This is a genomic window from Lacticaseibacillus jixianensis (genome assembly GCF_003946485.1).
In the GTDB taxonomy this organism is placed as follows: Bacteria; Bacillota; Bacilli; order Lactobacillales; family Lactobacillaceae; genus Lacticaseibacillus; species Lacticaseibacillus jixianensis.
The window spans coordinates 1-57671 of record NZ_RHOJ01000011.1 but is presented as its reverse complement, the minus strand read 5'-3'; the positions used below and the strand labels follow the sequence as shown (position 1 = coordinate 57671).

General features: G+C 58.9%; 51 protein-coding genes (1 of these 51 running past the window's edge). 36 read left to right on the top strand and 15 right to left on the bottom strand.

Annotated features, from left to right (window positions below; all coding sequences use genetic code 11):
* The 4 genes from EKM85_RS06050 to EKM85_RS06035 all read right to left on the bottom strand — a co-directional run.
* A protein-coding gene (locus EKM85_RS06050) for an IS30 family transposase (protein ID WP_125585380.1) crosses the window boundary here: on the bottom strand, positions 1-747 show its 5' portion. It extends 252 nt beyond the left edge of the window; only the first 747 of its 999 coding nucleotides appear in the window; it begins with the start codon at positions 745-747; the stop codon falls past the left edge of the window.
* A 486-nt stretch (positions 748-1233) separates the two neighbouring features.
* Positions 1234-1869 carry a TetR/AcrR family transcriptional regulator gene (locus EKM85_RS06045; RefSeq protein ID WP_125585379.1) on the bottom strand — a complete coding sequence of 212 codons (636 nt, stop codon included), beginning with the start codon at positions 1867-1869 and terminating at the stop codon, positions 1234-1236.
* A gap of 30 nt (positions 1870-1899) precedes the next feature.
* Positions 1900-3051, bottom strand: a complete 1152-nt coding sequence (locus EKM85_RS06040; protein WP_125585378.1) for an ABC transporter permease — start codon at positions 3049-3051, stop codon at positions 1900-1902.
* A gap of 1 nt (position 3052) precedes the next feature.
* Entirely contained in the window at positions 3053-3775 is a 723-nt protein-coding gene (locus EKM85_RS06035; protein WP_125585377.1) for an ABC transporter ATP-binding protein, read from the bottom strand.
* Positions 3776-3978: 203 nt separating this feature from the next.
* Between EKM85_RS06035 and EKM85_RS06030 the strand changes: the two genes are divergently transcribed.
* The 5 genes from EKM85_RS06030 (at position 3979) to EKM85_RS06010 (ending at position 8319) form a co-directional block, all read left to right on the top strand.
* Positions 3979-4479, top strand: coding sequence for a TetR/AcrR family transcriptional regulator (locus EKM85_RS06030; protein WP_125585376.1), 501 nt, complete (start codon positions 3979-3981; stop codon positions 4477-4479).
* A gap of 314 nt (positions 4480-4793) precedes the next feature.
* Positions 4794-5849, top strand: coding sequence for an ABC transporter permease (locus EKM85_RS06025; RefSeq protein WP_125585375.1), 1056 nt, complete (start codon positions 4794-4796; stop codon positions 5847-5849).
* Between the two features lie 2 nt (positions 5850-5851).
* Positions 5852-6526, top strand: coding sequence for an ABC transporter ATP-binding protein (locus tag EKM85_RS06020; protein ID WP_125585374.1), 675 nt, complete (start codon positions 5852-5854; stop codon positions 6524-6526).
* Positions 6527-6630: 104 nt separating this feature from the next.
* Entirely contained in the window at positions 6631-6879 is a 249-nt protein-coding gene (locus tag EKM85_RS06015) for a hypothetical protein (protein WP_125585373.1), read from the top strand.
* Between the two features lie 840 nt (positions 6880-7719).
* On the top strand, positions 7720-8319 hold the full coding sequence (locus tag EKM85_RS06010) for a DUF805 domain-containing protein (protein WP_164510685.1): 600 nt from the start codon (positions 7720-7722) through the stop codon (positions 8317-8319).
* A gap of 119 nt (positions 8320-8438) precedes the next feature.
* Here the strand turns inward: EKM85_RS06010 and EKM85_RS06005 are convergent, their stop codons facing one another.
* The 7 genes from EKM85_RS06005 to EKM85_RS05975 form a co-directional block, all read right to left on the bottom strand.
* On the bottom strand, positions 8439-9380 hold the full coding sequence (locus tag EKM85_RS06005; protein WP_125585371.1) for a metal ABC transporter solute-binding protein, Zn/Mn family: 942 nt from the start codon (positions 9378-9380) through the stop codon (positions 8439-8441).
* Complete coding sequence (locus EKM85_RS06000; RefSeq protein WP_125585370.1) at positions 9381-10280, bottom strand: metal ABC transporter permease; 900 nt, start codon at positions 10278-10280, stop codon at positions 9381-9383.
* Complete coding sequence (locus tag EKM85_RS05995) at positions 10277-11017, bottom strand: metal ABC transporter ATP-binding protein (protein ID WP_125585369.1); 741 nt, start codon at positions 11015-11017, stop codon at positions 10277-10279. The genes EKM85_RS06000 and EKM85_RS05995 overlap by 4 nt, the downstream gene beginning before the upstream one ends.
* A gap of 137 nt (positions 11018-11154) precedes the next feature.
* The gene (locus EKM85_RS05990; RefSeq protein WP_379881995.1) at positions 11155-11463 is read right to left on the bottom strand and encodes an ArsR/SmtB family transcription factor; all 309 of its coding nucleotides are present in this window, start codon (positions 11461-11463) and stop codon (positions 11155-11157) included.
* Between the two features lie 12 nt (positions 11464-11475).
* The gene (locus tag EKM85_RS05985) at positions 11476-12048 is read right to left on the bottom strand and encodes a cadmium resistance transporter (RefSeq protein WP_125585367.1); all 573 of its coding nucleotides are present in this window, start codon (positions 12046-12048) and stop codon (positions 11476-11478) included.
* 99 nt (positions 12049-12147) lie between these two features.
* Positions 12148-12585, bottom strand: coding sequence for a universal stress protein (locus EKM85_RS05980; protein ID WP_125585366.1), 438 nt, complete (start codon positions 12583-12585; stop codon positions 12148-12150).
* Complete coding sequence (locus EKM85_RS05975; protein ID WP_125585365.1) at positions 12585-14237, bottom strand: Nramp family divalent metal transporter; 1653 nt, start codon at positions 14235-14237, stop codon at positions 12585-12587. The genes EKM85_RS05980 and EKM85_RS05975 overlap by 1 nt, the downstream gene beginning before the upstream one ends.
* A 428-nt stretch (positions 14238-14665) precedes the next feature.
* Between EKM85_RS05975 and EKM85_RS05970 the strand changes: the two genes are divergently transcribed.
* From EKM85_RS05970 to EKM85_RS11455, 3 genes are all read left to right on the top strand, one after another.
* The gene (locus tag EKM85_RS05970) at positions 14666-15334 is read left to right on the top strand and encodes a VIT1/CCC1 transporter family protein (RefSeq protein ID WP_125585364.1); all 669 of its coding nucleotides are present in this window, start codon (positions 14666-14668) and stop codon (positions 15332-15334) included.
* 13 nt (positions 15335-15347) lie between these two features.
* The gene (locus tag EKM85_RS05965) at positions 15348-16049 is read left to right on the top strand and encodes a VIT1/CCC1 transporter family protein (protein ID WP_379882000.1); all 702 of its coding nucleotides are present in this window, start codon (positions 15348-15350) and stop codon (positions 16047-16049) included.
* Between the two features lie 97 nt (positions 16050-16146).
* The gene (locus tag EKM85_RS11455; RefSeq protein ID WP_164510683.1) at positions 16147-16287 is read left to right on the top strand and encodes a hypothetical protein; all 141 of its coding nucleotides are present in this window, start codon (positions 16147-16149) and stop codon (positions 16285-16287) included.
* Positions 16288-16472: 185 nt separating this feature from the next.
* Here EKM85_RS11455 and EKM85_RS05960 read toward each other — a convergent pair whose 3' ends face one another.
* Complete coding sequence (locus tag EKM85_RS05960; RefSeq protein WP_125585363.1) at positions 16473-16931, bottom strand: NUDIX hydrolase; 459 nt, start codon at positions 16929-16931, stop codon at positions 16473-16475.
* A gap of 283 nt (positions 16932-17214) precedes the next feature.
* On the opposite strand from EKM85_RS05960, the gene EKM85_RS05955 reads away from it, so the two are divergent.
* The 5 genes from EKM85_RS05955 to EKM85_RS05935 all read left to right on the top strand — a co-directional run bounded on the left by EKM85_RS05955 (position 17215) and on the right by EKM85_RS05935 (position 22052).
* A complete protein-coding gene (locus EKM85_RS05955; protein WP_125585362.1) occupies positions 17215-18498 on the top strand; it encodes an ABC transporter substrate-binding protein in 1284 nt (427 codons plus the stop codon).
* A 236-nt stretch (positions 18499-18734) separates the two neighbouring features.
* The gene (locus EKM85_RS05950; protein ID WP_125585361.1) at positions 18735-19673 is read left to right on the top strand and encodes a 2-dehydropantoate 2-reductase; all 939 of its coding nucleotides are present in this window, start codon (positions 18735-18737) and stop codon (positions 19671-19673) included.
* 145 nt (positions 19674-19818) lie between these two features.
* Positions 19819-20526, top strand: a complete 708-nt coding sequence (locus EKM85_RS05945; protein WP_125585360.1) for an AzlC family ABC transporter permease — start codon at positions 19819-19821, stop codon at positions 20524-20526.
* Positions 20519-20848, top strand: coding sequence for an AzlD domain-containing protein (locus EKM85_RS05940; RefSeq protein ID WP_125585359.1), 330 nt, complete (start codon positions 20519-20521; stop codon positions 20846-20848). Before EKM85_RS05945 ends, EKM85_RS05940 begins: the two co-directional genes overlap by 8 nt.
* A 172-nt stretch (positions 20849-21020) precedes the next feature.
* Positions 21021-22052, top strand: coding sequence for a Gfo/Idh/MocA family oxidoreductase (locus tag EKM85_RS05935; RefSeq protein WP_125585358.1), 1032 nt, complete (start codon positions 21021-21023; stop codon positions 22050-22052).
* 307 nt (positions 22053-22359) lie between these two features.
* Here EKM85_RS05935 and EKM85_RS05930 read toward each other — a convergent pair whose 3' ends face one another.
* A complete protein-coding gene (locus EKM85_RS05930; protein WP_125585357.1) occupies positions 22360-23580 on the bottom strand; it encodes a hypothetical protein in 1221 nt (406 codons plus the stop codon).
* Between the two features lie 266 nt (positions 23581-23846).
* Between EKM85_RS05930 and EKM85_RS05925 the strand changes: the two genes are divergently transcribed.
* From EKM85_RS05925 to EKM85_RS05860, 14 genes are all read left to right on the top strand, one after another.
* A complete protein-coding gene (locus tag EKM85_RS05925) occupies positions 23847-26564 on the top strand; it encodes an HAD-IC family P-type ATPase (protein WP_125585356.1) in 2718 nt (905 codons plus the stop codon).
* Between the two features lie 438 nt (positions 26565-27002).
* The gene (locus tag EKM85_RS05920; RefSeq protein WP_125585355.1) at positions 27003-28322 is read left to right on the top strand and encodes a PTS sugar transporter subunit IIC; all 1320 of its coding nucleotides are present in this window, start codon (positions 27003-27005) and stop codon (positions 28320-28322) included.
* 23 nt (positions 28323-28345) lie between these two features.
* Entirely contained in the window at positions 28346-29380 is a 1035-nt protein-coding gene (locus EKM85_RS05915) for a MupG family TIM beta-alpha barrel fold protein (RefSeq protein WP_125585354.1), read from the top strand.
* Between the two features lie 5 nt (positions 29381-29385).
* Entirely contained in the window at positions 29386-30939 is a 1554-nt protein-coding gene (nagZ, locus tag EKM85_RS05910) for a beta-N-acetylhexosaminidase (protein WP_125585353.1), read from the top strand.
* Entirely contained in the window at positions 30936-31898 is a 963-nt protein-coding gene (locus EKM85_RS05905) for a serine hydrolase domain-containing protein (RefSeq protein WP_125585352.1), read from the top strand. Before nagZ ends, EKM85_RS05905 begins: the two co-directional genes overlap by 4 nt.
* A gap of 16 nt (positions 31899-31914) precedes the next feature.
* Entirely contained in the window at positions 31915-32817 is a 903-nt protein-coding gene (locus tag EKM85_RS05900; RefSeq protein ID WP_125585351.1) for a MurR/RpiR family transcriptional regulator, read from the top strand.
* Positions 32798-33541 (top strand): alpha/beta hydrolase, encoded by a 744-nt coding sequence (locus EKM85_RS05895; protein ID WP_125585350.1) that lies wholly within the window; start codon positions 32798-32800, stop codon positions 33539-33541. Before EKM85_RS05900 ends, EKM85_RS05895 begins: the two co-directional genes overlap by 20 nt.
* Positions 33542-33561: 20 nt before the next feature.
* Positions 33562-34461 carry an N-acetylmuramic acid 6-phosphate etherase gene (murQ, locus tag EKM85_RS05890; RefSeq protein ID WP_125585349.1) on the top strand — a complete coding sequence of 300 codons (900 nt, stop codon included), beginning with the start codon at positions 33562-33564 and terminating at the stop codon, positions 34459-34461.
* A 374-nt stretch (positions 34462-34835) separates the two neighbouring features.
* The gene (locus EKM85_RS05885; protein ID WP_125585348.1) at positions 34836-35969 is read left to right on the top strand and encodes an ABC transporter ATP-binding protein; all 1134 of its coding nucleotides are present in this window, start codon (positions 34836-34838) and stop codon (positions 35967-35969) included.
* Positions 35970-36155: 186 nt separating this feature from the next.
* Positions 36156-37313 (top strand): ROK family protein, encoded by a 1158-nt coding sequence (locus EKM85_RS05880; protein WP_125585347.1) that lies wholly within the window; start codon positions 36156-36158, stop codon positions 37311-37313.
* 134 nt (positions 37314-37447) lie between these two features.
* Entirely contained in the window at positions 37448-38788 is a 1341-nt protein-coding gene (xylA, locus tag EKM85_RS05875) for a xylose isomerase (protein ID WP_125585346.1), read from the top strand.
* 105 nt (positions 38789-38893) lie between these two features.
* Positions 38894-40393, top strand: a complete 1500-nt coding sequence (gene xylB / locus EKM85_RS05870; RefSeq protein ID WP_125585405.1) for a xylulokinase — start codon at positions 38894-38896, stop codon at positions 40391-40393.
* Between the two features lie 34 nt (positions 40394-40427).
* On the top strand, positions 40428-41939 hold the full coding sequence (locus EKM85_RS05865; RefSeq protein ID WP_125585345.1) for a glycoside hydrolase family 43 protein: 1512 nt from the start codon (positions 40428-40430) through the stop codon (positions 41937-41939).
* Positions 41932-44601, top strand: a complete 2670-nt coding sequence (locus tag EKM85_RS05860; RefSeq protein WP_125585344.1) for a beta-glucosidase family protein — start codon at positions 41932-41934, stop codon at positions 44599-44601. Before EKM85_RS05865 ends, EKM85_RS05860 begins: the two co-directional genes overlap by 8 nt.
* Positions 44602-44707: 106 nt before the next feature.
* Here EKM85_RS05860 and EKM85_RS05855 read toward each other — a convergent pair whose 3' ends face one another.
* Positions 44708-45319, bottom strand: a complete 612-nt coding sequence (locus EKM85_RS05855) for a YesL family protein (protein WP_125585343.1) — start codon at positions 45317-45319, stop codon at positions 44708-44710.
* Between the two features lie 101 nt (positions 45320-45420).
* Here EKM85_RS05855 and EKM85_RS05850 point away from each other — a divergent pair, with 101 nt between their 5' ends.
* From EKM85_RS05850 to EKM85_RS05810, 9 genes are all read left to right on the top strand, one after another.
* On the top strand, positions 45421-46392 hold the full coding sequence (locus EKM85_RS05850) for an ABC transporter permease (protein WP_125585342.1): 972 nt from the start codon (positions 45421-45423) through the stop codon (positions 46390-46392).
* Positions 46393-46411: 19 nt separating this feature from the next.
* Positions 46412-47323 carry a carbohydrate ABC transporter permease gene (locus EKM85_RS05845; RefSeq protein ID WP_125585341.1) on the top strand — a complete coding sequence of 304 codons (912 nt, stop codon included), beginning with the start codon at positions 46412-46414 and terminating at the stop codon, positions 47321-47323.
* A 26-nt stretch (positions 47324-47349) separates the two neighbouring features.
* Entirely contained in the window at positions 47350-49134 is a 1785-nt protein-coding gene (locus EKM85_RS05840; protein WP_225418942.1) for a type 2 periplasmic-binding domain-containing protein, read from the top strand.
* Positions 49135-49774: 640 nt separating this feature from the next.
* The gene (locus tag EKM85_RS05835; protein WP_125585340.1) at positions 49775-50437 is read left to right on the top strand and encodes an SGNH/GDSL hydrolase family protein; all 663 of its coding nucleotides are present in this window, start codon (positions 49775-49777) and stop codon (positions 50435-50437) included.
* Entirely contained in the window at positions 50437-51900 is a 1464-nt protein-coding gene (locus EKM85_RS05830; protein WP_125585403.1) for an alpha-L-fucosidase, read from the top strand. Before EKM85_RS05835 ends, EKM85_RS05830 begins: the two co-directional genes overlap by 1 nt.
* Before the next feature lie 5 nt (positions 51901-51905).
* On the top strand, positions 51906-52721 hold the full coding sequence (locus tag EKM85_RS05825) for an alpha/beta hydrolase (RefSeq protein ID WP_125585339.1): 816 nt from the start codon (positions 51906-51908) through the stop codon (positions 52719-52721).
* Positions 52722-52736: 15 nt separating this feature from the next.
* Positions 52737-53606 carry an ROK family protein gene (locus tag EKM85_RS05820; RefSeq protein WP_125585338.1) on the top strand — a complete coding sequence of 290 codons (870 nt, stop codon included), beginning with the start codon at positions 52737-52739 and terminating at the stop codon, positions 53604-53606.
* A 9-nt stretch (positions 53607-53615) separates the two neighbouring features.
* Positions 53616-55082 carry a glycoside hydrolase family 1 protein gene (locus tag EKM85_RS05815; RefSeq protein ID WP_125585337.1) on the top strand — a complete coding sequence of 489 codons (1467 nt, stop codon included), beginning with the start codon at positions 53616-53618 and terminating at the stop codon, positions 55080-55082.
* Positions 55083-55256: 174 nt separating this feature from the next.
* A complete protein-coding gene (locus tag EKM85_RS05810) occupies positions 55257-57293 on the top strand; it encodes a beta-galactosidase (RefSeq protein ID WP_125585336.1) in 2037 nt (678 codons plus the stop codon).
* Here EKM85_RS05810 and EKM85_RS11715 read toward each other — a convergent pair.
* Positions 57273-57671: transposase (locus tag EKM85_RS11715; protein WP_191987292.1), on the bottom strand; the 399-nt coding region annotated here is incomplete at its 5' end. The two genes, EKM85_RS05810 and EKM85_RS11715, sit on opposite strands and share 21 nt — an antisense overlap.

The following is a 57671-nucleotide window of genomic DNA, read 5'->3' as shown; positions in this document are numbered from 1 at the left end:
GTGTGCAAACTCGCTTCCTCGGTCGGGCGTAACGGTTCTCACCCGGCCTCGTGGCTGTTCACTTAGCAGGGCCACCATTGCGTTCTCGACCTGACTGGCATTGGCTGTTGATACTCGCACTGAAAGCAGATACCGTGATCTACGGTCGACTAAGGTGACTAGAGCTGAGTGTCCAGTCTTGCCGCGGACCGTGTCGCCCTCCCAATGACCAAACCAGCTCCGATTCTCCGCTGATAATGGGCGGTTATGGATCCAAGGCGCATCGTTGAACCGGCCACGTCTTTCATTGATGGTGCCTTTCACCTTACGCGTCTTACCGCGATGACACAGCTGTCGGGCAATACCACGAGCACCATGGCTTCTAAGCGGAACGCCAAGGTTGTTGCGGTAGATGCCGCGATAAATCGTTGGGTAACTGATCTGAATCGGAGTGCTTTCGTGGCGTAGACGTCCGGCAATCTGTTCAGGCGACCAGTGCAGCTCAACGATGTAGCGGACCACGCACTCGCACACTTGATCATCTGCGAGGATCCGTGGTCGGCGAGAGTGCTCACGAACCTTCTCGTAACGCGTCTGAGCTTCCGCTACAGAGTAATTCTCCCAGCCGCCATTGCGAGCGACCTCACGGCTGATGGTGCTTCGTGAGCGCCCCAGAGATTTCGCAATGGCTTCTTGAGTCAGGCCATTATTGAGGCCAAGCAGTATCGTTTCGCGTTCCTTTAAGGTAAGATGATTGTACGGGCTCATAGTCGAGTTCTCCTTGTTGTGGTGTTGTGGTGATTCCATTTTACAAGGACTCAGGCTATGAGTCTTTCTATTTGGCTAATTTGTTGCACTTGCAGTGTAAATCCGTCGCCTAATAAAGCAGGCTTCGACTATTCAAGCGCTCGCGGGCTAGAGCGACTAACAGGACCGAAATTTAAAAAAGCAATAGAAAGCGCTTGCAAGCGCACTAATTCATCTGGTAAACTTAATTTATGGAAGAGATAAGACACTTCCAATATGAGATAGTCCCACCAAGACGTGACTCCTAACGTCTTACCTCCTCCTTAGGATAGATACGCCAAGCAGCGGGCAGACGCTGCTTTTTTAATGCCATGAACTAGGCCTGACGCGTTCCACGTGAAACATGGGCGGGTCAGGCCACGCGCTGCCGCTTCGTTTCAAAAAGGCCACGCCTACTTTCTGCAGATCAAGCCGAAAGTAGGCGTGGTCAATTATTGTGATTGCAGGTCAGGCTTCTAGGGCCGGCATGACCTTGGCCAGGATTTGGTCCGTGGCCTGATCCACATCGAGCTGCAGTTCCGGCTTCAGGATGACGGGCAATAGGTACGTCAGCATCAGCCCGAATATCGGCCGAAATGATTCGAGCGTGAGGGGGTGCTGGGGCTGGCTGAATTTTACCAGCATGGGCAGGACGGCCGGGACAAAGCGTTGCTTAGCCATTGCCAAGGCACTGGCGAACAAGTCGGCGTTGACCAGGACTTCTTGCAGGAACACGCGGATGATCAACCGGTTGTCGAGAACGAAGCGCATGCGGTCGCTGATAAGAAACCGCAGCGCGGCTCCCAGCGAGGCGAAGTGTTGATTGACCGTTTCGGCGACGAATTCATCCGCGACGGCGGGCAGCACGCTGGCTTTCAGCGGCTCAAGCAAGGCGTCGAGGATCTCGCGCTTATTGTTAAAATGCTTGTACACGGTGCCTTCCGACACGCCGGCCAGCTGCGCGATGTCGGCGGTGGTGGTGCGGTCGTACCCCTGCTCGGCAAAAAGCGTCAGGCAGGCCTTCAGCACGTCCTGCTGCTTTTTTGACAGGGCTGACTGTGCCAGGCTGTTGGCCAAAAGGGTTTCAACTGAATTGACTTGCATAGAGGCCTCCTTATTGCTGCGATCAGTTTATCACACCTTGCGATAACGCCGCATGCCGCGAACGTTCAGGCCGGTCAGGACCAGCAGGAAGAGCAGAAGCACGCCGATGTCGACACCCAGGCTGGTGAGCTTGGTGCCGTCCATGATGATTTGCGTCATCGCGTTGCCGGCGTAGGTCAGCGGCAGCACATAGGAGATGTCTTTGACCCAGCTCGCCAGCGAATCCAGTGACACGATGCCGGAGAAGAAGATTTGGGGGATCACGATGATGGGGATGAACTGCATCATCTGAAATTCTGACTGCGCTAAAGTCGACAGCAGAATGCCAAACGCGAGGGCGACCAGTGCTAGCAGGAAGTTGATCACCATCACTGCCCCCAGCGACCCGGTGATCTCAACGCCCATAAAGCCAACGGTGGTCAGCACGATGATGACGGTTTGAATCAGTGCCAGGATGCCATAGCTGATCATGTAGCCGAGCACGATCTCGCCGCGCCGCACCGGGGTGGCCAGCAGGCGGTCCAGCGTGCCGGTCGTGCGCTCCTTGAGCAGTGCCATGCCGGAGATCAGGAACACGAAGAAGAAGACGAAAAAGCCCATCAGGATCGGCACGATTTTGTCAAAAAAGTCGGTGTTCTTGTCGCCATAGTTGTAGCGGCTCTTGATCTTGGCGCGCGGCTGCGCCTTGGCTTTGGGCTGCTTCATGGCCGCGGCCGCCTGCGGGGAAAGCCTGGCAATGGTGGCGGCCATTTGGCTGACGGTCCTGCTCAGCTTGACGGTCGTCTGCTTCAGCGTCTTCATGCCGTTTTGGGTCAGCGCCGCGTTGAAGCCGGCCTTGACCAGGCTGGTCTTGGTGGCATCGGTGTTGGCGTAGGTGATGGTGTAGTGGCTGGCGCTGGTTTCGTGAATCACGGCGTCGACCTTTTGATCCCGCAGCGCTTGTTGCGCGCTGGCGTTGCTGGCCTTTTTGGATACTGCGACGTGCTTGATGTCGTTTAGCGTGGTGCGGACGTTGTTGTTCAAGTCGACGGTGGCGACTTTGACACTGGTCGAGGCGCTTTGAGTAAAAATCAGCTTCATCAAAAACATGATCAACACTGGCGCCACAAACATCAGCGCCAGGGTGCGTTTGTCGCGAATGAGCTCAGTCACCACGCGGCGGGCGATATAAAGTGCGCGCATATCAAGCCACTCCTTCCGCTTTCAAGAAGACTTCTTCGATCGTCTTGACCTGGTACAGCGCCTCGAGCTTGGCCGGCGCGTCGTAGGCCATGACCTTGCCGTCGAGCAGCAGGGCGACCTCATCGGTGAGTTCGGCCTCGTCCATCACGTGCGTCGTGATCAGTACGCCGCGGCCGGCGTCGCGCAGTTGATGCAGCTCGTGCCAGATCTTGCGCCGCAGCGCCGGGTCAATGCCGACGGTCGGCTCGTCCAGCACCAGCAGCTCGGGGTCACCGAGCAGGGCAATCGCCAGGGATAACCGGCGCCGCATGCCGCCGGAATAACCGCTGACCCGTTTGGCGAGGGCGGGTGTGAGGTCCACGACATCGGCGACGTGGGCGATATCTGCCGCCAGCGCGTCCTTTTTGACGCCCTTCATCCGGCCGAAAAAGCGCAGGTTCTCCGCGCCGGTGAGGGCGTCGTACAGCGAATCGTCCTGGGCCATGTAACCGATACGGCCAAGGAGGGGGCGGTTGGGCATGTGGGTAGCGAGCACCAGCGCGTCGCCGCCGTCTGCGACTTCCATACCCAGCGCGATTTTGATCGCCGTGGACTTGCCGGCGCCACTGGGCCCAATGAGGCCGAGGATCTGGCCCGCGTCAACGTGCAGCGAGACGTCCGCCAGCACGGTTTGTTGACCGAACTTCTTTTGCAGGTGCTTCAAATCGATTAGTCTTGTTGTCATTCGTATCGTCTCCTTGGTGAGTGCTGACTCACTTAACATCGGTCACTATACCCGGCTAAAAAGTGAGTGTCAACTCACTTTGCGAAAAGCTTTCTGAAACTAAATCAACCAAAAAAGTTGACACTGTGTCACCGACGCGTATACTGATCAACATCGACAAGCGGTGACACGGCGTCACCATAGCGGAAAGCGAGGACTAACCCTTGGTATTACCCACTTTTGAACATTTAGATGAAGACAAGCAGGCGCGCATCCGCCAGGCGCTGCTGAATGAATTTTCCCATTACCCGCTGGCAGACGCCCAGGTGGCGCGGATCGTGAAGGATGCCGGCATCGCCCGCGGCGCGTTTTACAAGTACTTCACCGACCTGACCGATGCGTATCAGTACCTGTTCGGCATCGCGATGGGGGTGATCCACCGGGGGATGCCCAAGCGGCCGACTACCGGCAACGTGGACGAGTACATCGCAGCGCTGCGCCAGTTTGTTGAAACTACCAGCCAGTGCGAGTACCACGAACTGATCCAGCAGCATTTTCGCTACAACGAAGGCTACTTGGGTGAGACGCCCACGCAACTCAGCCCTGGTGGCGCGGCCAAGCAGTGGGCGTTCACGGTGCTGTACCACCAAACCGTGAAGGACATTATTCTGGCGCCGGCAACCGCCGAGGCGCGAATCGCGCAGCTGCGCGCCGCCTTGACCTAGGCTGGCTGTCCCCCTAAATGCGCGAACCCGCCGCACCTTGTAATCGGGCGTCGGCTTGGCAACGCCCGAGCATCTAGCTACGCTCCCACCCTCGTCGGCAAAATACGCCGACAATGGTGGAAGCTAGGCTAGCTGTCGGGCTAAGTGCGCCAAGCCTCTGCACCTTCATAATCGGGCTTTGGGTTCGCAACGGGGGAGCATCCAGCTACGGTCAAGCCCTCGCCGGCAAAAAACGCCGGCAATGCCTTGACCTAGGCTGGCTGTCCCCCTAAATGCGCGAACCCGCCGCACCTTAAATTAAAGGAGATTAACTCATGTTTTTAGCCCTAAAAGAAATCAAAAAGGAAAAACTCCGCTCGGGGTTGATCGTCTTCATGATCACCCTGATCGGTTACCTGATCCTCATTCTCACCAGCCTGGCGCTCGGCCTGGCCCAGCAGAATACGGATGCTATTTACAGTTGGGACGCCGCCCGCATTACGCTGAACGCGGATGCGAACACCGATATGCGTCAGTCGTTTTTGAGCAGCAAGCAGATCGGCCCGCTGTCCAAGAACGAGGCCGTGATCGGCGAAACCAGCGTGGTCGCCAAGGCGAAGGGCCAAAAGCAGCAGTCCGCCGTGTTTCTCGGGCTGAAGGCGAGCCAGTACATCGCCAAGGACCTGAAGCTGACGGCCGGACGCAACGTGAAGAAGGCCACCGAAGTCGTGGTCGATACCGCGTTTAAGACCGCCGGTTACAAGCTGGGTGACAAGCTGACCCTCAATGATGATAAGCAAAAATATACGATCGTGGGCTTCACCGCGAAGGCCAAGTTGAACATTGCCCCGATCGTCTACGGCCGGCTGGCAACGTGGCGGCGCCTGCGCGGGATCGTAGCCGGGCCAGTGGCATCGGCCATCATTTCCAAGGACGCCAAGTACCAAAACACCCGTAGCGGCGTGAAGACCTACAAGACGCAGCAGGTCATCGAGAAGCTGCCAGGTTACTCGGCCCAAAACGCGACCTTCGTTTTGATGATCGGGTTCCTGATGGTCATTTCGCTGATCATCATCGCGGTGTTCCTGTACATTCTGACGATGCAAAAGCTGCCGAACTACGCCGTGCTGCGCGCGCAGGGGATCCCCAGCCGCGTTCTGGTGGGCGCCACGGTGGCGCAGTCGCTGCTGTTGGTACTCAGTGGCATGATCATCGCGGCGGGGCTTACGGCGCTGACCGCGCTGGCGATGCCGGCGGCGGTGCCGATGGCATTCGACATCCCGATTCTGGCGGCCGTCGGGGCGGGGCTGCTCGTGATGGCGCTGCTCGGGAGTCTGATCCCAATCAAGTCGGTGCTGAGCGTTGATCCGGTTTCGGTCATTGGAGGTTAATCATGAGTTCATTTACAATCAAGCACGTGGATCAGATTTTTGGCAGTGGCACGGCGCAGGTTCAGGCGCTGCACGACGTGAATTTTGAGGCGGACGCGGGCACGCTCAGCCTGATCATGGGCCCGTCCGGATCGGGTAAAAGCACCTTTTTGACCATCGCCGGCGGCCTGCTGACCCCGACGGCCGGCACGGTGACGCTCAACGGCATCAGCTATACCGAACGGTCGAAAAAAGAACGCGACGCCCTGCGCCTGGACGCGATCGGCTTTGTTTTACAGGCGTACCACTTGCTGCCGTACCTCACCGTGGCCGACCAGTTCCGGCTGGTCGACAAGGTCAAACCCAGCGGCAACCTGTCGCCGGAAGCACTTGAAGACGTCCTGCAAACGCTGGGGATCCAGGCGCTGACCAACAAGTATCCGGGCGAGTTGTCCGGCGGCCAGCAGCAGCGTGTGGCAATCGCGCGGGCGCTTTATCCAGACCCCGCTATCATTCTGGCAGACGAGCCCACAGCGGCCCTGGACAGCGCACGGGTGGCAGTCGTGGGGGCGCTGTTTAAGACGCTGGCGACCAAGCACAACAAGGCCGTCGTCATCGTCACCCATGATCTGCGCCTGCGCGAGTTTGCCGACCGCACGTACCAGATGGAAGACGGCCGCCTAAGCGAGGCGAGCTAAGCCATTTTTTGGGCCAGGCCGAGCAGAATTCTCGCAATTGTCCCCCTAAATGCGGTATCCTAGACGTGGATGAAGCGCTTTCATTCGGAGAGGGAGCGAGCCAAATGGAGTTTAAGGTAAAGCTGATGGTCAGCAAGAATCCAGTCTTGTTTTGGTGGGATGATGGCCTGAAGACCGACACCCCGGCGGCACTCGAATACCTGCGCGAGGTCGCCCCGATCACGACCGTGCGATTCCCCACGCCTGTCGGCAGGCGCGGGTTTGACCTAAGCGATTGCGAGGAGACGTTCAATGGCCTGTTATCAATGGGAGCCAACGTGTTGATCGCCCCGCGGCCAAAGGAACTGCAGTAGCACAAGACCCGGCCTTCCCGAAAATGGGGGGCCGGGCTTTTTGTCAGGGTGCGGAGACTTGGCGGTCTTAGCCCGACGCCTAGCCTAGCTCAGGGGATTGCCGCTGGGCTTTGGCGGCGAGGCCGTGAGCGTAGCTAGGCGCTCGGGCGCTGCCAAGTCGCAGCCCAACTAGTCAGGGTGCGGAGACTTGGCGGTCTTAGCCCGACGCTTAGCCTAGCCATCGGCATTGCCGCTGAACTTTAGCGGCGATGCAGGTGGCGTTGATCAGCCTGTGTGAGCAAAGCGAACTTCAGGCTGACATGCGTAGCTGCTAGGCGCTCGGGCGTTGGCGACTCGCAGCCCAACTAGTCAGGGTGCGAAGACTTGGCGGTCTTAGCCCGACGCTTAGCCTAGCCATCGGCATTGCCGCTGAACTTTAGCGGCGATGCAGGTGGCGTTGATCAGCCTGTGTGAGCAAAGCGAACTTCAGGCTGACATGCGTAGCTGCTAGGCGCTCGGGCGTTGGCGACTCGCAGCCCAACTAGTCAGGGTGCGAAGACTTGGCGGTCTTAGCCCGACGCTTAGCCTAGCCATCGGCATTGCCGCTGAACTTTAGCGGCGATGCAGGTGGCGTAGCAGAGCGCTCGGGCGTTGCCAAGTCGCAGCCCAACTAGGCCGCGCAAGCTAACAGCGGCGTTAATTTCGGTCCTACTGTCAAAAATACGCACAATAGCCTTTAAAAATACTTCAGAAAGCGATATACACACGAACGAATGTTCAATATTGGGATAAAATATATTGTGATAAGCGCTTTTGCGTGCTATGTTTAGCTCATCACAACTAGAAAAGGGGCTAGGGAAAATGGCAATCAAGTCTAATCGCGCCGAACAAATCGCTGCCCATAACAAGTACTACCGGGCGACCGGTCTGACGACGATCAAGGCGTTTTTTGGTAACTACGTGAACTTCAAGGGGCGGTCCACGCGGAGCGAGTACTGGTGGATCATGCTGTTTGAGACGATTTTGTCGATCCTTGCGATGATTGCCTTTATCGCGGCACTGGTCGGGACCATTGCCGGCAGCGCCAAGGTGCCGGATCCCGCGAAGCTGTTTGCTCACCTCGGGGTCGGGATGCTGATTTTTCTGCTGGTGGTCTTCGTGTGCTGCCTGGCCGTCCTTCTGCCGGGCCTCGGCCTGACGGTGCGGCGTTACCGTGATGGCGGGATCCCCTGGTGGATTTTCCCGATCCAACTGATCGTCTACACCGCGGCGGAGTTGTTGAAAAGAGGCTCAACTGCCCAAAGCCTGCTCGAGTGGGTGGTGCTGCTGTCCATGATCATCCTGGCTGTGTTGCCGTCCAAGCCGCTGCCGGTCTCACCCGATGACCTTCAGGCGGACGACGGGCTCGATTCGCGCATTGACCCGAGCGTGTTTGCGGCCAAAGACGACGATCAGAAGTAACTGGCCTGAGTCTGTTGGGTGAAAGTCAAGCGCAGCTAACCGTCAGCCCTTTGATCGACGTTGCCGAACGCTGGTGCGACGGAACGTATTAAAAAAGCGGCCAAATTTTGGCCGCTTTTTTACGTCTTGTTCAGACCTGCGTGGATCTTCTCGATGTTCCATTTCATCATGGTGTAGTAAGTGTCACCGGGCTGGCCGGCCTTGGCCAGCGAGTCGGTGAACAGTTTGGAATGGATCGGCAGGCCGGTGTCTTGCGCGATCTTATTCATCGACTTGGGCGACACCGAGGTTTCGACAAACAGGCTGCGGACGTCACGCTGTTCAATTTTGGTCAGCACCGCGCGCATCTGCTCCGGCGTGCCCTGGGCCTCGGAGTTCAGCTCCCAAATGTAGGCGGGCGTGAGGCCATAGGCGGCGCCGAAGTACTTGAACGCGCCTTCCGAGGTGATCAGGATCCGCCTGCGTTTGGGCAGGTCCTGAAACTGCGTCTGCGCGGTTTGATGCAGGCGGGCCAGGCGCTTGGTGTAGGCCGCCGCGTTTTGCTGGTAGAATTGCGCGTTTTTCGGGTCCTTTTCCCGCAGGACGCGGGCGATGGTGCGGACATACTGAATCCCGTTGGCCAGGTCGAGCCAAGCGTGCGGATCCTCTTCTTTAGGATTGGCCGTTAAGTGGCGCGGCTGGACGCCGGCGCTGGCGGCGAAGACGTCCTGGCCGAAGCGCTTGCCTGCGGTTGTGACCAGCTTGGTGAACCAGCCGCTGCCGCCTGTTTCGAGGTGAAGGCCGTTGTGAAAAAGCACGTCTGCCTCCACCGCCGCCGCCACGTCGGTCGGCCGCGGCTCGTATTCATGGGGGTCGGTGCCGCGGGCGACGATCGAGTAGACTTGCACGCGGCCTTGGCCGACCTGGTTCACCATGTCCTCCAGGATCGAGTTCGTGGTCACCACCTGCAGCTTGCCGCTTTGCGCATCGGCTTGCGGGCGGTCAGCGCGGCCGTTCAAGAACGTGGCGACGCCGGCGATCATGGCGAGGACCCCAAGCAGCGTGAGTAAGAAGCGCCTCATTTAAAGCACCTCCTGGTCGGCCAGCCCTGGGCCCGCCTTTTGCGGCCGGGGCCGGGTGACGCGCATTTTTAACCGCACGAAGCCCTGCTTGGGGGCCAGCACGAAGGACAGCAGGAACAAGAGCGCAGCCACCAGCACGATCGCCGGCCCGGACGCCCAGTTGAAGGTGTAGCTGAGGTACAGGCCAACGGTGGCAGAGACCGCGCCGATCGCGGCGGACAGCCCCAGCATTACCGGCAGCCGGTTCGTCCAGAGAAACGCGGTGGCGGCCGGCGTGATCAGCATGGCGACCACCAAGATGATGCCGACGGTTTGCAGTGCGGAGACAGTGACCAGGGTCAGCACCAGCATCAGGCTGTAGTGGATGACTTGGACCTTCAGCCCGTAAGTCTGCGCGAACACCGGGTCAAACGAGGTGATCTGCAGCTCTTTGTAGAATGTCACCACAAACAGCAGCACCAGCCCGAGCACGATGGCGGTCGTCATGATGTCGCCGTCCGCCACGGCGAGGATGTTCCCGAACAGAATGTGATTCAGGTTCACCGCACTGCCCGCCGCGGCGATCAGGATGAAGCCCAGCGCGTAAAAGGCGGAGAACACGATCCCGATCGAGGTGTCGGTTTTGAGCTTGCTGTGGGTTGAGACAAAGCCGATCAGTAGTGCGGCGAGGATGCCGAACACTGACGCGCCAATCAGCAGGTTGATGCCGAGCATGTAGGCGATGGCGACCCCTGGCAGGACCGCGTGGGAAATCGCGTCACCCATCAGCGACATCCCGCGGAGGATGATGAACGCCCCGATGATGCCGGACATAATGCCGACCATGATGGCGGCCAGCAGCGCGCTTTGGAGGAAGCCGTAGCGGCCCAGCGCCGTGATGAATTCGGTAATGGTCGTCATTGCGCCACCTCCTGACGGTCGAACAGGACAGCCGACAGGTCCGGGGAAAAGGCGCGCGTGATGTTGGCTGCGGTGTACACCTGGGCCACTGGCCCGTAGTCGATGATGCCGTGGTTCATCACGACCAGGTCATCGAAGTACTGGAAGACCTTGTTCAAGTCGTGGTGCACGATGATGATGGTTTTGCCGGCGCGCTGCCACTGCTTCAGAATCGCCATGATGGTAGTTTCGCTTTGCAGGTCGATGCCGACGAACGGCTCGTCAAGGATGATGAGGTCAGCGTCCTGCACGATCGCGCGGGCGACGAACACCCGCTGGAGCTGGCCGCCGGACAGGTTGCCGATTTGGCGCTGGGCAAACGCACCCAGCTGAACTTGTTCAAGGGCGGCCTTGGCTCGGGCTTTTTCCTCGCGCCCGGGATGGTTGAACAGGCCGAGGCGTGCGTAGGTGCCGGTCAGCACAACGTCGAAGGCGCTGATGGGAAACGTCAGGTCAAGGTCCTTGCGCTGCTCGACGTACGCGATGCGGCGCTTAAAGTCACTGAGCGGGCGATCGTTGAACGTGGCCGTGCCGTGTTGTTTTTTGATCAGGCCGAGCGCGGCCTTGATCAGCGTTGATTTTCCTGCACCATTGGGACCGATGATGCCAGTGATTTTGCCCGCGTCGAAGGTGACGGTCGCATCAGTGAACACTGGTGTGGCATCGTAAGCAACGGTGAGGTCCGTGACTTGAAGCATGGAACCCCTCCTTGTTTTAGGCGTGGCTAAACTTTTCTCACCTTCAGCATATCAGGTGGGGTGAATTTGCGCAACCAAAAGACGCCGGGCCAGCCCAAGATTAAGGGCTGGCCCGGCGCGTCTGGTGCAACGTTACATTACATTTTAACTGGGCGGTGCGCAATTTCGTGCGACACATGCGCCAGCGTGGCATCGACGACGGTCAGCACGTGCGGATCGTCGAGCACGTAGAAGACGTGCCGGCCGACGCGGCGCCGGGAGACCAGCTGGTAGCGATACAGCATTGCCAGCTGGTGTGAGACCTGCGGCTGATTGATGCCGAGACCGTCGACGATCGTGGTGACGTCGGCCTCGTTATTTTCCAAAAAATACAGGATACGGATGCGGGATTCGTTGCTGAGGACCTTGAAGATGCGCACGGTCTCCGCAAGCCGCTGCTCGTTCATTACGGTCATCTCCTAAATGAGAGATAACAAGTGGGAGACTAAACCGCTGTCCCAAAAGACCCACAGACCGATTGCCGCGTAGCAAAGCCGCATCAGGGTTTCGCCGTGTGCTTTCATGACGGTGGTGACTGCCGGCAGCCGCCCAATTTGATTGATCAACAAGACGACGGCAACGGCAAGCATGGCGATGAACCCGAGCGTCCCGCCAAAGTGGGCAACGGATTCACCGGCCAGCACGGGCAGGAAGAGCGACAGGTTGCAACCGGCACAGACGGCCAGGTAGGTCAGAAACACCGAAAGAACGGCTGAGTGGTGGCGCTGGTCCCGATTCGAGTCGTGGTCCGAACGCAGCGCCATGTAAAGCGGCAATGCGCCCAGCACCCCGAGGAGCCATTCCGGCAAGAACCAGGCCAGCGTTTTGCCCACCGCAAAGCTCAGGGTCATCAGCACGCTCACCCCCAGCACGTAGCCGAGGATCACCGCGTTGCGTGAGTATTGCTTTAATAGGAACAACAGCATGAAAAAGAAATCGAGGTTCACGCTGAGAAAGGTCAGTGTGAGGAGCCAGTAGTTCAATTGAGCCATCTCCAGCTTGTTATATGTCTACGGTTGCATATGTTATCTAAAAACAAAGCCCGTCATTTCCCGGGCAATATTTAGGTGCGTCAATTCAGGCGCGCATGGCTACTCGCGCACGACCAGCACGGAGCACGGGGCGTACTTTGCCATGTAGGCGGCCTGTGAACCAAAGTGCCGCGCGAGCCCCCGCTTGGCCGCGGCCCCGATCACGAGCAGATCCGGTTGGTACTTGGGGATCAGGGTTTTGACGATGGTCTCCCCGGCGTCGCCTTCACCAATTACGGCCCGGACGTCGTTAATGCCAGCTTTTTCGGCGAGCTGGACGTATTCGGAGAGGTGCTGCTCGAGGTCCTGGCGCTCGCCATGCACGTAGTCCTTTGACAGGGCTTCGTAAACGTTCATTTCATCGCTCTCCATGATCGTGGTGATCACCAGGCTGGCGCCGTCGACGCGGGCGCGGTGGATCGCGTACTGAAAGGCAGCAAGGGCGTCTTGGGAGTCATCGACGCCGACTAGAATTTTGTGAAAATCATCTTGTGCCATTAGCGCTTTTCCTCCTTATTCCGCTTGTCTTCGGCCGTTTCAGCAGCCCGTTCCTGCTTGACCATTTCAGCGGTGGACTGACCGGACGCGATCAACTCGTCGCGGGCCATCCCAGAGGCGATCAGCTCCTGGTTGCCTTTGTACATATCATACAGGCACCATGCCAGTAGCAGCATGATCAGGACGATGGCGACGTAAGCGCCAATGTGCGCTTCGTTTTCCATACTTGGGCTGACGAAACCCGCGAAGGCGTCAGGCAGGTTCAGCATGTTCAGGAAGGTCAGGCCGATGACGGAGACCCAGCCGCACACCTTGACCCAGGTGGAGTTTTTGAACCGCTTGCCCATCTCGGCCTTGGAGTCGGTCATGAGCAGCAGTGGCAGCATGGAGAATGGCAACGCGAAGGCTAAGAAGACCTGAGAATTATTCATTAGATCGTTCAGAGCTTCGTGCTCCGCCACTGGCGGCAGGTTTCGCGTCATCCAGACGCAGACCAGCACTGGGATCACGGAGATCAGCCGGGTGACCAGGCGACGAGCCCACAGCGGCATGCGCATGTGGATGTAGCCTTCCATGATGACCTGGCCGGTTAACGTGCCGGTGATGGTCGAGTTTTGACCAGAGGCGAGCAGGGCGACCGCAAACAGGACGGACAGCGCCCCGGACTTGGCGACGGCGATCAAAATGCCGTTGGACAGCACGGATGTATCAGACAGCGCCTGGTACAGGCCGAAGAAGGAAGGATCCTTCACCGCGCCGCTCTTGAAGACCGCGACCCCCATGATCAGCAGCAAGGAGTTGACCACAAAGGCGACAGACAGCTGGATGTTGGAATCCCACTGGCTGAAGCGGACGGACTGAGCGACTTGCGCTTCATCGTCATGGTCGATTTTCCGGGTCTGGGAAATCGCGGAGTGCAGGTACAGGTTGTGGGGCATGACCGTCGCCCCAATGATGCCCAGCGCCCCGGACAGCGGCGTCATGCCGTTGACGGTTGGGTGGGCAGCAATGGTGCCAGCTGATGGCACCAGGCCCTTGAGGACGCCAAGCCAATCAGGGTTACTCAGCGCGACCTGATAGGCGAAGACGAACAGAATGACCATGATCAGTGCGACCACGATGGCTTCGATTTTCCGAAAACCAATGCGGGTCAGGAGCAATAATAGCAGAACATCAAATACGGTAATAAACACATCGATGACCAGCGGAATGCCGAAGAGCAGGTACAGCGCGATCGCCGCCCCGATGACTTCTGCGATATCGGTCGCCATGATGGCCAGCTCGGTCATGATCCAGAGGACGATGCCGAGTGATTTGCTGGTGCGGGCCCGAATCGCCTGGGCCAAGTCCATTTGCGTCACAATGCCAAGTTTAGCAGCCATGTTTTGCAGCAACATCGCAATTAAACTTGAAATTAAGATGATGGACATCAGGAGGTAGCCGAAGTTTTGCCCGCCGGTGATACTGGTTGACCAGTTACCTGGATCCATGTAACCGACGGCGACCAAAGCCCCGGGACCTGAATAAGCCAGTAATGTACGCCAGAAGCCTTTGCCTTTGGGTACTTCGACGGTGCCGTTGATCTCCTGAAGCGAGGGCCCATTGGCGTATTCAATGAGCTTGCGCTTTTTGGGTTGAACGTCTTCTTTCATTTTTCCCCAATCCTTTCTGAAAACACAATCAGTATACCCCTGGACTTTTCGGTGTAAAGGCTTTTGTTAGCCTAACCTAACAAAAGCGTTGTCAGGACGTATGCAGATATGCGTTATATTCCCATAACGCCGGGGTTAAAAGGCGTTCGGAAATATTTGCGGGACCTAATAAAAAAATATTACCAGGAAAAACAGGCGGCCAAGCAAAATAAAGGACACACACCAAGAAATGAAAAAAGGTCACTTAAGGCCAATATATGGGCATTTAAGCCATAAATGAAAAGCTGGCGACGATGAGGCAATTCACTTTGCCCCTAATTAATTTAGGCAGTCCAAACAAAATGGGGAGACATCCTTTACAATGCGAGCAAGCAGCCCTAGACTACATTTGAAAGCAATTAGAATAGTTATCAACGCGGGGTGGAAAGATGAAGCTAGCAGAGAAAGTCAACGTCATGCGGGCCAGCGTGATGGGCGCCAACGACGGGATCTTGTCGGTGGCAGGGATCGTGATCGGGGTGGCCGGCGCCACGGCCAACAATTACGCCATCCTGATTTCCGGCCTGTCGGGGATGCTGGCGGGCACGGTGTCCATGGCGATGGGCGAGTACGTCTCGGTGAACGCCGAACGTGACGGACAAAAGCGGGCCATCACCGAAGAAAGCCGCGCACTTGATGACGACTTTCAAGGCGAGTTCGCGTTCATCCAGCAGAAGTACATGCACACAGGCATTTCGGCTGACTTAGCGCGGCAGGCGACGCACGAAATGCTGAGCCGTGATCCGCTGAACATTGCGGTGCGGGAGCGCTACGGTTTTGATTCCGGCGAGACGACCAGTGCCGTTGCGGCCGCGCTGGCCTCGATGATCTCGTTTCCCACCGGGTCGATCCTGCCGCTGGTAGCGATCACCGTGTTTCCCCCGGCCATCAAGGTCCTGGCAACTGCCATTGCGGTGGTGATCTCTTTGACCATCACCGGCTACATTGCCGCCGCTTTGGGTAAAGCAAACCGCTGGAAGGCGGCGCTGCGCAACGTGGTGGCCGGTGTTTTGACCATGGCGGTGACCTACCTGATCGGCTCACTCTTCGCACATTAAGGAAGCGACCTGCATGATGAAAGCGCTGAATAAACCAAAGACAAAAGAAAAACAGACCATGGCCGAGCGGGCGAACACCCTGCGGGCCGGGGTCCTGGGTGCTAATGACGGGATCCTGACGGTGGTCGGGGTGCTGTTTTCGGTGGCCGCGGCGACCACCAACCAGTTCACCATTTTCATCGCGGGACTGTCGGACCTGCTCGCGTGTGCCTTCTCGATGGCATCGGGGGAGTACGCCTCGGTCTCTTCGCAAAAGGACACCGAAAAGGCGGTCGTGGCCGAGGAGTCAGCACTGCTGCAGAGCGACCCGGCAGGCGAGCGGCAGGCCGTTGTCGACTATTACGTGGCGCGCGGCGTCACGACGGCCACGGCCGGCGAGATTGCCGATCAGCTGCTGGCGGAGGACGCACTGGGCACGGTCATCCGCGTCAAGTACTCCCTGAAGAAGGATCACTACATGAACCCGTGGTACGCCGCCCTTGCGTCACTGGTGTCGGCGGCGTCCGGCGGGATTTTTCCCCTGTTCGCCATGACGGTCGCCCCGGTGGCGTGGCAGTGGCCGGCCACCATCCTGGCGGTCATCTTGTCCGTCTCCCTGACCGGTTATCTGTCCGCCAAACTCGGGGAAGGCATCGTCAAAAACGCCATGATCCGCAACGTCATTGTCGGCATCGTGACGATGATCATTCACTATGGCATTGGTCAGCTCATGTAGACTGTCTCATTTCCCGGGTGATGCGGGCCAAGGCCCCGGGAGAATGTTTGTTGACCCGAAATTTGGCACAAGGACCCTGAAGAAGGGAGCGAGACTGATGGCAGATGCAAGTGCGACGCCCATCATTGATGCGGCGACCCAAATGCAGCTGCGTGACCAGGCCGAGTGTGAGCGCATGATCAATGCGTTCATCACTGAGAACCTGCTCACGCTGAGCAACTTGTCCCATTTGGCGTAGCTGGGCCGAAATGGTTACACGGTGACAAAAACAGGCTGGGACATAATTGCCCTAGTCGCGTTCCACAAAGCAACGCCCAGACACGCAAACGCCCCTGCACCGCGATTCGAAATGCATGAATCGTGATGCAGGGACGCTTGCGTTTTGGGCTAAAACCGCTTTGTGTCTCAGCCTGTTGCGTTTAGTCAGCAGTTTGCGGCGGCGTAAGCGATCATGTCGGCGTTTTGCTGATTGAGCAGCGGCGGCAGGGCGGCCAGCGGCCAGTACTTGACCTCGGTGGTCTCGTTGACGTCGGCCTCGGCGAAACTGCCACCGGTGGCCTTGACTAAATAGAGCATGGCGATGGTCTGGCAGACGTCGCCGTTGGGATAGACGGTCTCGCCCTGATCGAAGCACTTCAGCTCCCGGACGATCGCGACGTCCAGACCACTGTCTTCCTTATACTCGCGGACGAGGGTTTTGGCGTAGGTCTCGCCGTACTCCATGTAGCCACCAGGCAGACTCCACGTGCCGTTATCGGTGCGGTGGTTGAGCAGGATTTCGCGCTTGTCGTTCAGCAGGATCCCGGCCGCACAGTTGAGGATGAGCGGCATGTGGCCAACTTTGGCGCGGATGGCTTTGATGTATCCATAGGTTTCTGGCATGAAGCGCCTCCTTTGTTCTTTCTAGCATACACGGATTCGGGGACACCGGCACGCGAAAAAATCGCGCACCAGGGGACGCGGCGTCAAGCCGTGGGCTGAGGTGAACGCGCTTTCAGTAATTGATTCGGCAGTTTGTGGTTGATTTTCAGTGGAAAGCGCCAGTGAGTGGGCCGACCGGTCAGGAAAATTGCATGAATCGAGCCATTTTGCTTTCAATTGGGAATGAAAATCGGCATAATAGCTAGTGACAAGACACCATATTTTTCTTATTGGAGGAACAGACATGACTAAACGCATGAGCCGCGTGCTCGCGTTAGCATTAGGCGCACTATTAACAGTAGGGCTGGTCGGCTGCGGTAAGAGCAGCAGTCAGTCCAAGACGGCACCGGTTAAGATCACTTACTGGCACCGCATGACTGGGGCCTGGAACAAGGCCCAGCAGAAGACGATCGATGACTTTAACAAGAGTCAGAGCAAGTACAAGGTCGTGGCGACAAGCCAGGGGAGCTACGACGCGCTGCAACAGAAGCTGATGGCCGCGGCGAAGAGCAAGACCCTGCCAGTGATCGCGCAGGCGCCGACCACCAACATCGGCGATTACGTCAAAAATGACTTCCTGATCCCGTGGGATGCGCAGATGTTGCACGGCCAAAACAAGCTGTCCGCCGCGCAGCTCAGCGACATTTACCCGAGCTTCCTAAAGGCCGGCGAGTACCAGGGCAAGTATTACGGCCTGCCGTACTCGGAATCCACGCAGGTGCTTTTTTACAACGAGACGCTGATGAAGAAGTACCACCTCAGCATGCCGAAGACCTGGGATGATATTGAAAAAATGGGCCCGGCACTGAAAAAGGACAAGCTGGCGGTACTGGCCATGGACCAGTCCTACGACGTTCAGCTCGAAGGGATGGCGATGCAGGCCGGCCACAAGCTGATCACCGCTGATGGCAAGGCCAACCTCAACGCGCCGACTACCCTCGCTGCGGTCGACAAGATCCTCAGCCTGCGCAAGGCGGGCTACGTGAAGACCGCGGGCACCGACTACTACTTCACCGTGGCGTTCGGCCAGCAAAAGGCCGTGTTCGGCATTGGCAGCTCCAGCTCCATCGGCTCTGTTCAAGCGCCAAAGGGCATGAAGTGGGGGACTGCGACCGTGCCGAGCTTCGCCAACGATTCCGTGGCCGAGCCGCTGAACGGGAACGACAACGTCCTGTTTAAGGGCGCAACCAAGGCGCAGCAGCAGGGCGCTTGGGCGTTCCAGAAGTTCCTGCTGAAAAAGCAGAACGCTGCTTACTGGGCCAAGAAGTCTGGCTACGTGCCGGTCACCAAGAGCGCGACCAACTCTGCGACCTACCAGAACTACCTGAAGGCCAACCCGACGTTCAAGGCCGCCGTTGATGCCTCCGACACCGCGTTTGCCTCGACCGTCTTTGCCGGCTACGGCGACTACCGCAACGACCTGATGGACACGGTCGACAGTACCATCACCAAGGGCACTGCCGGCAAGACTGCGTTTGACGCCTTGCAGAAGAAGACCGAGGCCATTTTGAAAGAGAACCAGAACTAGCTTCATCGCAAATCGATCGAGGCTGCGACACAAAGCGGTCTTAGCCCCAAACGCAGGCGTCCCTGCATCACGATTCGTGTATTTCGAATCGCAGTGCAGGGGCGTTTGCGTGTCTGGGCGTTGCTGGGACGCGGCTAGGGCAATTACGTCTCGGCCTGGATTTTTTGCCTTGAGGGGGGAGGGTTACGCGTTTTCCCTTCAGCGCGGTAAAATGAACAGTGAAAGAAGATGTTGATATGAAGATCACAGTACTGGGCGTCGGCGGTATGGGCAGCCGGTTCGGCATCATGTTGCATAAGGCGGGGAACGACGTCACGCTGGTCGACGGCTGGCAGGCCAACGTCGACGCGATTCGCAAGGACGGCATCCAGGCGGAGTTCAACGGCAAGCAGGTCGCGGAAAAAATGCCGGTGTACACGCCGGCTGAAATCGACAAAAGTGGCATTAAGGCGGACCTGATCGTCGTCTTCCTGAAATCCAATCAGCTGGAAGGCATGTTTGAGCAGGTTCGGGCGCTGATTCACCCGGATACCTACGTGCTGTGCCTGCTGAATGGTATCGGCCACGAGGACGTGCTGGAAAAGTTCGTCGCCAAGGACCACCTGATCCTCGGTATCACCATGTGGACCGCCGGCATGACCGGTCCTGGTCACGTGGTGCTGGTTGGTGATGGCGAAGTCGAGCTGCAGAACTTTGAGCCAGCTGGCAAGGACTTTGCGCTTCAGGTCGTCGATGTCTTCAAGGCCGCGGGCTTGAACCCGAAGTACAGTGACAACGTGAAGTACTCAATTTGGCGTAAGGCCTGCGTCAACGGCACCCTGAACGTCCTGTGTGCGCTGCTGGATTGCAACATCGGCGAGTTCGGCAAGACCCGCGAGGCACCTGACCTGTTGCACACCATCATTGGTGAGTTCGCGGCAGTCGCCAAACACGAAGGCGTCGACTTGGATCAAGCCGAGGTTTACGATCACGTCGCAGCAACCTTCACCGCCGACATCGCGGACCACTACCCGTCCATGCACCAAGACCTCGTGCAGCACCACCGGGTGACCGAAGTCGACTTCATCGACGGGGCCGTTGCACGCAAGGGCGAGAAGTACGGCATCGCCACGCCTTACTGCACGCTGCTGACCCAGCTGGTCCACGCTAAGGAGCAGTTGGTCGGGGCAAAGTAGCACTTACTATAGTATTAAGACAAGAGCGCCGGCCGATCACCGGCGTTTTTGTTTCACGTGGAACGGCCGACTTTTTTTCTTGATTCTCCGGCCGGGATTGGTACACTGGTTCTAATTAGTTTTTAATGGTCTGGGGGCGAAGGCGGTGACAGGTGACTTATCTTTTCGGGCGGGGTTGAAGGACGTCTTGCCCACGGTGTTCGGCTACATCGGAGTCGGCCTGGCGTTCGGCGTGGTGGCGCACACGGCCGGCATTGCATGGTGGCTGGTGGCGCTGATGTCGCTGATCGTGTACGGCGGGTCGGTGCAGTTCGTGCTGGCGACGATGCTGGCGGCGGCCAGTCCCATCAGTGCGATGCTGGTATCCGCCATTTTGATCAATTCGCGCATGAGCCTGATGAGCATGACGGTCGCACCGTACATTAAAGAGGAGTCGCTGCTGCAGAACATCATGATCGGGACGCTGCTGACCGACGAGACCTTTGCGCTATCGATGAACAAGGTGAACTACACCGACCACAAGCTGAAGCCGGCGTGGTTTCATGCGGCCAACGTGGGGGCGTATTTGGTGTGGATGCTGGCGACGGTGGCGGGGGCGCTGCTTGGCGGGCTGATCGCCAACTCAAACGCGTTCGGCCTGGATTTTGCCGCGGTGGCGATGTTCATTGGGCTTTTGTACCTGCAGATGATCGGCGACCGCAGCAAGCCCCTGGGGCGCCAGGCGCAGGTGGTGGTGATCGTCATCGCCATGATGTACGTCCTGATGCGCTTTTTCCCGGGGGCGACGGCGATGCTGATCGCGACTATTCTTGGCTGTCTGATCGGAATGGGGGTGGAACGCACGCATGGCTAATTCTTATGTGCTGATGACGATCCTGGCGTGCGGCTTTGCCCTGTGGCTGCTCAAGGTCGTGCCGCTGATCCTGGCTAAGGCCTTCCGCTTCCCGCGGCCGCTGGTGCAGTTCCTGTCGTTTGTGCCGATCGCGATTTTTGCCGCGATCATTGCTGAGAACCTGTTCGTCTACCACCCGGGCGCCTGGCCGGGGATCAACTGGGAGAACCTGCTGGCCGCGGTGCCGGCCGTGATCACCGCCGTCGTGTCCAAGAGTCTGCTGGCGGTCGTCATCGTCGGCGTGGTCGCGATGGCGCTGATCCGGCTGCTTGGCTGGGGCTGAGGCGGATGAAAAAGCCTGCGCCCACTGCTTGGCTGGGGCTGGCCTGATTTGAAAAGACTGAACCCGCGCCTTGGCGGGCTCAGTCTTTTTGGCATCCGGTGCGGGTTCGTTTTGTATTTCGGCCGCCGTTCGGCTACAGTTAACCTGAACGATTCCATTGGAGGTAATCACAATGATCACAATGGCTTATATTGGCAACGGTAAGGCGACCAACCGCTACCACCTCCCGTTTTCGCGGCAGGTGAAGGACATCACGGTGAAGACGATTTACGCCCGCCACGACGACTCGCCGTGGGCCAAGCTGCCGGACGTGCACTACACGACCGACATCAATGACATTTGGAATGATCCGGCGATCCAGCTGGTCGCGATCACCACGCCGCCGCAGGCCCATTTTGAACTGGCCAAGGCCGCGCTGGACCACGGCAAGAACGTGCTGCTGGAAAAACCATTCACGGCGACGGCGCACGAGGCCCACGAGCTGTTCGAGTACGCGAAGGCCAAGGGACTTTTGCTAGAGGGCTACCAGAACCGGCGCTTTGACTCGGATTTTCTCACGGTACAGCAGGTGATCGCCTCCGGCAAGCTGGGCAAGGTCTACGAAGTGGAAGACAACTTCGATTACTACCGCGCGCAGACCCCGACGCAAAGCACTGAGTACTCGCGCTTTGGCAGCTTCCTGTACGGGCATGCCGTGCACACGATGGACCAGGTGCTCTCCTACTGGGGCACGCCGACGACCGTTGACTACGATGTCCGCCAGCTGCTGGGGCCCGGCCACATGAACGACTACTTTGACATCGCGATGCACTACCCGGACAGCCTGAAGGTGTCGGTCAAGTCGAGCTTCTTCCGCCTCAACTACCGGCCGTCGTTTGTGGTGTACGGCACCCGCGGCCGCTTTTTGAAGCAGGAGACCGACCAGCAAGAAGCCATGATGAAGCGGTTCTACATGCCCGGGCCAGATCATCCGGACTTCGGCGTCGACACGCCGGACCAGTACGGCACGCTGTCTTACCTCGACGATGCGGGCCAGTACCACGAGGAGAAGGTCGTCTCTGCAGTGGGCGGCTACCAGAAGTTCTACGAGGCGCTGGTCGAGACGCTGGAACACGGCGCACCGCAGCTGGTCACCCCCAAGCAGACCATCACGCTGATGGCGCTGCTGGAGCAGGGCGCCGAGCAGCTGGAAGCTAATCTATGAGATGCGAAGTCCTGCCGCGGCAGGACTTTTTTTAAGGTGCGCAGAGTTCGCGCATTTAGCGGGATGGGCAGCCTAGCCAAAGGCATTGCCGCAGGGGTTTGGCGGCGAGGCCTTTGGCGTAGCAGCCCGCTCCTGCGTTGCGAACTCGGAGCCTGATTAGTTTAAGGTGCGCAGGGTCGACGCACTTAGCCCGACATTCAGCCTAGCCAAAGGCATTGCCGGCGAGGTCTCATACGTAGCTGATCGCGCGGACCCTGCCAAGTCGGCACCAAAAAAGCCAGCCGCATGGGCAGCCTAGCCAAAGGCATTACCGACCCTTGAAGCAGCTGTCTTGCACTGCCGGTGCCGCCGCCCGGCCCAGCCGCCGCCAGACCGCGGCCGCCAGCGTCTGGGTGGGGTCCGCAAACGCCGCCTGCGCCTGCTCAATGCTGCGCTGGTAGGCCGCAGGAAATTCGCCTTGGCGCGCAAAGTCAGCCAATTGGGCAAACAAGGCGAGCCCCGCCGCCTGGCAGCACGACGCCTGGCACGGATCTTCCAGTGCCACTTGGTCGTGGCGGGCCTGCGCTGCCGCCAGCCTGGCGGTGAGTTCGGCTGGTTCCAGATTGGGCTGGCCGGCGAAAAACACCGCCAGGCTCTGCACGATCCGCAGCTGGTCTGCGGTGACGCCAAGGGGGATGAGTGGGTTGAGGTCAAAGGCCCGCAGTTCAACGTGCGAGACCCCGGTTTCAAGCAGGTGGCACGGCGCTTTGCCGGCGCTGCTTTTCAGGCGCACGGCCTCGTAGTACTGGCCGGCCTTCATGAGCCGGCCGTCATCGATCGCGTCGTCGATTTGCGCGACGTAGCGTGGCACGGAGGCGTAATCCCCCTGGATGCTGCGGGGAAAGCCGAACGTGCTGCTGCGCAGGCTGCGTACCGGAGCGGCCTGCCGGGTCCCTTGGAGGTACCCGGCAAACGGGCGCGGCGTCGCGCCGTACAGGTAGGTGAAGACCCAGCGGTGCAGCATGAAGTACTGCGCCAAGTGGACGTATAACGCATCGGCGTCGTTAAACTGCCCGGCCTGGACCAGCTGCTTTAAGGCGGCCGCACTGAAGCTGAGATTGATGTGAACGCCGGTGTTCAGCAGGCGGCGCATGTCGTAAACGTGGCTGAGCCGCTCGCGGTAAAGCCGACTGCTGGCCGGCAGCTCGGCGATGTGGCGGCTGCCCAGTTTAATTTTCAGCGGCGGCGGACAGCTGTACGGCCACAGGTGCTCCGCCGGCAGCAACTGCGCGGCGACTGCTTCGACGGTGGCGCTGCCGAACGTGATGACCTTGGTCACGTCGGCTTCGGCCGGCAGGGTGAACTCGAGCTGCGCCTCGAAGTACTCGCGCTCAACAAACGGCCGCACCGGCTCGCTCAGCTGAGCGGGAAACGGGTGCGCGCTCAGCTGGTTGTGCGCATCGACCCGCACCTTCTCGACCTCGATGCCGATGGCGGTCTGCGTGGCCGCGATCTGGCCGAAGGGGATCCGTTTCGTCTGATCGATCATCCTGACACCTCACTCGGTTGGCTCAACGGGGCTGTATCAATTTGAATATATGCCATCGCAGTGCGTTTATTCAAACGATACGGGTCGGGCGGCCCAGCACGCCGGTGGGCCACGTCCGGGTGCTCCAGGATCGGTGATGCAAAGCAAAGCGGCCGACCGCGGCCATGCGGCTTAAGTCCTGTTGCGTGCGCGCATGGGTTCGGATAAAATACAATTAATACTAGATGGCATTTTGCCAAATTTTTAACGAAAAAGGATGATGATACATGGATAGTCCCGATGGTCAGAGGTCGATGACCCATTCTGAGGTGGCGGCATTGCAGCAGGAATTAAAGGTGCCTGATTTAGAGGCTGGCTTGACCAGTCAAGAGGCAGCGAAGCGGTTGGCGGAAAATGGGCCAAACGCGCTGGAATCGCACACCACCCCGAAATGGGTCATCTTCATTCGCCAGTTCAACAGCCTGATCATTTATATTTTGATTGGCGCCGCCGTACTGACAACTGTGATGGGGCACATGACCGATACGATCATTATCGGTCTGGTTATCATCATTAATGCGATTATTGGGTATTCGCAGGAGAACAACGCCTCCAATGCCCTGGAGAAGATCAAGCAGATGCTGTCGCACGAGGCGACGGTGTACCGCGACGGGGACCGCGTCGACGTCGATGCGGCCGACCTGGTCGTGGGCGACGTCGTCTTCCTTGAGGCGGGCGACAACGTGCCGGCCGACCTGCGCCTGTTTGACATCGATAACCTGTCGATGCAGGAGGCTGCGCTGACCGGTGAATCCAACTCGGTCGAGAAGACCGTGGACGCGCTGCCGGCCAACACGCCGCTGGCCGAGCAATCGAACATGGCCTTTGCCTCCACCGCCGTGGCCACGGGCTCCGGGATGGGGCTGGTCGTGGCGACCGGGAAGCACACCGAGCTGGGGAAGATCTCCCAGGCGGTGGCCGACGTGCGCAAGGGCAAGACGCCGATGATGACGGAGCTCGATAACCTGGGCAAGGGGATCTCGTACGCGATCCTGGCCGCCGCGGTCATCCTGTTTGGCCTCGGCATGTGGTCCGGCCACTACACGGTCGGCACGCTGGCCTTGGCGGTCGTGACCATGATCGTCGGCTCCATGCCGGAAGGGCTGCCGGCGACGACTTCGGTGGTCCTGGCGATGGGCATGCAGCAGCTGGTCCGAAAAGAGAACACGATCGTCAAGACGCTGCCCGCCGTGGAAACGCTGGGGTCCGTCGACGTTATTGCGACCGACAAAACCGGGACGCTGACAAAAAACGAAATGACCATCACCAACGTCATCACGCCGCACCACGACTACGCGGTTTCCGGCACCGGGTACCGCCCGACTGGTGAGTTCAGCCTGCGCGGCAAGCCCGTTTCGGCCAAGGACCGGGCGGACCTGCGCGACCTGCTGATCGCCGGCTACGAGGCCAACGACACCACTCTGGCGGAAATCGATGGCAAGTACGAGATCAACGGCGAACCGACGGACGGGGCCTTTTTAACGGCGTACCACAAGGGCTTTGCCGAGGAGCCGGACTACGAAGAACTGGACATGCTGCCGTTTGACTCCGATTACCGCTACATGGCCAAACTCATGCGCCTGCCGGACGGGCAGCACCGGCTGTTCGTGAAGGGCTCACCGGATAAGGTGCTGCCGATGGCGGAGTCTGCGGACCCCGCGTTTGACACGCAGCACTACCTTGAGCTGACGCGCTCGTACTCGCGGCAGGGGATGCGCGTCATCGCTGTCGCTGCCGAAGACCTGCCGGACAGCGTCGATGAGATCACCGAAGGCCTGTGCGAGCACGGCGTGACCTTCCTCGGGCTGGCCGTCATCATCGACCCGCCGCGCGAAGAGGTCATTGCCTCGATCAAACAGATGCGCATGGCGGGTGTGAAGGTGCGCATGATCACCGGCGACCATCCGGACACCGCGCTGGCCATTGCCAAAAAACTCGGCCTGGCCGACAGCCCAACGGTGGTCACTGGTACCGAGCTGGCGGAGATGGATGATGCGGCCCGCACGCAGGCGATGATCAGCACCGATGTGTTCGCCCGCACGACGCCGGCCGACAAACTGGCAATCGTGACGGCGCTGCAGGAGGCCGGCAACGTCACCGCCATGGTCGGCGACGGGGTCAACGACGCTCCGGCGCTGAAGAAGGCCGACATCGGCGTGGCGATGGGCGAGTCTGGGACTGACGTGGCCAAGGACGCCGCTGACATGATCCTGACCGACGACAAGTTCACGACGATGGAAAAAGCCATCGCCCAGGGTCGCCGGATCTACGACAACATCAAAAAAAGCATTCTGTTCCTGCTGCCGACGTCCTTTGCCGAGGGGCTGATCATTGCGATCACCATCCTGACGCAGGACAACATGCCCCTGAACGCCAGCCAGATGCTGTGGATCAACATGGTCTCGGCCATCACGATCCAGTTTGCCTTCATCTGGGAGCCAGCGGAACCGGGCATCATGGCCCGCCCACCACGCTCAAATACCGCCTCGATGATGAATTGGCACGACGTTTTCCAGATGGCCTACGTCTCCTTGATGATCTCCGGGGTTGGCCTGTACGCGCACGACTGGCTGCTGGATGGCGGCTACGTCTCCGCGACGGTGGCGTCGACGATGATGGTCAACATCATCATCCTCGGCAAGATCTTCTACTTGTTCAACATCCGGACTCACGCCTTGGCGCTGTCCAGGCAGTTCTTCTCTAACCCCATGGCGTTTACCGTCATTGCGGCGATGGTGGTACTGCAGCTGGCCTTCACCTACGTACCGTTCATGCAGGACGTCTTTCGCACCGCGGGGATGTCCTGGCTGGAGTGGGGCGTGGCCATCGGCGCCGGCGTGATCACCCTGGTGGTGACGGAAGCCGACAAGCTCATTCGCCTCGCGTACCGCAAGTGGGCGCACCGGACCCACTCGGCGGAAGTGACCGAAGGCAAGCTGAACTAACACACCGAATTAGTTTTGAAGGACGCCCCTCTGTGAAGAAAAGGGGGGCGTCCTTTTTGGTCCCGTAGACGGATCTGCGCGCGCCGGAATGCGGAAAGTGTGAGTTATTTTTTGGCTGCAAACTGGTACAGTTGGCCGTTGAAAAGAGTTCACGTTCAAAGCAGACCAATTTGCCGTTCGATACCGCTAGTTCAGGACTGAATTATTTCAAAGGGGAAGCGAAGATTGTCAGACCAGCTTTCGCACTGAATAAATTGCCAATGAAAATAACACAGTGAAAATTGTTTTCACAAAAATTGGTATTGAAATATTATTTCTGGCAGCTACACTGAGGGTGTAAAGAAAGCGCATACATTTGAGGGGTGATGACGATGGGGCCGTAAGTCGCAACCGGGTTGGGGCAGTTTTTCACAATACTTTGAAAGGACGGCTATTATCATGCAACGAATTACTGGCTTTATCGAAAAACGAATCGCGCCGCCGCTGATTAAATTCTCCAATTTGAAGTACGTCCAAGTGATCCAGCGCAATGGTTTGGGGATCATGAGTCTGCTGGTAATTGGCTCTTTGTTCACGCTGGTGGCGTCGTTCCCAATTCCGGCGTGGCTGACATTTTTGGGTGATTTCCGGTGGACCATTGCGGCTGCGGCCGGGGTGGGGACAAGCTTTATCGCCCTGTACACAGTCTGCACCACGTCGTATGCATTGGTGGAGTGGTACAACAAGAATCGCGGCGAGAAGACAGACATCATGCCGCCAATGATTTTGGCGATTGCCTCTTACCTGCTGCTCAACCCGATTCAGACAGTATCGACTGTCGTTAAGGGTTCGAAGACACCGGGCGTGTTCACTGGGGTTTCCACTGTTTACATGGGCGCGATGGGTGTTTTTGCCGGGATCATCGTCGGGATCGTTACCGTCGAGATTTACCGGTTCTTTGTTAACCGTCACCTGACCATCAAGCTTCCATCGAATGTGCCGCCGATGGTATCCAGCGCGTTTGTTGCGTTGATTCCAAGCTTTGTGGTCGTTGTCTTCTGGTGGCTGATCGGCTCCGTTTTGAAAATCAACATTCCGGATGCAATTGCCAATATCTTCAAGCCACTGATCTCCGTGTCTGATACGCCGTGGGCGATGATGATCGCCACGCTGCTCAACCGGGGGCTCTGGTCAGTTGGGATCCACGGTGGGAATATCGTTGGCGGGGTGCTGGGCACCTTCTGGACCCAGATGGTTGCTGCCAACCAGGCTGCCTTTGCCAAGGGAATCAGCCTGCCGTACACCTTCACGAGCATCTTCCAAGATGTTTACATCATGACAGGAATGGTGCCGCTGTCCGTTGCACTGCTGCTGACGAAGTCCAAGCGTTATCGGGGGATGGGGGCCTTGGGCATTGTGCCTGCCGCCTTCAACATTGGTGAGCCGCTGATTTTCGGGCTGCCGATCATGCTGAACCCGCTGATGATGATCCCGTTTGTGTTGAGCTCAGTGGTCATGGATATCGCCGCCACGCTGCTGGTGATGCTGAAATGGTTGCCGGTGCCAGCACTGTCAGTGCCTTGGATCACACCAGCACCGATCAAAGCATACTTAGCGACCGGTGGGAATATCTGGGCTGTGGTCTTCGTCTTAGTCGGCTGGGTCGTCACTTTCCTGATCTACTATCCATTCGTTGCCTCGATGGACAAGGCTGAGCGCACTGGCGCCCTGAAGGTCGATAGTATCGAAGGCGAAGACGACGCAGGGGCACAGGCGTAGCACAATGATCAGGGAGGCCAATCATGCTAGGAATTTCAGTCTACTTTAAAACGTTTGATCCGGATTACGTGCATCAGGCGGCGAAAAATGGCATCCAGTTCATTTTCACCTCGCTGCACATTCCTGAAGAGGACTTTACTGACATCACCGGTCGCATCAAGTCCTTGCTGGCGCTATGCAATCAAGAAGGGGTCATGCTAGTTCCCGACGTCTCGCCGGTCACCTTTGAAAAGCTGGGGCTTGAATCGGGCGACTTTGCCGCGCTCCATCAGATGGGGTTTCAAGCGCTGCGATTAGACTGGGGCTTCAATGATTTTGCCTTGCTGAGCCGACTGCAACCCGATTTCACGTTGTTTCTTAACGCCAGCGTCCTGAGTAAGGACTATCTTGATGAGGCCAAGGCCCACGGGGTCGACTTTGCTCAAGTCCATGCCGCACATAATTTCTACCCTAAGCTTGAAACGGGTTTAGCCAAGGCCCGCTTCGCCGCAATCAACCAGAACTACGCGGACACACCGATAAAAGTGCTGGCCTTTGTGCCTGGCGACCGGCTTAAGCGATTCCCGTTCTACCAAGGGCTGCCGACGCTGGAGGCCCAGCGCGGCCAGAATCCATACGTGAGCGCGGTCGAACTCATGCACGAGTTCGGCGTGACTGATATCGCGATCGGCGACAGCGAGGCCCAGCTGCCGACGTTGGCTAACATCCATCAGTATCAGGTCGACAAGACGATGACGCTGCCCATCCTCCCCGAAGGCGCCGGCAAAGCGCTGATTGGGCAGACGCTGACGGTCCGCAAAGATCTTCCGGAGCGGATGGTTCGCCTTGGGGTGCCGCGGAAGCCGGACATTCCCATCGGTAAGACGGGTGAACGCCCACTGGGGACGATCAGCCAGGACAACCTCCTCGGCGGTCGTTACAGCGGTGAGATCCAGATCAGTAAAGCCGATCTGCCGTTCACCCGTGACGCCAATATTATTGGGTATGTCCACCCCGAGTATGTAGGGCTGCTGAAATTCATCGACGGCGACACGAAATTACGTTTTGTCGAGGGGTGAGCAACATGTCGCAAACACTGGAGCAACGGGCCGGTGAATTGTTCATCGTCGGTTTTCATGGCACTGTCCCGAGTGCTGAGATCAAGGAAATGATCCGCCGCTATCATGTCAGCGGGGTCATCCTCTTTGCGCGCAACATCGAAGATGCTGCGCAGTTGGCCCGCTTGACCGATGCTTTACAGGCTGAGGCCAAAGCTGCCGGTTACACCGCACCGCTACTGATTGCGCTGGATCAGGAAAACGGGGTCATTCGGCGCATTGAAAAGGGGGTCAGTTTGCTGCCCGGAGCGATGGCACTTGCCGCCACTGGGGACCCCACCAATGCGGCTAAGGCGTATGCTGCTAGCGCTGCCGGGTTGTCAGCGCTGGGGGTCAACTGGAGTCTAGCGCCGGATGCGGATGTCAATACCAATCCTGATAACCCGGTGATTGGGGTGCGTTCGTTCGGCGATCAGGCGCCGGTGGTGGCCCAATATGTCACCCAGGCGGTTCATGGGCTGCAGGGCAACGGGATGGCGGCTTGCCTGAAACATTTCCCGGGACATGGCAACACAGCAGTAGACTCCCACCAGGCGCTGCCTGAGTTGTTGCAGTCTATGAATGATTTGGAAGAGACCGAGCTGATCCCGTTTAAGGCAGGGATCGCCGCGGGGGCGGCTGCGGTCATGATCGCACATATTCAGTTTCCGGCCGTTGACCCGACATTGCCAGCGAGCTTATCGCCGGCAGTGATCACGACCCTGCTGCGAGACCGCCTCCGCTTTGACGGGGTGATCGTCACTGACGACCTGGAGATGAAGGCCATTGCTGATCACTACGGCACTCCAGCGGCGTGTGTACGCGCTTTGCAAAGTGGTGCCGACCTGGCGATGGTGTCGCACGTCTATGCCACACAGAAGGCAGCCATTGCCCAGGTGATGGCGGCAATGACTGCTGGCACTTTGACGAAAGCACAAACCGCCAAGGCCGCGCGCCGGCTAAGAAAACTGCGGCAGCGGGTGGGCCGCTGGCAGACTCATTTTGACGCTGCGGCGTTTGCCTCGCGGGTGGCGGTGGACGCCAAACTGGCGACGACGTTATATCAGCGCAGCGTCACCTTGGTCCAGCCCGCTGCGCACCCGTTGACTACCGCCCCGGTGGTGATCACCTTCGCCAATCAGCAGCAGTCCTTGGTCGTGGATCACGCCGTACCGATCAACGCCTTGGTTCAAAGCGTTCGGCGAGTGTTTCCGGCGGCCGGAGCCGTGACTTTGGATCTGGCTGATCCCGCCGCGCTCACGCAGCTGGACTCAATTCCTGCTGGTCGCCCAGTCGTGATTGGGACGAGTAACGTGAAGGCGACCGCTGATATCCAGGCGCAAGCGGTGCGGACGTTGGAAGCGCAGGGTCACGCAGTGCATGTGATTGCACTGCGTAATCCGTATGACCGGCGCTGGTTGCCAGTAGTCGCCAGTTATACAGCAGCGTATGAGGCCACGCCAGCGGCGCTCGATCAGGCCGTTTTGGCACTGGCAGGTAAGGGTAAGCCAAGCGGACGGTTGCCGGTGGTGCTGCCATGACAGACGAAATTTTGACTCTACTTCAGACAGGGCAGCACCAGCAGTTGTTTTCGCAGGCGGTCCTCGCAATCCAACAAACCGGCCGCCTCACCGTTAGGACGGTGGGCGACGTGCAACTAGGCATGGCGACGCGGTTTGACTTGGCCTCCCTGACCAAAATTACTGGCACTTTGATGGGGATACTGCACCTGCTTTCAACCGGGCAACTGCATCTAGAGACTAAGCTGACGACCCTGTTTCCGGCCCTTACCGATCCGGCCTGGGCACCGGTGACGATCAAGCACCTTTTGACCCACACCAGCGGGCTGCAGTCATCGTTCAAATTTTATCGGCTCAACGAGCGGCTCACTGTGTTCGACAGCCTCGCGCGGGTGCTGCCAGGGACTCAAGGGACTGTTTGCTATTCGGATTTGAACTTCATGTGGCTGGGGTTGGTCATCCAGGCGGCCAGCGGTGAAGCGCTGGCGCCCTTTCTCCGCTGCGAGGTGTTCGCGCCGTTGCAAATGACCAATACTAGCTTCTCCGCTGAGGGAGCCGTGCCGACGCGGGCAGCTGGCAAACCGGATGACGGGAATGCCAGCTTCTTTGAAGCGCCAGTCGGCCACGCCGGCCTGTTCAGCTCGGCAACCGATCTGATTCGGTTCGCTGAATACTGGCTGGCACCGACGGCCGCGCTTGTCTCGCCGGTGTGGCTTCATGCCAGTGTTCAAGTGCAGACACCTCTTGGACAACCGCCGCGGGGCTTCGGCTGGGTGCTGCCCGGTAATCCCGAAAGCTTCTTCAACGATTTTGGCCCGACCGCATTCGGCCACACCGGATACACTGGGACCAGCTTGCTGATTGTTCCAGCACAGCAGCTGGCGGTGGTGCTGCTGACTGATCGGACGCGCTTTGGCACAGACCAGCGGTTTCCTGATTTCAGGCGAGCGTTTCACCACCAGTTGGCGCAATTGCTTTGAGGATTAGGGGGGTGGCATGATGAAGATCATCCAGCAAATCGCCAGCTTGGGGGCGCAGCTGACCCCGGCCGAACACCGCGTCGCGAGCTACATTGTGGATTATCCCGAGCTGGTTTTAAAGCAAAATGTTGCTCAGCTTGCGCAGGCGGCCGGCTCAAGCCCGGCGTCCGTCGTGCGGTTTTTCCAGCGGGCGAAGGTAGGCAACCTTGCCCAGTTCAAGATCACGCTGTCGTCTGAGCTGGCTAAGCAAAGTGGCCCGCGCAGTCGGGATATCGATCCGTACGATGATTACGAGCTGGTCAAGGAGAAGTTACTGGATAACTCCATTCAGTCCTTGTACCAAACTGGTGACACCCTAGCCAAGGAGAATGTGCTGGACGTGGTCGAACAGATCCACAGCGCCAAGCGGATCTACCTGCTAGGGATCGGAGCCTCTTACCTTGTGGCTGAGAATATTGATCAAAAGTGGATGCGCGCCGGCGTGACCATGCAGATGTACCAAGAGCTCAACGTCTTTTTGCCGCTGATCGAAACGGCCGGGCCGGGCGACCTGTTCTGGTTTATCTCCAATTCCGGGCAGACACCTGAGGTGGTGTGGGCCGCTGCGGCGGTCAAAAAGCGCGGGCTGAGAAGCCTTTCCTTGACTAAGGTGGGCGATAATCCGCTGGCGCGCCTAACGCGCTGGCAGTTGCACACGGCGAGTCCGCTGGAGACCGAGGTGCGCAGTGCCGCGACCAATTCCCTGCTGTCACAGTTTCTTGTGATCGATATCGTGTACTACTTTTATCTGAGCCAGTACTACGACGAGATTGCCGACAACATCAGCCGCACTCACGCGATTATTGCCGATTATCACCACAACTTTGCCGCCTCTGAGAAGTTAGAAAGGAGTGATCGGCATGGCATTGATCACCCTTAATCGCACCAGTGCGGTCATGATGAGCCAGACGCTGATTAAGGTGGCATTGCCGGATGATATTGGGCCGGGAGAAAAATTGCCGACAGTGTGGTTGTTGCACGGATTGGGCGACGACGGTACGGTTTGGCAACGCAAAGTACCCGTCGAGCAGTACGCAGTCGACCATCACTGGGCAATTGTGATGCCGGGGTTTGACCGCAGCTTTTACATGAACATGGCGTACGGCAGTCCTTACGGTGATTATCTGGAAAAAGAGCTCTTGCCGGCCATGCGGAACTTGCTGCCGCTGGCCGCGGCGCCCGCGGTGAATTGGTTGGTCGGCAACTCAATGGGCGGCTATGGCGCTCTGCGCCTGGCATTTCTGCACCCGCGCTGGTTCAGCGCTGTCGCCGTCATGTCGGCGGTGGCTGATTTGAATAGCGTTTTACCGATCATGCCGGACCATGAAGCGGTTTTTGGACCGGACGACCAGGAACTGCCTACCGCCCAGCTGGCTGCGCTCGTTGCGAACGCCGAGCGACCAGCAGTCCACCGCCTGCGGTTCTACCAGACGGTGGGGGCAGACGACGGGTTTCGACCAGCCAACGACGCTTTGATGAAGTTACTAACGACCAAGTACGGTCTGCACATCGATTACCATGTTGACCCTGGCACGCACAGCTGGCGGTACTGGCGCGAGCATCTGCCAACCGTCCTGGACTGGCTGGCGGCAGGGCGAGGATAAACGTAGAAAAAGGTGAGATCATGGAACGGACAACCGAGGCACGTAATTCACACACGATGCATATTGATACCATGAGTACGGCTTCGATTCTGGCGACCATTAACCAGCAAGACCAGGCGGTGCCGCTTGCCATTGGCCAGCCCGCGGTCTTGTCGGCAATCGGCGCGTTCGTCGACGTAGTGGTCACGCGCTTCAAACGCGGGGGACGGCTATTTTACATCGGGGCGGGCACCAGCGGGCGGCTGGGCATTCTGGACGCGGCTGAGTGTGTGCCCACCTTCGGCATTGATCCTGAAATGGTGCAGGGGCTGATTGCTGGGGGACCGGGGGCGATGATCACCGCGGTCGAAGGAGCTGAAGACAGCCAGACCGGAGGGGCGGCCGATCTTCAAGCGCACCACCTGACCGCTGATGATGTAGTGCTTGGTATTGCCGCTAGCGGCACTACGCCTTATGTCATTGGTGGCCTGGATTATGCGCGTTCGGTTGGAGCGGCGACCGGTGCCTTCAGCTGCAACCAAGAGGCATTGATCAGTCAGCACGCTGATATTACCATCGAGGTGGTGGTCGGTCCGGAAGTGGTTACTGGTTCGACGAGGATGAAGGCGGGCACCGCACAGAAATTGGTCCTGAACATGATTTCCACAGCGGCGATGATCAAGCTGGGCAAGGTCTACGGCAACTTGATGGTCGATGTGAAGCCGACCAACCTCAAGCTAGTTGACCGGGCACAACGGATTATCCAAGCGGCCACGGGGGTCGATCGCGAAACGGCCGCGCACTATTTTGAGACGGCAGACCGGCGGCCCAAGGTGGCAATTGTCATGATTTTAGGCAAGGTTGCTAAAGCTCAGGCTGAGGCGGCTTTAGCCAGCCACGAGGGGTTTATTGCTGACGCGGTTGCCGCCCTCACCAAGTGACTTGAGGGTTTACCGCCAGGCTACTGTTTCATGTGAAACGTTCAGTCCGTCTGCGTTAATCGCGCAGGCGGATTTTTCGGTTGGTAAGGAGCGGCGACACAGTTTGCCAGTGGGACGACGGGAGCAAGAGAAGGGAAACAGCTGACTAACCAAAAATATAAAACGCTTGCAATTCTGTTTGAAATGTAGGATAACGTTTGTTAGGGGGACTGACAATCTAAACCGAGCAGTCGGGGAAGGTTGTTTTGTCCGATAAGGGGAAAGCGATGGCTTACCAACCGGTTTGAGATCGGGGGGACGCTCCTGATTCGCCTCAATTCCAAAATTTCGGTTGCCTCCTTTAGACTTTATTCTTGTGAGAGAAGGGAATACATATGGTTGAAATTGATCTAGATCATCTGTACAAGCGCTACGAGGACGGCGAAGACTACGCCGTTAAAGACTTTGACCTGCACATCAAGGAGCGCGAGTTCATTGTTTTCGTTGGCCCGTCTGGGTGCGGGAAGTCCACGACGCTGCGCATGATCGCCGGCCTTGAGGACATCACAGAAGGCGAGCTGGTCATCGGCGGCAAGGTCATGAACGACGTGGCCCCGAAGGATCGCGACATCGCGATGGTGTTCCAGAACTACGCCCTTTACCCTCACATGACTGTGGCGGACAACATGGCGTTCGGCCTGAAGCTGCGCCACTACAGCAAGGAGGACATTAAAAAGCGGGTCGACAACGCCGCCGACATTCTGGGCCTGCAGGAATTCCTGCAGCGCAAGCCAGCAGACCTGTCCGGTGGTCAGCGCCAGCGGGTCGCGCTGGGCCGCGCCATTGTGCGGGATGCCCCAATCTTCCTGATGGACGAGCCGCTGTCTAACCTGGACGCCAAGCTGCGGGTTTCCATGCGCGCGCAAATTGCCAAGCTGCACCGCCGCCTGAACACAACGACGATTTACGTCACCCATGACCAGACCGAAGCAATGACGCTGGCCGATCGGGTGGTCGTCATGTCGGTTGGCCAGATCCAGCAGATCGGCACGCCGGAGGAAGTTTACCAAAACCCGCGGAACATGTTCGTGGCGGGCTTCATGGGAAGCCCGGCGATGAACTTCTTCCACGTCACTTATAAGGACGGCGTGGTTTCCGACGGCAAGAAGATCACCATGAAGGTGCCGGAAGGCCGGGCCAAGATCCTGGACGAGCAGGGTTACAACGGCAAGGAGATCATCTTTGGGGTGCGCCCTGAGGACATCCACTCCGAGCAGGCCTTCCTGGATACCTGGCCAGACGCGGTCGTTGGCGCAGAAGTCGTTGTGTCCGAACTGCTGGGCGCCACCGAGCAGCTGTACCTGAAGACAGACGACGAGGAGTACGTCGCCAACGTCAACGCGCGCGACTTCCACAACCCTGGTGACAACGTTAAGGTCGGCTTTGACATCAACAAGGCACACTTCTTTGACAAAGATACCCAAATGACGATCGTCGACAAGCCGATTCCAATCGAAGCGATGGCCTAAACTTTCCGCCTCTAACGGGTGAGGGCGATTGCGACTAACGAATGCTTTCTCCTCGGGGGAAGCATTTTTTTGACACAATGACAGTAAAGCGAGTATTTTTAGCAGAAAGTGAATAAGCACTATCTGTGCTGACTGGAGAGAGTATAATCTAGTTAGTTTGTAAGGAGAACAAAAGAGGGGTAAGCGATGGCAGCAAATAAAAACGCCGTACGGGTGACTAATGAGCGCCACGTGCTGGAGCAGGTCTTCAACTACGGGCCAATCTCGCGCAGCCAGGTCTCCAAGAACCTCGACCTGAATAAGGTGACGGTTTCGGAGATCGTGGCGGACTTGCTCAGCCGGGATTATTTGATCGAATTGGGGCAGGGCGACAGCACGAAAAACGGGGGCCGGAAGCCGACGATGCTTCAATTCAACGCGGATCTCGGCTATGTGATCGTCTATGACTTGGGCTTTGATTTTGTTGATCGCATGGTCAATAAAATCGATGGCACCATCGTCGCCGTTGACCGTTATCCAGTGGGCGAGATGACAGTTGAAGAGCGGATCAATCTGATGATCGAGATGGCTGACTTGTCAAACATGGAGGACCAGCTGCCGCTGTTGGGCGTGGCCGTGTCCGTGCATGGGATCGTCAACGAGAACCGTGTCATCTACACGCCAACGCTCGATTTCAAGGGCTTGGACGTGGCGAAGATGCTTTGGCAGAAGCTTAATGTCCCTGTCGTCTTGGAGAACGAGGCGAACCTGTCCGTGATTTACGAGCGGGATTTTGACACGAAGGAATGGGTCAGCAACATCGTTTGTGTCAGCATCCACAAAGGGATCGGGGCCGGCATCATCCTGCACAATCAGCTTTATCGCGGCAACCGCGGGGAGGCCGGCGAAATTGGGCACACCATTCTCACCAACGGCAACTTTGCCGACGGTGAGACCCCGGCGACCGCAACGATTGAGCAGATGTATTCGGAGGACGCCATTATCGAACGGCTGCGCAAGGACACTGGGGACGCGCAACTGGGCCGTCAGGACGTGGTGAAACGCTACCGCGCAGGCGATCCGGTGATCCACCAGTACCTCGATGAGTTCTGCCGCGCCATTGCGAACGTGATCTACAACGTCGGGGTGACGATGGCCCCGCAACTGGTTGCGCTGAACTCCGGGTTAGTGGCGGCGATCCCCGAGCTGTTCTCGAAGATTCAGGCGGACATGCCGCGACTCACGGAGAACGATCCCCCAGTCATCCTGGTGAAGGACGTGCGCAACGCAACGCTGTTGGGCGGGGCGTCGATCATCATTCATCAGCTGCTGAACGTGGAGTCAGGGGCACTGAGCTTTAACTAAAAAAATCATGCGCGGCGGTCAAAAAAGTTGGCCGCCGCGTATTGTTTTTTAAAAATGAAAGCGTTACACTGACGTTGAAGTAAGTAAGCAAAACAAACAAACTTACAGAGGCAAATCTCTAGGAGGCTTTTTCAATGTCAAAGACGTATTTTCCGAATGTGAACAAGATTCCGTACGTGGGGACAAAGGACCTGCAATCTGGGTTGGGGTTCCACTACTACAACGCCGATGAGGTGGTTGGCGGCAAGAAGATGCGCGACTGGTTGCGCTTCTCAGTCGCATACTGGCACACCTTCGGCCAGAAGCTCGATGATATCTTCGGCGATGGTACCGCAATCCGCCCCTGGGACGGATTGACCGGCATGGATCTGGCCAAGGCCCGCGTTGACGCGGCGTTTGAATTCTACGACAAGCTCGGCGTTGACTTCTTCTGCTTCCACGATCGTGACATCGCCCCTGAAGGCGACACGCTGCGCGAAACCAACAAGAACATCGAAGAGATCACCGACATGTTCGTTGACTACCAGAAGACGTCCCACATGAAGGTGCTTTGGAACACGGCAAACATGTTCACCAACCCGCGGTTCGTTGCCGGGGCGGCGTCCAGTCCGTTCGCTGACGTCTTTGCCTTTGCTGCCGCTCAGGTCAAGGAAGGCCTGGATACTGCGAAGAAGGTCGGGTCTGCGAACTACGTGTTCTGGGGCGGCCGGGAAGGCTACGAATCCCTGCTGAACACGGACATGAAGCGCGAACAGGATCACCTCGGCGAGTTCTTCCACATGGCTGCCGATTACGCCAAGTCCATTGGCTACACCGGCCAGCTGCTGCTGGAGCCGAAGCCGAAGGAACCGATGATGCACCAGTACGACTTTGATGCCGCCACCACCATCGCGTTCATGAAGGAATACGGCCTGGATGGCACCTACAAGCTGAACCTGGAAGGCAACCACGCCAACCTGGCCGGCCACACTTACCAGCACGAGATCCGCGTGGCCCGCTCCGCAGGGCTGCTGGGTTCTTTGGACGCCAACCAAGGCGACAAGCTGATCGGCTGGGATCTGGATCAGTTCCCAACCAACCTGTACGAGTCCACGATGGCGATGTACGAAGTCGTTGAAAACGGCGGCCTGAACAAGGGTGGCCTGAACTTTGACGCTAAGCCGCGGCGCTCCTCCTTCACCCCAGAAGACATGTTCTACGCCCACATTGTCGGCATGGACACGTTCGCCGCCGGCTTGAAGGTGGCGCTGCGTCTGAAGCAGGACAAGGTGTTTGAGAACTTCATCACCGATCGCTACAGCAGTTATGACTCCGGCATTGGCGCTTCGATCGAAGCCGGCAAGGAAGACTTCAAGTCCTTGAACGACTACATCATCGACAAGCCGCAAAGCGAGCTGCGCGCCGCAACCAAGTCCGGCCGCTGGGAAGAACTTGAAGACACGCTGAACCACTACATCATCGACACCCTGAAGTAGGATGCACCGGCGTTAGTAGATTAAATAAAAACGGCGCTCACACTGCGCTGAGGCTAGGTAAGCTGCTGGCCCGCAGTGCGGGCGCCGTTTGTGGTGGAGGGAAAAATCATGAAATACGTTATTGGCGTTGATTTAGGGACCAGCGCGGTTAAGGTACTGCTGGTCGACCAGGCCGGCACCGTCGTGGCCCAGGCGAGTGAACCGTACCCGCTGGCGCAGCCGCACCCCGGCTACAGCGAACAAAACCCGGATGACTGGGTGCGCGGCGTCACCAAGGCGCTCCAGACCCTGCTTAAGACCGGCGGGGCGGCGCCGGCGGACATTGAAGGGCTGAGCTACTCGGGGCAGATGCACGGGCTGGTGCTGCTGGATGCTGCCGGCAAGCCGCTGCGCCCGGCGATCTTGTGGAACGACACCCGCACGACCAAGCAGTCGCAGGAAATCACGGCCAAAATGGGCGCCCGCTTCTTGGCGATCACCCGCAACCGGCCGCTGGAGGGCTTCACGCTGCCGAAGCTCCTGTGGGTCAAGGAAAACGAGCCCGCCATTTTTGCCCAAGCCAAAAGCTTCGTGCTGCCGAAAGATTACGTGCGCTACCGCATGACCGGAAAACTTGAGATGGAGCTGTCCGATGCGGCCGGCACGGTGCTGCTGGACGTGGGCAAGAAGCAGTGGAGCCAGGAGGTCTGCGCGGCCTTCGACATTCCGATGAGTCTGTGCCCGCCGTTGGTCGAGGCCACTCAGCGGGTCGGCACGATCACCCCTGAATTCGCCCAGGCGTCGGGCTTGGCGACCACGACAGCCGTCTTTGGCGGCGGCGCGGACAACGCGTGCGGCGCGATCGGGGCCGGCATTCTCAAGCCGGACCAGGCGATGTGCAGCATCGGCACCTCGGGGGTCGTCTTGACCTACGAGCCGGATGCGGCCGTGGATTACCACGGCCAGCTGCACCTGTTCAACCACGCGGTGCCCAACGCGTACTACTCGATGGGCGTGACGCTGGCGGCCGGGTTCAGCCTGAGCTGGTTCAAGCAGACCTTTGCGCCAGACGTGGACTTCACCGCCTTTGTGAACAGCGCGGCGGCGGCCGGTGTCGGCGCGCACGGCCTGCTTTTCACCCCGTACATCGTCGGCGAACGCACCCCGTACGCCGACGCCAAAGTGCGCGGCAGTTTTGTCGGGGTGGATGCGCGGCAGACGCGCGGCGATTTTGTCCGGGCGGTGCTGGAAGGGATCACGTTCTCCTTCAAGGACATCCTGGACATTTACCGGCAAAACGGGAAGGCCTTCAGCCAGCTGGTATCCATCGGCGGCGGCGCCAAGAGCCCGCTGTGGCTGCAGATCCAGGCTGATATTTTCAACACGCCGATTGTGCGGCTGCAAAGCGAGCAGGGTCCGGGCCTCGGGGCCGCCATGCTGACGGCCGTGGGGCTGGGCTGGTTCAAGGACCTTGCGGCGTGCGCCGAGCAGTTCGTGCACGGCAAGCAGGTCTATCAGCCGGATCCGGTCGCGGCGGCGCAGTACGCTAAGCTGCACGCGTTGTATCAACAGGTCTACCCGGCCACCGCGCCGATCACGGCGGGGCTGCTGGCGAGTCAAGACTAGCGGGGGCCGACTGCGGCCTCAGAAGAGGAAGATCATGACCTATCACAATCCAATTATTCCGGGGTTTCACCCGGATCCAAGCGCGATCCGCGTCAAGGACACGTATTACCTAGTAACCAGCTCGTTCAACTATTTTCCGGGGGTGCCGCTGTTTGAAAGCCGCGACCTGCTGAACTGGCACCAGATCGGCCACGTGCTGACCCGGGCCAGTCAGTTGCCGCTGGCGGGATCAAACACCCACGGCGGGATTTACGCACCGACTCTGCGCTACCACGCCGGCCGCTTCTACATGGTGACGACCAACGTGGATCACGGCGGGAACTTTTACGTGTGGACCGACGACATTCACGGCGAATGGAGCGAGCCGATCCCGGTCGAGCAAGGCGGAATCGATCCGTCGCTGTACTTTGAGGGCGACACCGCCTATTTCATGAGCAACGGCGACGATGACGCCGGCAAGCACGGCATTACCCAGTGCGAGATCGACATTGCGACCGGCAAGAAGCTGACGCCATCGCGGGTGATCTGGACCGGCGCGGGTGGTCGCTACCTGGAAGGTCCGCACCTGTACCGCAAGGATGGCTGGTACTACCTGATTGCCAGCGAGGGCGGCACGGAGTACGGGCACATGCTGGTTTACGCGCGCGGCAAGACCCCGTACGGTCCGTTCGAAAATTTCCCGGGTAATCCCGTGCTAACCAACCGCAACCTGGGCGGCTACCAGATCCAGGGCACCGGCCATGCCGACCTGGTCGACGACGGCCACGGCAACTGGTTCCTGGTGCACCTGGCGTTTCGGCAGCTTGACCGCTGGACGCAGCACCACACCCTGGGCCGGGAAGTCTACCTGACCCCGGCCAAGTTCGACGAGGCCGGCTGGTTCACGGCGGGCGAGGATGGGACCACGCGCCTGGCGATGAGCGCCAAGAGCCTGGCCGACGTCAAGCAGGCGCCGGCGCACGACCTGACCTTCGCCAATACGCAGATGGGCCGCGAGTGGGTCACCCTGCGCGATCCGCAGCAGGAGCACTACGCTTTTGACGGCACCACGCTCGGGCTGCGGCCGAACGGCTTTGCCCTTGAGGAGCCGGCGGAGTCCCCGACGGCCCTCATGATCCGCCAGGCGCACTTGAACGTGACGGTCAGCGTGCGCGTTGAGACCGTCAAGAATTTGGTCGGGCTGACCGCGTACATGGAAAATGACCAGCACTACGACATCGTGGTGTGGCAGGCGGACGAGGCCTTGCACGTGGCGCGCCGGCTGCGCGTCGGCCCGGCCCTGGCGCTGGACCATGAGCTCACGCTGCCGCTTCAGCCGGTGACCCTGATCATGGAAGCGGACCCGGACGCCTATCATTTGGTGGTCGAAAGCGGCGGCCAGCGGCATGACTTGGGGTCTGCCCAGGCGCGGTTCTTGTCCTCGGAAGTCGCGGTGAACTTCACCGGCGTCATGTTCGGTTTGTTTGCCGAGGACAACTGGCACACGCCGCAGTGGAACACGTTGACGGATTTTCAGTATCACATCACGGAGGCTAATCATGAGTGAAGCACGCAAACGCGCCCAGGCAATGGTCAAGCAGCTGACGGTCGGCGAAAAGATTGGGCTGCTATCGACCAGCCAGCAGCCGGTACCGCGGCTGGGACTGAAGGAGTTTCACATTGGCGGCGAGGCGGCGCACGGCATCGTGGACCGGCAGACTCACCACACCACCAGTTTTCCCATCCCGCTGACGCTCGCGCAGACCTGGGAACCGCAGTTGGCCAAAGAAATCGGCACTGCCGTTGCCACCGAGGCCCGAGCGCTGTACAACACCACCGGCCAGCAGGGCTGGCTGATGCCGTGGGCGCCGACCATTGACCTGGAGCGCGATCCGCGCTGGGGCCGCAACGAGGAGGGTTACGGCGAAGACCCGCTGCTCACCGGTCAGGTCGCCGGCGGGTACATTGACGGCCTGCAGGGTGACCCCGCGCACCTGCGCGTCGCCGCGGCGCCCAAGCACTTTTTTGCCAATAACACGGAGGCCAAGCGCGGCAGTGAATCGAATTCGGTCATGCCGCGGATGAAGCACGAGTACTACCTGAAAGTCTTCAAGTTCGCCTACCGCGATCACGCCGCCCAGTCGATGATGACTGGGTATAACGGCGTGAACGGCATCCCGATGATGCAGTCGCCGGAGCTGAGCAAGACCGTGAAGGGCCACTGGGGGATGGACGGGACCATCGTGACGGACGGCGCCGCGTTGACGCTGAACGTCGAGGACTACCAGTACTACCACGACTACCCGCACGCCATCGCCGACGCCCTGAAGAAGGGCATCGACTGCTTCGTCGACGACCTGGCGAAGGTGACGATGGGCGTTAAGCAGGCCCTGGCGCGGCAGCTCATCGACGAAGCCGACATTGACCGCGCGGTCGAAAATACGCTGACGGTTCGCGCCCGCCTTGGACAACTGGATGGGGACACCAGCGAGGCAGAACTGGGCCAGGCGGCCATTGGGACGGCGCAGCACGATGCGCTGGTTCAGCGTGAATACGCGGCGGGCACAGTGCTGCTGAAAAACGAGCACCACACCCTGCCGCTGACTGCGACGGATCGCGTGCTCCTCACCGGCCCGGCCGCGGACCGGTTCGTGCGTGATTGGTATGCGGCACTGCCGATGAACCGCGAGACGCTGCGCCAGGGGCTGGCCAAGGCCCTGGGCGAGCGGCTGACCTACGTGAATTCCAACGACCGGGCCACCCTGACGCTGGCGCCGAACGCCCGCAATGCCGCGGATAAGACGGTTGCCGACCGGCAGTATGAGGTTGAGCGCTGGCAAAATGACCTAGTCTTCCTGCGCGACGTTGATACTGGCCGCTACCTGCGGCTGGATGAGGACGGCCACCTTGGCCTGCACGGCAAGGAGGTCTACGACTGGGTCGTGCGCGAAGCCTTCGTCCTGGAAGCGGATGGCCAGCTGTACGCCGTCGACCACAACTTCCGCGCCAGCGACCAAAATGCGATGGAGGCAGGCGGCCGCGGCGCTTTGATCGGGCACGTCACCCTGGTCGAAACCGGCATCGCGCGCGTCTTGGCGAAAGCGCAGGACTGCACCAAGATCCTCATTGCGGCGGGCAACCACCCGCTGATTGCCGCGCGGGAAACCGAGGATCGCCAGGACCTGACGCTGCCGGCCGCCCAGCAGGCGCTGTTTGACGCCGTGGCGAAGCTGAACAAACCCGTCATCGGGCTGCTTTTGACCGGCTACCCGTACCTGGTCGACGACCTGAAGGCGACGAGCCTGCTGGAAGTCGGATACGCCGGCCAGTCGCTGGGCAGGGCGCTGGCCAAGGTGCTGACCGGGGTGGTGGCCCCGACCGGCAAGCTCGCTCAGACGTGGTACAACGCCAAGTGGCCGCTGCCGAGCATGCGCGATTACGACATCGAAAAGACGCACCGCACCTACCAGTACGTACCGGCCGCGCAGGTCGCTTACCCGTTTGGCTACGGCCTGACTTACGGGCGCCTCAAGCTCGAAAACGCCACGACCACGCGCCAGGGGGATCAGCTGACGATCCAGGTGACGCTGAGCAATCCCGGCCGCACGCCTGTCACCGACACGGTGCAGGTCTACCTGCGGGCGTGCCGGCTGGCGGATCACCCGGATCGCCAGCAGCTGATCACGTTTGCCAAGACCACCGTGGCCCCGGGCGCGCAAGCCAGCGTGACCCTGCAGGCTGCGTTAGCCGATTTTGGCTGGTACGACGCAAAAAGGCAGACCAGCAGTCTGCCTCAGGGCACGTACACACTTGGAATCGGGTTTTCCAGTGGTCAGTTCGACCAAGTCCTGCCGCTGGCGGGCGTGGCTGGCACGGCGCCGACCCCGTTTGACCTGGCGCAGGGCCTGCCGGCGCGGGCGTTTGACGACTACCAAGGGGCCACGCTTGATACGGTGGCCGGCCAGTACGAGGCGGTCCGGTTGAGTAAGAACGGGCAGCTAACATACTGCCACATTGCGACCAAAGCGCGGCATATCCAGCTTTCGCTGCTTGCCGAGCAGGCCGGCAGCCTGACGCTGCAGGTCAACAACGAGCAGCCGTTGACAGTTCCGTTCGCCGCGAGTCCGGATGAGCAGCAGGTGAGCGTGGCGGTGGCGCCGTTCACAGACGGCACGATTCAGCTCACCGCAACGGTCCCAGTCGTTTTGCTAGACTTGATTGCGGACTAAGGACGAGGAAATTCGTCTTAGCGAAAATTTAGTTCGTAAATTAAGTTTACAAATAGACGACGCAGTTTTATACTAATCGTGTTGAAACGCTTCCAACCTTTTGTCGTTAGACTTTATCAGAGTATTTCGTGAAGAGCTTCTTCTCCACAAACGCCTTGATGTAAAGCCAGAAGGCGAAGCCGAATATAACAAACATCGCACGACCAATTCGCGTGAGGCCAAAGAGGGCTAAGGCACCAGCGTCGATGGCGATCAGGAGCAGCACTTTGCCGAAGCTTGGCAGCACCATCAAGGCCGCATTCTTCATCGTTTGCCGGTAGGAATTCTTGAAGGTGCCGACCAGCGGGAAGAGCACCTCGACAATCATGAGCAAAACGACGGTGGCAATGATCATTACGATCATGATGGGGGTGGCGAACCACAGCGGGGAGCTGCGCCAGAAGCTGATGTTGAAGATGAACACCGCCGCCAGGGCCAGGACGGTCAGCCAAGTTTGGGTGCCAAGCACCAAGCTCGCCTTGAAGTTTCGCCAGTAGGTTCTGGTCAGCGCTGTCGCTTCGTTATCGATGTACAGCATCATCGTTCGCTGCATGGCAGCGAGGCCAGCGCCGATCGTGACCAGCGGAATGCAGGTCAGGATGAACACCAGGTTGACGAGGACGAAGCTGGCGAAGGTGCCCATGGCGCGGAAAAACGAGCTATCTGGATTGAATTTCATTTGGATTGCCACCTGTTCTTAGTTTTGACGCGATAGTCATCATGTTAGACTACGCGAATCTGCGAATGCAAGTTTGTTTTTGATGAAGAGAGGGATCACCAATGGACAATGTGACTGTGAATCCGGACGTGGCAGCGGAACAAAAGCGCCGGCATCAACAGCATGAGAAAGCGAAGGCGAAGCAGGGCCGCAAGATGTGGCTGCTGATCGCACCATTCCTGGTGCTGGTCGTGGCGTTTAGTTACTACCCGCTGTTTGGCTGGATTTACGCGTTTTTCGACTACGAGCCGCCAATTCCACTGCACCAGAGTGAATTCGTCGGGCTACAGTGGTTCAAGATGATGATTCAGAACTCCACGCAGGTGCACCAGCTGGTTCAAGTGCTGGCCAACACCTTCGCCATGAGCCTGCTGAACATCGCCACGTCCTTCCTGCCGGTATTATTCGCGATTGGGCTTAATGAAATTCGCAATAAGCACTTCCGCAACACGATCCAGACCCTGACCACACTGCCTAACTTCATTTCCTGGGTGCTGGTTTACTCGATCGCGTTTGCGATGTTCTCCTCCAGTGGGATGGTCAACGAGCTGCTGCAGAACCTGCACTGGATCGCCGAGCCAATCAAGTTTCTGGATTCGGATGCCCACACTTGGCTGAAAATGCTGCTGTGGAGCACCTGGAAAGGCCTGGGCTGGGGCTCGATCATCTACCTCGCCTCGATCACCGGGATCGACCCGGAGCTGTACGAAGCCGGGCGCGTGGATGGCGCCAGCAAGTTGCAGCTGATCCGCTACATCACGATCCCCGAGCTGCTGCCGACGTACTTCGTCATGCTGATGCTGTCGGTTTCCAACTTCCTGAACAACGGGATGGATCAGTACTTCGTCTTCCAAAACGCGTTCAACCAGACCCACATTCAGGTCCTAGACCTGTACGTTTACAACGTCGGGATGGGGAACAATAGCCTGTCGTACGCGACGGCGATCTCTATGCTCAAGAGTCTGGTGTCCGTGGTACTGCTTTGGATCGTCAACGTCGTGTCGAAGAAGACGCGTGGTTCCTCGATTATTTAAGGCTAGGAGGTGAGAATCAATGACTGAGATTGAAAGACATGAAACGACCCCGGGTGAGCAGGTCTTCCGCGTGTTCAACATTTTGTTCTTCGTGGTGTTCACCCTGATCTGTGTTTACCCGTTCTACTACCTGATCATCAACAGTGTTTCCGCCAACAACCTGTCGGCGGAGGGCCTGATCAACTGGCTGCCCAAGCACATTCACTTTGAGAACTACGTGCAGGTGCTGGGGCTGTCAGGCATCGGCACCGCGGCGTTGGTTTCCCTCGGCCGGACCGTCATTGGGACGGGCCTGACCGTGATTGCCTCGGCCTTCCTGGGGTATATGTTTACCCGCGAGGACCTGTGGCACCGGCAGTTCTGGTACCGCTTCGTCATCATCACCATGTACTTTAACGCCGGGATGATCCCGATGTTCATTACGATGAAAAACTTAGGCTTAACCAATACGTTCTGGGTGTACGTGCTCCCTGCGATCGTCGCCCCGTTCAACATCATTTTGGTCAAGACCTATATTGAAAGCTTACCGAAGTCGCTGGAAGAAGCGGCTGCTCTCGATGGTGCGACGACCCTGCAGACCTTTATCCACATCATTCTGCCGAGTTGCACACCGATCCTTGCCACCGTGGCGATTTTCTCCGCGGTTGGGCAATGGAACTCATTTCAGGATACACTGCTCTACATTACAGACGACAAGCTTTATTCTCTGCAATACTTACTTTATCAATACATCAACCAAGCGAGCTCGCTGGCCAACATGGTCAGAAACGGCGGCGGGGTGAGCGCAGTGGCTAGTGTGGCCCAGTCGCAAACGCCAACGTCGATTCGCATGACGGTTTCCGTGGTCGTGGTACTACCGATTTTGTTCATCTACCCAATGTTCCAACGTTACTTCACCAAAGGCATCATGCTTGGCGCTGTTAAGGGTTAATGTGTATCAAATACGGAGGTTAAGGGATGAATACGATGAATTTTCGCAGTAAAGTTTCAGGCGGATTGAAGAAAGCCGCATTAGTGACGACCGTTGCCGCAGCCGCATTGGCGCTGGCAGCTTGTGGCAGTTCCAATTCTTCCTCGAACAAGGCGGAAAAAGACGATGGCAAGCTCATGACCGTCACCGTCTACGATGACATGGCGAACTACCAGGGCGTCGCAAAGGGCTGGTTTGCCCACTACGTCCAAAAGAAGTTCAACATCAAGCTGAAGATGGTCGCGCCTAACGTATCAGGCGGCGGGAACACGCTGTTTGACACCCGCACTGCGGCGGGCAACCTGGGTGATTTGATCATCACCGGGACCAACCACGTGAACAAGCTGACCAAGGCCGGTCTTTTGACCAACATGACGCCGTATATGAGCGGCATGAAGTACATCAAGAAGTACAGCGCGGCGACCGATCAGATCACCAAGCTGGCCGGCAAGAAGGGAATCTGGGGCATCACCAACTCGGTTTCCTCAGAGTCGCCAACGAAGTCCTCTGAAGGGCTGGAGCCCATCACGGCCCCATACATCCGTTGGGACCTTTACAAGAAGGTCGGCTACCCGAAGCTGAACAGCACGGATGACCTGCTGAATGCTTTGAAGGACATGCAGACGGAAGCCCGCAAGGAAACGGGTAAGAACGACGTCTACGCGATTTCCCTGTTCAAGGACTGGGATTCCACGATGATGCAAAACGCCGGCCAGAACCTGGCGTTCTATGGCTGGGAAGTTAACCAGCCATTCGCCCTCAGCAAGGGCAACGGCAGCGCTTACGAGAGCCTGATCGACTCCAAGAGTCAGTACGTTAAGGGGCTGCGCTTCCTGAACAAGGCTAAGCAGCTCGGTTTGGTCGATCCAGAAAGCACCACGCAGAACTGGGATACCATGTACTCCAAGTACCAAGCAGGGAAAGTCCTGTTCGCATACTGGGGCTACCTGGGTCAAGGCGCCTTCAACACGACCTCGAACATGGCTGCCGGCAAGGGCTTCGAGCTCGCACCGCTGAAGAACATGAAGGTCTTCTCGATGGGCAACCAGCCAACCGGGAACACGACGTTCATCGGAGTTGGCTCTAAGGCGAAGAACAAAGCGCGCCTGGTTAAGTTCATCAACTGGCTGTACAGCCCAGAAGGCGTTCAGATCCAGCAGGCCCAGACCACTGGTTACTCTGCTGGTCCTAAGGGCTTGACCTGGAAGATGAAGGGCGGCCAGCCGGTTCTGACCGAATTTGGTAAGAAGGCTCAGCTGGAAGGCGGCTCCGTTCAGGTGCCTGCTAAGTGGGGCACCGGGACTTGGAAAGACGGGATCTCTACGTTGAACTACGTCGCTGTGATGCAGTACGACAAGGACCCGACGACCGGCTACAGCTACGGCTACGTCACCTGGCCATCCGTTTTGAAGCTCAACCAGACCAAGCTCTCTAAGGACTGGTCCGCACACATGGACAATGCCACATCGTCCATGGACTACCTGAAGAAGAACAAGGAACTGCTGGTTGGCGCCGGGGTTTCCTACACGGCACCGGAAGACTCTTCCACCGTTTCTACCACTCGTGGCTCAATCGGCACCCAGATCGTCAACTCCTCCTGGAAGATGGTCATGGCCAAGAACGACGCCGAATTCAACAGCCTGCTGAGCAACATGCAGAAGACGGCGAAGGGCCTGGGTTACGACAGTGTCTACAAGGTCGATCTAAAGAACGCGAAGGCCAAGAACGCGCTGCGTGAAAAGACCATTAAGCAGTACAAGGAAGACAAGTAACCGCCAGGCGGATTGAAAGACTGGTTATCGTCGGGTGACTCGTTGCCACTGTTCCTTTGAAGGAGACAGCCGGCTAACTGACGGTACTTCAGAAATCTGAATCCAAGAAGTAGTTGCATTCGTGGCAGTTGGGTAAGATGACTAAGGATGGTGCGGGGTGACAAACGTCGCCCCGCATTTTTTAAGGCTGCGAAGCGGGGCGGGTTTAGCCCGACGGCCAGCCTAGCTCAGCGCATTACCGGCGAATTTTGCCGGTGAGGCGTTGAGTGTAGCAGGCCGCTCGGGTGTTGCCCCGCTGAGCGCAACTAGGCTGCGGAGTCGGACGGTTTTAGCGGGATGAGTAGCCTAGGCCAAGGCGTTGCCGGTGTACTGTGCCGGCGAGGGCTTGGCCGTAGCTAGTCACTCCCGCGGTGATCAGCCTGTGTGAGCAGCGCGAACTACAGGGTGACATGCGTTAGCTGTCCGATGGAGCGCAACTAGGAGGCTACGGAGTCGAACGCACTTAGGGTGATAGCCAGCTTAGCCTGGGCCAGTGCCGCCGTACTGTGCAGGCGAGGGCTCAGGCGTAGCAGGCCGCCCGGGCGTTGCGCAGCCGTCCACTTCGCCTTTGCACAAGCCAATATTGGAAGGACAGAAACTCATGTTAATCGAGAAAAATAGCATCATTGTTTTCGCTGGTGATTCCGTCACGGATGCGGACCGCAACTACGACCGCGAGCCCGGGGGCTGGGATTCATGGGGCCACGGCTATGTGACGTTGATCAACGACGCGATGACCGCCCTGGCGCCGCAGCTTAAGGCCGAGATCATCAACTCGGGGGTCAACGGCGATGATATTAAACTGCTGGCCGCGCGCTACGATCACGATGTGCTGCGCTTCAAGCCGGACGTCGTGACTGTGATGGTCGGGATCAACGACGTGTGGCGCCATTTTGACCGGCAGTTCCAGCACTGGAACCAGCCGAAGGTCGAACCGGCCGAGTACCGGCAGATCTACCAGGACCTGATCGATACGACTAAGCCGCACGTGAAGGAGATGATCATCATGAGCCCGTTCATGTGGGAGCTCAACCACGACGACCCGATGCGCCGCGCCTTGATGGCCTACCAGGATATTGGCAAGGAGCTGGCGGCGCAAAACGGCCTGCTTTACATCGACGCGCAGGCGGCTGTGGACCAGTTCCTGCACCAGGCGGCGTACTTCGTGGCCACGCCGGATCGGGTGCACCCGTCCGAGCAGGGGGCGATGGTGATCGCCAAGAAGTGGCTGGACGCCGTGGGCTTTGATTGGAGCGCGCAATGATGGCCAAAACAGTTGAAGAGATCCGCGCGGTCAACGCGCAAGGCAAGTACCAGCCGAATTGGGAATCACTGAGCCGCATGCCGGTCCCAGCATGGTTTAAGCAGGCCAAGTTTGGCATTTTCACCCACTGGGGCCTGTACACGGTGCCGGAGTACTCAAACGAGTGGTACTCGCGGAACATGTACATCAAGGGGATGCCGGCGTATGAGCACCATATCAAGACGTACGGCCCCCAGAAGGACTTCGGCTACAAGGATTTCATCCCCCTGTTCACCGCCAAAAAGTTCGATCCGCAGGCGTGGGTCGCGCTGTTCAAGCGGGCCGGGGCGAAGTACTATTTTCCCGTTGCTGAACACCACGACGGCTTTCAGATGTACAAATCTGACCTGTCGCACTGGAACGCCGCGGAGATGGGGCCCAAGCGCGACCTGCTCGGCGAGCTACGGCAAGCGGCGCTGGGCGTGGGCCTGCACTTTTGCACGTCGAACCACCGCGCCGAGCACTGGTGGTTCATGGGCCATGGCAAGCAGTTTGATTCCGACGTCAAGGAACCGCTGCAAAAAGGCGACTTCTACTGGCCGGCCATGCCTGAGCCGGACAACCAGGACTTGTACTCGACGCCGTATCCGACCAAAGAATACCTGGAGGACTGGCTGCAGCGGGTCTGCGAGCTGATCGATAACTACCGTCCGGAGATGCTTTATTTTGACTGGTGGATCCAGCACGAGGCCTTCAAGCCCTACGTCAAGGAAATGACCGCGTACTACTACAACCGCGCGGCCGAATGGGGCACGCCGGTCGGCATCTGCTACAAGTACGACGCTTTGGCCTGGGGCGACGGCATCCCCGACGTGGAGCGCGGTGGGTTCGAGCAGCAAAAGCCGTTCTACTGGCAAACCGACACCGCCATCGCCAACAATTCCTGGTGCTACACCGACAGCCTCGATTACAAGGGCACCAACGAGCTGCTCATCAGCCTGCTGGACGCTGTGTCCAAGAACGGCAACTTGCTGCTGAACGTGGGCCCACGGGCGGACGGCTCGATCGCGCCCAAAGACCGCCAGATCCTTGAGGAGATCGGGGACTGGCTGGCAGTCAACGGTGAGGGGATATACGGCAGTACCTGCTGGAAGCTGTTCGGCGAGGGCCCGACCAACATCAAGGAGGGCATGTTCCAGGACCTTTCCGGGATGCACTACGGCCCGAAGGATATTCGCTACACGGCTAACAATGGCAGCGTGTACGCTTACCTGCTGAGCCCGGCCGGCGCAAGCGAGGCGACGTTGACCGCCTTTCGCGAGTTCGACGAGCACGATCAGCCGGCCTTTCACGCGCCAATCAAGCGGGTGGAGCAGCTCGGCGTGGGGCCGGTCTCCTGGTACATTGACAAGGCGGGGCTGAAAGTCGAACTGCAGCCGAATGCAGATAATCGGCCCATTGGGTTAAAAATTATGGTGGAGTGATCAGCATGCAATATTTTGAAAAAACGCTCAAAACGGCTTATTCCGATACGGCCAAGCTGTACGGGTACGTCCTTGATAACTCGAAAGAAATGGAAATTAACCGGCGGCGCAAGACCATCGTCCTGTGCCCGGGCGGCGGCTACGTGATGACCTCGGACCGCGAGGCGGAGCCGATCGCGATGCGCTTTTTGGCGATGGAATGCAACGTGTTCATTCTCCGCTACAGCGTTGCCCCGGCCCGCTACCCGGTGGCGCTGGTCGAGCTGGCGACCACGATGAAGCTGGTGCGCGAGAACGCTGAGGCGTGGCACGTGGACCCGGACCGGATCATCGTGGCGGGCTTTTCCGCCGGCGGGCACTTGGCGGCCGAGCTGGCGACCCAGTGGGACCGCGACTTGGCCATTGACTTCGGTTTTCGCCCGCAGGACATCCAGCCCAACGGTCTGTTTCTCGGCTACGCGGTGATCACCTCCGGTAAGTTCGCCCACCAAGGCTCCATCGAGGCGCTGCTCGGTGATGATTACGGCAAGCCGGCCATGATGGCCAAGGTCTCGCTGGAAAAGCAGGTCACGGCCTCGGTGCCGAAGAGCTTCATCTGGTGCACGGCCACCGACGACACGGTGCCGATGGAAAACAGTATGCTGTTTGCCAGCGCGCTGCATGCAGCCGGGGTTTCGGTCGAGCTGCACGTCTTTCCGCAGGGCGGCCACGGCCTGTCTTTGGCAATCAAGGAAACGGCCATTCCGGAGGGCTACGGCGTGCAGCCGCAGGTCGACGCGTGGCCGGACCTCTTCAAGGCGTGGCTCGCGAACAACTTTTAAAAGGCGGTCTTATCAATGAATTATCTATGTTATGACGTGGGCGGCACCTTCGTGAAGTACGCGGTAGTGCAGGAAGACGGCACGTTCGTCAGCAAGAGCAAGTTCCCGACGCGCGCGGACAACGCCGAGCAGTTCTTCGGCGATCTGGCCAAAGTTGCGGCCAGCGCGCCGGCCGACATTGCCGGCATTGGGGTCAGCTTCCCCGGGTTCGTCGATCCGCACACCGGGGTGGCCAAGCGCGCCGGCGCCCTGGGCCACCTGGACGGCGTGAACCTGATCGCGGCATTTCAGGCGCAGCTCAAGCGGCCGCTGCCGATTGCAATCGAAAACGACGCCAAGTGCGCCGCCTTGGCCGAGATGCTCAACGGCAACGCTACAGACGTCAAGAACTTCGCGGTGATCACCTTGGGCACCGGTGTGGGGTGCGGGATCGTACTTGACGGCCGGGTGCTGCACGGCGGGCATTTCCGGGCCGGCGAGTTCGGTATGTCGATCACCGACTACGGCCAGCGCGGGTACGCGACGCTGCACGACCTGGCGGCCACGAGCTCCCTGGTCAAGGCGTACGCGCAGGCCAAGGGGCTGCCGGTGGCGGAAGCGTCCGGGGAGGCTATCATGGCCAACCTGGCGGATCCGACCACTGAAACCGTGGTGCGGCAGTGGGCGGCGCACGTTGCCATTGCGATCTTCAACCTGGTGGCAACGCTGGATCCCGAGCGCGTGCTCATCGGCGGCGGCATTTCCAAGAACCCGAAAATCCTGCCGTACATCAAAGACGCGCTGGCCGACATTCCGTTTTGGACCGACTACCAGACGGACGTCGCCTTGTGCAAACACGACAACGACGCCGGGCTGCTCGGGGCCCTGGCCATCGCTAAGCAGTAGGAGGAAGAAATGTACTATAAACAGTTAGATGATTTTCCCAAAAACTTCCTGTGGGGCGCGGCGAGTGCGGCCTACCAGATCGAAGGCGGCTTTGACGCCGATGGCAAGGGCCCCTCGATCTGGGACGTCTATGCCCACCAGCCGGGCAACACCTTCAAGGGCACGACCGGCGACGTGGCAATCGACCACTATCACCACATGGCAGAAGACGTCGCGCTGATGGCCAAGATGGGGCTCAAGGCCTACCGCTTCTCGGTGGCCTGGAGTCGCGTGATTCCCGACGGCGACGGCGCGGTGAACGAAGCGGGGCTGGATTTTTACCGCCGGCTGATCAAGGCGCTGAAGCAGAACGACATTGAGCCCGTGCTGACCCTGTACCACTGGGATCTGCCGCAGGCGTTGCAGGACAAGTACAACGGCTGGGAGTCGCGCCAAGTGATCCCCGCGTTTGAGAAGTACTGCCGGACGCTGTTTGAGGCCTTCAAGGACGACGTGAAGTACTGGGTCACCTTCAACGAGCAGAACGTCTTCACCGGCATGGGCTACCGCTGGGGCAATCACCCGCCGAAGGTTCAGGACACTAAGCGCATGTTTGCGGCCAACCACATCATCAACCTGGCCAACGCGACGGCCATCAACTTGTTCCACCAGCTGGTGCCAGACGGCATGATCGGCCCGAGCTTCGGCTACGGGCCGGTGTACCCGCTGACCGGGGCGCCGGAAGACGTGCTGGCGGCGGTCAACGCCGACGACTTCAACAACAACTGGTGGCTGGACGTCTATTGCCGCGGCGAGTACCCGTACTTCGAGCGCAAGGCACTGACCCGCGCCGAGTTGATGCCAGAGGTCACGGCGGCCGATGACGCGCTGCTGAAAAGCGCCAAGCCCGATTTTCTCGGGATCAACTACTACCACGGTGGCACCGTGCAGCAAAACCGGCTGGAAAAGCCGGTCAAGGCGGGGGACGCGAAGGAATTCTCCGCGACCGACCCGTACCTGATGCAGCCGAAAGCTGAGCAGGCCCAGTCGCCGGAAGTGCCGATGTTCAATGCGGTTTCTAACCCCTACCTGGCCAAGACGGCCTGGGGCTGGGAGATCGACCCGGTCGGCTTCCGCGTTGGCCTGCGCCAAGTCTACGAGAAGTACCGCCTGCCGCTGTTCGTCACCGAAAATGGGCTGGGCGCGCTTGACGAGCTCAAGGACGGAGAGATCGACGACTCGTACCGCATCGACTACCTGCAAGACCACCTGAAGACGATGAAAGAGGCCATCACCGATGGCGTTGACATGATCGGCTACTGCGCCTGGAGCTTCACCGACCTGCTGTCGTGGCTCAACGGCTACAAGAAGCGGTACGGCTTTGTCTACGTGGACCGCGACGACGATGGCCCCAAGGACCTGAAGCGCATCCCGAAGAAGAGCTTCTACTGGTACCGGGACATCATTAAGCAAAACGGGGCGCAGATCAAAGCATAAGTGGGTGCTAACGCTGGTCCGGCGCACCTTAACTGGGCTCCGGGTCGACAACGCCCGAGCGCTCAGCTACGCCATCGACCTCGCCGCCAAAAAGCGGCGACAATGCCGATGGCTAGGCTGATCGTCGGGCTAAGAGCGTCGACCCTGCGCACCTTACCATGAGGAGGTTTCAAGATGTCATTAAAAGAATTACCCTTCCTGTTCGGCGGCGATTACAATCCCGAGCAGTGGCCTGAGGATACTTGGGAAGCAGACATGAAAAAACTGCAGGCCGCGCACGTTAACTCGCTGACCCTGAACGTGTTTTCCTGGTCCGTGATCCAGGCCGATGAAGAGACGTACGACTTTTCCCTGCTGGACAAGGTGATCAAGCTGGCCGCGCGGTACGACATGCAGATCGTGCTGGCCACCTCGACCGGCGCGCTGCCGGCCTGGATGGTGAACAAATATCCGGACGTCACGCGCACGGACATCAACGGCCGCCATGCGGGCTTTGGCATGCGTCACAACGCCTGCCCGAACTCACCGCATTTTCGGCAGCTGGCTTCTAAGCTGGTCGCGCAGCTCGCGGCGCGCTACGCCGGCAACCCGGCGGTGGTGTGCTGGCACGTCTCAAACGAGTACGGCGGCCTGTGCTATTGCGACAACTGCGCAAGCGCGTTTCGCGACTGGCTCAAGGCCCACTACAATAACGACCTGGCCGCGGTGAACGCGGCTTGGAAGAGCAACTACTGGAGCCACACCTTCCACGCCTGGGACGAGATCGTGCCGCCGACGCATTTGACGGACATGATCGATGCCGGCACCGACAAGCCTGTTTTGGGCGGGGCGGCGCTGGACTACCGGCGCTTCCAGTCCGATTCGCTGCTGGCCAATTTCAAAGTGGAAAAGGCCATTATCCGCAAGGTCGATCAGACGACGCCGATCACGACCAACTTGATGGCCGCGCAAAAGGACCTCGACTACTTCCAGTGGGCCAAGGAGATGGACCTCACCGCCTGGGACAACTACCCGAGCTTTGACACGCCGAGCTCCGAAACCGCGATGGATCACGATTTGATCTACGGGCTCAAGCAGGCGCCGTTCATGCTGATGGAACAGACCCCCAGCCAGGCCAACTGGCAGCCCTACCTGGCGCTGAAGGCGCCAGGCGAGCTGCGGATGCAGTCCTACCAGGCCGTGGCGCACGGCGCCCGGACGGTGCAGTTTTTCCAGATGAAGCAGTCGCGAAACGGGGTGGAGAAGTTCCACAGTGCCGTTATCTCGCACACGGATGCCACCGGAGAGCACGAGACCCGCGTCTACAAGGAAGTGCAGGCGCTGGGCAAAGAGCTTGCCGGCTTGCCGGCCGATCTGCGCACCAGCCGCCGGGCCGCGCGCGTGGGCGTCTTGTTCGACTACCCGAGCTGGTGGGGGGTCGAGTATTCGACCGGCCCAAGCAAGCAGATGGCCTACATGCAGCAGGTCCACACTTATTACCAGATGGCCTACGACGCCGGCCTTGAAGTGGCCATGGTCGGCAAGGACAGCGACTGGTCAGGGCTCGATATTCTGATCGCGCCGGTGATGTATATTGCCGATCAGGCGACCACCGATAAGATCCACGCCTTCACCAGAAACGGCGGGACCTTCCTGACCACCTATATGTCCGGGATCGTCGACGAACACGACAACGTCTGGCTGGGCGGCTACCCAGGCACCTTGCGCGACGTGCTCGGCCTGTGGAACGAGGAGTGGGACGCCCGGCCGCCGAAGACCACCGTGGCCGTCAAGCTCGCGACCGGCCAAACCGTTGCCGGCACGTTCCTGTGCGAGATCATTCACCCGACCGCGGCCAAGGTCCTGGCGACCTACGCGGACGACCAGCTGTTTTACACCGGCGCGCCGGCGGTGACCGAGAACGCCTTTGGCAAAGGTCACGCGTTTTACGTTGGCACGCAGCTGGATAAGGCCGGGCTTTCGGCCGTGATGGCCGCGCTGCTGGCTGCGGCCGGGCTGAAGCCGGCAACGCCGCAGCCGGAAGGGGTGGAGATCACCCGCCGCTACAGCGAGACCCACCAGTACACCTTCCTGCTCAACACGACCAACCGGCCGCTGACGGTGGCGAATCCCGCCCTAGGCGGCGAGGACCTGCTGACGCACACGACGCCTGAAAAAGAAGTGGCGCTGCCTGCGTTCGGGGTGGCCATTTTACAAAGCACCCGCGCCTAAAGGCTGCGCGGCTGCAGACACAGCGAGTCGCAAAAAGTGGCTGAGACATAAATCGAAGCTGCAAAAAAAGACCGACCGTTCTACCAGAATATTTCTGGATAGTTCGGTCGGTTTTTCGATTTTGGTGAGCTCTTTTTCGGCTTTTGTAGCTATTTTGATTTTCAGGGTACGACAAATAGACCCCCACTTCAGCAGGCCCTTTAACAGATCTGGGTGGACGTCTATCAGAATTGCCAGCTTTTGAAGATTTCCTGCCATCAAAGTTAATCCGAGCTCCTGGCGAACGGGCTCAAGTCCACGCACTGAAGAACGAGTGAAGGTCAGATTGTGCTTCATATTCCCAAAGACTGGTTCCACTTCAATCTTACGGGTTGCGTA

Excerpts from the sequence above, each read along its gene's own strand:
- EKM85_RS05845 (WP_125585341.1), top strand. The coding sequence starts at position 46,412 with ATGACTGAGATTGAAAGACATGAAACGACCCCGGGTGAGCAGGTCTTC.
- EKM85_RS05860 (WP_125585344.1), top strand. The coding sequence starts at position 41,932 with ATGAGTGAAGCACGCAAACGCGCCCAGGCAATGGTCAAGCAGCTGACG.
- EKM85_RS05915 (WP_125585354.1), top strand. The coding sequence starts at position 28,346 with ATGCTAGGAATTTCAGTCTACTTTAAAACGTTTGATCCGGATTACGTG.
- xylA (WP_125585346.1), top strand. The coding sequence starts at position 37,448 with ATGTCAAAGACGTATTTTCCGAATGTGAACAAGATTCCGTACGTGGGG.
- EKM85_RS06005 (WP_125585371.1), bottom strand. The coding sequence starts at position 9,380 with ATGAGGCGCTTCTTACTCACGCTGCTTGGGGTCCTCGCCATGATCGCC.
- EKM85_RS05935 (WP_125585358.1), top strand. The coding sequence starts at position 21,021 with ATGATCACAATGGCTTATATTGGCAACGGTAAGGCGACCAACCGCTAC.
- EKM85_RS05825 (WP_125585339.1), top strand. The coding sequence starts at position 51,906 with ATGCAATATTTTGAAAAAACGCTCAAAACGGCTTATTCCGATACGGCC.
- EKM85_RS05995 (WP_125585369.1), bottom strand. The coding sequence starts at position 11,017 with ATGCTTCAAGTCACGGACCTCACCGTTGCTTACGATGCCACACCAGTG.
- EKM85_RS06035 (WP_125585377.1), bottom strand. The coding sequence starts at position 3,775 with ATGACAACAAGACTAATCGATTTGAAGCACCTGCAAAAGAAGTTCGGT.
- EKM85_RS05905 (WP_125585352.1), top strand. The coding sequence starts at position 30,936 with ATGACAGACGAAATTTTGACTCTACTTCAGACAGGGCAGCACCAGCAG.
- EKM85_RS11455 (WP_164510683.1), top strand. The coding sequence starts at position 16,147 with ATGGCAGATGCAAGTGCGACGCCCATCATTGATGCGGCGACCCAAATG.
- EKM85_RS06015 (WP_125585373.1), top strand. The coding sequence starts at position 6,631 with ATGGAGTTTAAGGTAAAGCTGATGGTCAGCAAGAATCCAGTCTTGTTT.
- EKM85_RS05950 (WP_125585361.1), top strand. The coding sequence starts at position 18,735 with ATGAAGATCACAGTACTGGGCGTCGGCGGTATGGGCAGCCGGTTCGGC.
- EKM85_RS05820 (WP_125585338.1), top strand. The coding sequence starts at position 52,737 with ATGAATTATCTATGTTATGACGTGGGCGGCACCTTCGTGAAGTACGCG.
- nagZ (WP_125585353.1), top strand. The coding sequence starts at position 29,386 with ATGTCGCAAACACTGGAGCAACGGGCCGGTGAATTGTTCATCGTCGGT.
- EKM85_RS06045 (WP_125585379.1), bottom strand. The coding sequence starts at position 1,869 with ATGCAAGTCAATTCAGTTGAAACCCTTTTGGCCAACAGCCTGGCACAG.
- EKM85_RS06000 (WP_125585370.1), bottom strand. The coding sequence starts at position 10,280 with ATGACGACCATTACCGAATTCATCACGGCGCTGGGCCGCTACGGCTTC.
- EKM85_RS05865 (WP_125585345.1), top strand. The coding sequence starts at position 40,428 with ATGACCTATCACAATCCAATTATTCCGGGGTTTCACCCGGATCCAAGC.
- EKM85_RS06025 (WP_125585375.1), top strand. The coding sequence starts at position 4,794 with ATGTTTTTAGCCCTAAAAGAAATCAAAAAGGAAAAACTCCGCTCGGGG.
- EKM85_RS05895 (WP_125585350.1), top strand. The coding sequence starts at position 32,798 with ATGGCATTGATCACCCTTAATCGCACCAGTGCGGTCATGATGAGCCAG.
- EKM85_RS05930 (WP_125585357.1), bottom strand. The coding sequence starts at position 23,580 with ATGATCGATCAGACGAAACGGATCCCCTTCGGCCAGATCGCGGCCACG.
- EKM85_RS05970 (WP_125585364.1), top strand. The coding sequence starts at position 14,666 with ATGAAGCTAGCAGAGAAAGTCAACGTCATGCGGGCCAGCGTGATGGGC.
- EKM85_RS05965 (WP_379882000.1), top strand. The coding sequence starts at position 15,348 with ATGATGAAAGCGCTGAATAAACCAAAGACAAAAGAAAAACAGACCATG.
- EKM85_RS06010 (WP_164510685.1), top strand. The coding sequence starts at position 7,720 with ATGGCAATCAAGTCTAATCGCGCCGAACAAATCGCTGCCCATAACAAG.
- EKM85_RS05985 (WP_125585367.1), bottom strand. The coding sequence starts at position 12,048 with ATGGCTCAATTGAACTACTGGCTCCTCACACTGACCTTTCTCAGCGTG.
- EKM85_RS06040 (WP_125585378.1), bottom strand. The coding sequence starts at position 3,051 with ATGCGCGCACTTTATATCGCCCGCCGCGTGGTGACTGAGCTCATTCGC.
- EKM85_RS05955 (WP_125585362.1), top strand. The coding sequence starts at position 17,215 with ATGACTAAACGCATGAGCCGCGTGCTCGCGTTAGCATTAGGCGCACTA.
- EKM85_RS05925 (WP_125585356.1), top strand. The coding sequence starts at position 23,847 with ATGGATAGTCCCGATGGTCAGAGGTCGATGACCCATTCTGAGGTGGCG.
- EKM85_RS06020 (WP_125585374.1), top strand. The coding sequence starts at position 5,852 with ATGAGTTCATTTACAATCAAGCACGTGGATCAGATTTTTGGCAGTGGC.
- EKM85_RS05835 (WP_125585340.1), top strand. The coding sequence starts at position 49,775 with ATGTTAATCGAGAAAAATAGCATCATTGTTTTCGCTGGTGATTCCGTC.
- EKM85_RS05830 (WP_125585403.1), top strand. The coding sequence starts at position 50,437 with ATGGCCAAAACAGTTGAAGAGATCCGCGCGGTCAACGCGCAAGGCAAG.
- EKM85_RS05900 (WP_125585351.1), top strand. The coding sequence starts at position 31,915 with ATGATGAAGATCATCCAGCAAATCGCCAGCTTGGGGGCGCAGCTGACC.
- EKM85_RS05990 (WP_379881995.1), bottom strand. The coding sequence starts at position 11,463 with ATGAACGAGCAGCGGCTTGCGGAGACCGTGCGCATCTTCAAGGTCCTC.
- EKM85_RS05840 (WP_225418942.1), top strand. The coding sequence starts at position 47,350 with ATGAATACGATGAATTTTCGCAGTAAAGTTTCAGGCGGATTGAAGAAA.
- EKM85_RS05960 (WP_125585363.1), bottom strand. The coding sequence starts at position 16,931 with ATGCCAGAAACCTATGGATACATCAAAGCCATCCGCGCCAAAGTTGGC.
- EKM85_RS05885 (WP_125585348.1), top strand. The coding sequence starts at position 34,836 with ATGGTTGAAATTGATCTAGATCATCTGTACAAGCGCTACGAGGACGGC.
- EKM85_RS05880 (WP_125585347.1), top strand. The coding sequence starts at position 36,156 with ATGGCAGCAAATAAAAACGCCGTACGGGTGACTAATGAGCGCCACGTG.
- EKM85_RS05980 (WP_125585366.1), bottom strand. The coding sequence starts at position 12,585 with ATGGCACAAGATGATTTTCACAAAATTCTAGTCGGCGTCGATGACTCC.
- EKM85_RS05920 (WP_125585355.1), top strand. The coding sequence starts at position 27,003 with ATGCAACGAATTACTGGCTTTATCGAAAAACGAATCGCGCCGCCGCTG.
- EKM85_RS05810 (WP_125585336.1), top strand. The coding sequence starts at position 55,257 with ATGTCATTAAAAGAATTACCCTTCCTGTTCGGCGGCGATTACAATCCC.
- EKM85_RS05975 (WP_125585365.1), bottom strand. The coding sequence starts at position 14,237 with ATGAAAGAAGACGTTCAACCCAAAAAGCGCAAGCTCATTGAATACGCC.
- EKM85_RS05815 (WP_125585337.1), top strand. The coding sequence starts at position 53,616 with ATGTACTATAAACAGTTAGATGATTTTCCCAAAAACTTCCTGTGGGGC.
- murQ (WP_125585349.1), top strand. The coding sequence starts at position 33,562 with ATGGAACGGACAACCGAGGCACGTAATTCACACACGATGCATATTGAT.
- EKM85_RS05855 (WP_125585343.1), bottom strand. The coding sequence starts at position 45,319 with ATGAAATTCAATCCAGATAGCTCGTTTTTCCGCGCCATGGGCACCTTC.
- EKM85_RS05940 (WP_125585359.1), top strand. The coding sequence starts at position 20,519 with ATGGCTAATTCTTATGTGCTGATGACGATCCTGGCGTGCGGCTTTGCC.
- EKM85_RS05850 (WP_125585342.1), top strand. The coding sequence starts at position 45,421 with ATGGACAATGTGACTGTGAATCCGGACGTGGCAGCGGAACAAAAGCGC.